This window comes from Flavobacterium frigidum (assembly GCF_048286735.1).
Lineage (GTDB): Bacteria > Bacteroidota > Bacteroidia > Flavobacteriales > Flavobacteriaceae > Flavobacterium.
Window position 1 is genome coordinate 1 of record NZ_JBLVPU010000025.1, and the last position, 48,654, is coordinate 48,654.

A 48,654-nucleotide genomic window follows, 5' to 3' on the forward strand; every position below is an offset into this window, starting at 1 on the left:
TTGGCTTCTTAAAATAGCCAAAAGTTATCTCCGATTTTAACCAAGATAATAGAATATAAAACTAAAAACCTATCTTAAATCGTTGAGATTTCTGTCTGAAAAATGGGTACAGCATACAAGGAACTTTGATCAAGAAACTATTTATTATTTTTAACGCTGTAATTAATAGGTTATATGTAGTTGTTTGATGATTTTATAATAACTGAACCAAAATAAACTGGAATGAATGAAAAAAGTACTTTAAAAGAGCTTGCTGAATTATTTTTAAAACTAGGAATAATAGGTTTTGGTGGTCCTGCTGTACATATTGCGATGATGCAGAACGAAGTTGTTGTTAGGAAAAAATGGATGAGCGAACAGCATTTTTTAGATTTAGTGGGTGCTACTAATTTAATTCCGGGACCAAATAGTACTGAAATGGCGATTCATATTGGTCAGGAAAGAGCAGGATGGAAAGGATTAATTGTGGCTGGCATGTGTTTTATTTTGCCTGCGGTTTTAATAACTGGATGTTTTGCTTGGTTGTACAAAGAATACGGGCAACTTCCAGAAATTAAACCTCTTTTGTATGGCATTCAGCCCGCAATTATTGCTATAATAATCATGGCCATTTTACCGCTAGCTACGAAGTCCCTAAAAACAGTTGAATTAAAAATATTGGGATTGATCGCATTAATTTTGGCACTTTTAAATTTCAATCAAATTTATATTTTATTTGGTGCAGGTATTTTTGCTGTACTAACTGCAACTATTAGAAAAAATAATGTCTATAGTCTCACTTTTTTACCATTATTGTTATTTCAATTTTCTAAAACAACGGTTGCCACGGTTACCAATTTGAATTTGTTTTTGGTGTTTTTGAAGATTGGCGCCATACTATACGGAAGTGGTTATGTATTATTTGCATTCTTAGATGCAGAACTTGTTGCGAAAGGCTTATTATCTAGAGCTACTTTAATAGATGCGATTGCGGTAGGGCAGTTTACGCCAGGACCTGTTTTTTCATCGGTCACTTTTATTGGTTATCAATTAAACGGCGTTTTGGGAGCAATTGTGTCAACAATTGGAATATTTTTGCCTTCATTTTTATTTGTTGCCTTATTAAATCCGTTGGTAAAAAAAATGAGGAATTCAGTTCCGTTTTCTACATTTCTAGATGCAGTAAATGTAGCTTCGGTAGCGTTAATTATTGCGATCTGTTTTCAGATGAGTTACGCTGTAATAGCAGATTGGCGAACCATTTTAATTGCTATGATCAGTTTTACGGTGGCTTTTAATTATAAAAAAATAAACAGTGCTATTCTAGTATTGGGTGGTTCATTAATGGGCTATTTGTTAACTTTTATTGGATAGTAAATTAAGGCAATTTGGTACGTTTCTATTTTTGAAATGGAATTTACTTATATTTGTTGACCTTAAAAAAATAACGTATTGTGAGTCAAATTAATAAGCTTAAAATATTTAATGATCCAATTTACGGGTTTATTACCATTCCTAATGCATTAATCTACGATTTAATTCAGCATCCGTACTTTCAACGTTTGCGCAGAATTTCTCAAATGGGGTTGTCCTATTTAGTGTATCCAGGTGCCAATCATACTCGTTTTCATCACGCTTTAGGGTGCATGCATTTGATGCAAAAAGCAGTTGACGTATTGCGTTTTAAAGGAGTTTTATTGTCTATAGAAGAAGAAAACGCTTTATATATTGCTATTTTATTGCATGATATCGGGCATGGACCTTTTTCACATGCCATGGAAAAAAGCATTGTTGAAGATGTGCATCATGAAGAAATTTCATTGTTGTTTATGAACCAATTGAATGTTGAATTTGACGGAAAGTTAAGTTTAGCGATTCAGGTTTTTAAAGGAGAATACAACAGAAAATTCATGTTGCAGTTGATTTCAAGTCAATTGGATATGGATAGAATGGATTATTTGAAGCGGGATAGTTTTTACTCTGGTGTGGCTGAAGGTAATGTCAACTCGGAGCGACTGATTCAAATGATGAATGTGGTTGATGACTATCTGGTCATTGAAGAAAAAGGAATTTACTCCGTAGAAAAATTCTTAATGTCTCGACGCTTGATGTATTGGCAAGCCTATTTACACAAAACGAGTTTAGTGGCAGAGTTAATTTTGATGAAAATCCTAAAACGCGCCAAAGAATTAACATTAAAAGGAGTTCCACTTCCTTGCAGTGAACCTTTATTGTTTTTCTTGCAAAACAAAGTTACCATCGATACTTTTGATGCTGAAACTCTAGATTTATTTGCTCAATTAGATGATTTTGATATCATTGGAGCATTAAAATCATGGCAAAAACAGGATGATTTTATTTTGTCATCATTAAGTAAAATGATTGTCAATCGCGATTTATTAAAAATAAAGCTTACCAGTGAAAAAGTAGCAATAGAGGAATTACAGCCCTTGAAAGAGCGTTTCGCATTAGAAAATAATATTTCCTTACTAGAAACGAATTATTTTATATTTAAAGGAAAAATAAAAAATCAAGCCTACAGCAAAGAGGCGGAACCCATACGGATTTTGAAAAAAGACTGCACGATAGAAGATGTAATAGAATCCTCTGATCAGCTGAATTTAAAATCATTATCCAAATTGGTGACCAAGTATTACATCTGTTTCCCAAAACAACTGTTATAAAAACACCATTTAAAATCTATTTTTTATATTTTTGTCACAATGAAATTTACAGCAGAACAAATAGCAGGGATTTTAGAAGGTGAAGTTATTGGGAATCCCATGGCAGAAGTTTTTAGATTGTCAAAAATTGAAGAAGGTACAGATGGCTCACTTACTTTTTTATCAAACCCTAAATACTTAAATTATATTTATTCAACAAAAGCTTCGGTAACCATTGTAAATGAGACTTTTGAACCTGAATTGCCTTTGACGACTACTTTGATAAAAGTGCAAGATGCTTATACGGCATTTTCTAAATTATTGGAGTTTTACAATCAAGTAAAATTAAATAAAAGCGGAATAGAGCAACCTTCTTTTCTTTCGAAAAGTGCAAAATATGGAGATAATTTATACCTTGGGAGTTTTAGCTATGTAGGTAATAACGTTATCTTGGGTGACAATGTAAAAATATACCCTAATTGTTTTATTGGAGATAATGTAGTCATTGGCGAAAATGCATTGTTGTTTGCTGGAGCAAAAATTTACTCAGAGACTATAATAGGTAACAATTGCACGATTCATTCTGGGGCTATTATCGGTTCAGATGGCTTTGGTTTTGCACCAAATCCTGATGGAACGTACACTAAAATACCACAAATAGGAAATGTAATAATTGAAGATAATGTAGATATCGGTTCTTGTACGACAATTGATAGAGCAACAATGGGTTCTACAATTATCAGAAAAGGAGTAAAGCTCGACAACCAAATCCAGATTGCTCATAATGTCGAAATTGGAGAAAACACAGTTATTGCAGCTCAAACTGGAGTTGCAGGTTCAACAAAAATCGGTAAAAACGGCTTAATTGGTGGGCAAGTTGGAATTTCTGGACATTTAACCATCGGGAATAATGTTCGAATTCAGGCACAATCTGGTGTGGGACGAAATATAAAAGATAATGAAATAGTGCAGGGGAGCCCTACATTTGGATACAATGATTTTAGCAAATCATACGTTCATTTTAAGAATTTGCCTAAAATTGTTGCAGAAATAGAAGAATTAAAAAAACAAATATTAAACCAAAAAAATGGAAACAATGGTTAAACAAAAGACCATCAAAACAGAAATTTCGCTTACTGGGGTCGGATTGCATACAGGAAAAGAAGTAAAAATGACTTTTAAACCTGCTCCAGTAAATAATGGTTTTACTTTTGTTCGAGTTGATCTTGAAGGACAACCTATTATTGAAGCAGATGCTAATTATGTGGTTAATACGCAAAGAGGGACCAATCTAGAAAAACTAGGAGTGAAAATTCAAACTCCAGAACATGTTTTGGCAGCACTTATTGGTTGTGATTTAGATAATGTAATCATAGAATTGAATGCTTCTGAACTTCCTATTATGGATGGTTCATCCAAATATTTTGTTGAAGCTCTTGAAAAAGCTGAAATCGAAGAGCAAAATGCCAAAAGAAATATTTACGTGGTGAAAGAAGTTATTTCATTCACAGATGAAGCTTCAGGAAGTGAGATCTTAGTCATGCCAAACGATCATTATTCAGTAACTGCAATGGTAGATTTTGGTACTAAAATACTAGGTACGCAAAATGCAACGATGAAAAGTATTTCTGATTTTAAAACCGAAATATCAGAGTCTAGAACCTTTAGTTTTTTACATGAATTAGAATCATTATTAGAAAATGGTTTGATAAAAGGTGGTGATTTAAACAATGCTATAGTCTATGTAGACAAAGAGATTTCTGCTGCTACAATGGAGAGTTTAAAAGTAGCTTTTGGAAAAGATGAAATTACTGTAAAACCAAACGGTATTTTAGACAACCTTACGTTGCATTACCCAAACGAAGCTGCAAGACATAAATTATTAGACGTAGTAGGTGATTTAGCTTTAATTGGAACAAGAATTCAAGGAAAAGTAATTGCTAATAAACCAGGACATTTTGTAAATACACAGTTTGCAAAAAAAATGGCTAAAATCATCAAAATAGAACAACGAAACTATGTTCCTGTTTATGATTTGCATTTAGAGCCGTTGATGGATATTCATAAAATCATGGCTGTTCTTCCGCACAGACCTCCGTTTTTATTGATTGACAGAATCATCGAAATGTCAGAAAGTCATGTCGTTGGAATGAAAAATGTTACCATGAATGAGAATTTCTTTGTCGGACATTTTCCTGAAGCTCCAGTAATGCCAGGGGTCTTAATTGTAGAAGCAATGGCACAAACAGGTGGAATTCTTGTATTAAGTACAGTTCCAGATCCAGAAAATTATTTAACTTATTTTATGAAAATAGATAATGTTAAGTTCAAACATAAAGTTTTACCAGGAGATACTTTAATATTTAAGTGTGATTTAATTACACCAATAAGACGAGGAATTTGTCACATGCAAGCCAATGCTTACGCCAATGGAAAACTAGTTGCTGAGGCAGAATTAATGGCACAAATTGCAAAAAAACAATAATTTTTTTGTTGATTTGATTAATCGTTTATTCGGTTAATCGATGATACAGTTAAACGATTAAATAAATTATATGAATCAACCACTAGCCTATGTGCATCCAGGCGCCAAAATTGCTAAAAATGTTGTCATTGAGCCTTTTACAACTATTCATAACAATGTTATCATTGGTGATGGAACTTGGATTGGTTCAAATGTAACCATAATGGAAGGCGCAAGAATAGGAAAAAATTGTAATATATTCCCTGGTGCAGTTATTTCAGCCGTTCCTCAGGATTTAAAATTTGGTGGAGAAGATTCTTTAGCAATAATTGGTGACAATTGTACAATACGTGAGTGCGTGACCATCAATAGGGGAACAATTGCCTCTGGCCAAACAACTTTGGGTAAAAATTGCTTGGTAATGGCAACCGCACATATTGCTCACGATTGCCACATTGGTGATAATGCAATAATTGTGAATGGAGTAGCGCTCGCAGGACATGTTACTGTGGGTAAATATGCAGTTATTGGGGGTTTAGCAGCCATTCATCAATTTATTCATATTGGCGATCACGCGATGATTTCTGGTGGATCTTTGGTACGAAAAGATGTTCCGCCATTTACAAAAGCAGCAAAAGAACCATTGTCCTATGTTGGAATAAATTCTGTTGGTTTAAGAAGACGCGGTTTCACAACTGAAAAAATTAGAGAGATTCAGGATATCTATAGAATATTATATCAAAAAAATTACAATACCACTCAAGCTTTAGGAATCATCGAAGCTGAAATGGAAGCGACACCCGAAAGAGATGAAATCATCGATTTTATTAGAAATTCATCGCGTGGAGTGATGAAAGGATATTCTGGGAACTATTAATCCCCACCCCAGCCCTCCCCGAAGGGAGTGTAAACGTGACTATATTGTAAAAAAATATAATGTAGTATAAAATGTTAAATATAATAATAATAAAAATAAATAAATAACTAATTTCCAGTCTTAGCTCACTCCCCTTCAGGGAGGACCGGAGTGGAGAAAATAAACAAACATCATAATGGCATCTACATCAGATATTAAAAACGGATTGTGTATTAAATACAACAACGATATTTACAAAATCATTGAATTTCTTCACGTTAAACCAGGGAAAGGTCCTGCTTTTGTTAGAACAAAACTTAGAAGTTTGACTAACGGAAAAGTATTGGACAACACTTTTTCTGCAGGGCATAAAATCGAAGAAGTTAGAGTAGAAAATCATAAATTTCAGTTTTTATATCCAGAAGGGAATGAGTTTCATTTTATGAATACCGAGACTTTCGAACAAATAACTTTGAACAAAAACATCTTGGATTCACCAGATTTATTGAAAGAAGGAGAAAATGTAATGGTCAGTATCAATACAGAGACTGATTTACCGCTTTCTGTAGATATGCCAGCATCTGTTATTCTTGAAGTGACTTATGCAGAGCCTGGTGTCAAAGGGAATACAGCTACAAATGCAACTAAATCGGCAACTGTTGAAACTGGAGCAACTGTAAATGTGCCTTTGTTTATTAACGAAGGTGATAAAATTAAAATTGATACTGCATCAGGTTCCTACATGGAGCGTGTTAAGGAGTAAATTATTTGATAAATAGAAAATGTGTTAATTTAAATCATTATCACATTTTTTATTTTATACATTTCTTATTTTTCTAGTTATATTTATGAAATTCCCAAAAGCGTATACTTTAAAACAAATTGCTACTATTATCAACTGTGAATATGTTGGTGATACTGATTTTCCTATTACGGGAATGAATGAGATTCATGTCGTAGAAACTGGAGATATTGTTTTTGTTGATCATCCCAAGTATTATGACAAAGCATTAAACTCAGCGGCAACTATTGTTTTAATCAACAAAAATGTAGCTTGTCCCGAAGGGAAAGCATTGTTGATTTCTGAAGATCCTTTTAGAGATTTTAATAAATTGACAAATTATTTCAAGCCATTTCAATTCTCGAATGTTTCAATAGCTACTTCAGCTTCAATAGGCGAAGGAACTGTAATACAGCCAAATACATTTATTGGAAATCATGTGATGATTGGTAAAAATTGTTTGATTCATTCCAATGTTTCCATTTATGATCATACCATTATTGGTGATAATGTGATCATTCATGCTGGAACAATTTTAGGTGCTGATGCCTTTTATTACAAAAAACGCGCTGAAGGATATGACCAATTACTTTCTGGTGGAAGAGTTGTTATAAAAGATAATGTGGGAATAGGAGCCCTTTGTACAATTGACAAAGGTGTAACCGGTGATACAACGATTGGTGAGGGTACCAAAATTGATAATCAAGTACATGTAGGTCACGATACAGTTATTGGAAAAAAATGTTTGATAGCTTCACAAACAGGAATCGCAGGTTGTGTCATTATTGAAGACGAAGTAACCATTTGGGGACAAGTAGGAACCACAAGTGGGATAAAGATAGGAGCAAAGGCAGTTATTCTTGGTCAAACGGGAGTTACAAAATCAGTAGAGGGTGGAAAGTCTTATTTTGGAACTCCAATTGAAGAATCGAGAGAAAAACTGAAACAACTAGCTAATATTAAGAAAATACCAGAAATTTTAAACAAATTAAAGTAATATGTCTGCTAAAGAAATCGTTCAGAAATTTTACAAATCAGATGCTCTAATTGATAGTGAAATCATTAAGGATTTTTTGCATCCTGAAGTAGTCGTGGACTGGAATAGTAGTAAAGGATTGATTCAATTGAATTATGATTCTTTATTAAATCTTTCCAATGATTTAAGCAAAGCGTACGTGCGTTCCAAAGTTAGAATAAGTCATATTGTTAGTGAAAATGATCGTATTTCGGTACGATATTCTCATTTTGTAAAAACGATTGAGAATCCGCGAGAAGAAATGTTATTGGCTCACTTTATGGTGATTTGGGAAATAAAAGACAACAAACTATTTCGAGGGTATCAAATGAGTCAATTATCCTAATTTAGTATTAAAAAACTGAATACTGAATACGGATTACTGATTACTATTTTATACTTTTGCAAAACAATTTTAAAAACTACCTAAAAAATATATCATGAGTGTTTTAGTTAATAAAGATTCCAAAATAATTGTTCAAGGTTTTACAGGAAGCGAAGGAACTTTCCATGCTTCTCAAATGATTGAGTACGGAACTAACGTTGTTGGTGGTGTAACTCCAGGAAAAGGGGGGACTACTCACTTAGATAGACCCGTTTTTAATACTGTAAAAGATGCTGTAGAACAAGCAGGAGCTGATACAACTATCATTTTTGTTCCACCTGCTTTTGCTGCGGATGCCATTATGGAAGCTGCAGATGCTGGAATTAAAGTAATTATTGCAATTACTGAAGGAATTCCTGTTGCTGACATGATAAAAGCAAATAGTTATGTTAAAGAAAGAAATGCACGTTTAATAGGTCCAAACTGTCCGGGAATCATTACTCCAGGTGAAGCGAAAGTTGGTATCATGCCAGGTTTTGTTTTCAAAAAAGGAACTGTAGGGATTGTTTCTAAATCAGGAACATTAACGTACGAAGCAGCTGACCAAGTGGTGAAACAAGGATTAGGAATCACTACAGCAATTGGAATTGGTGGAGACCCAATTATTGGAACAACAACAAAAGAGGCTGTTGAATTGTTGATGAATGATCCAGAAACGGAATGTATTGTAATGATAGGTGAAATAGGCGGACAATTAGAAGCTGATGCTGCTCATTGGATTAAAGCGGATGGAAACCGTAAGCCAGTTGTAGGTTTCATCGCCGGAGTTACTGCTCCTCCAGGGCGTACCATGGGGCATGCAGGTGCAATCGTTGGTGGATCTGACGACACAGCCGAAGCTAAAAAAGAAATCATGAGAGCTTGTGGGATTCACGTAGTGGATTCTCCAGCTGAAATTGGTAAAAAAGTAAAAGAAGTTTTAGGATAATCTAAGCTTTTTCTAAATAGTATTAAAGCCTCACAATTTGTGAGGCTTTTTTATGATAAATAGAATTAAAAAAAATACCTTTGCACTTTATTAAATACAGCTGTTTTTTTAGTTGTGATCCTAATAAAACAAATACAAACGAATGGTTTCTAATGAACCTCACGATTTTGTGGGGTATTTTTTTGTGGCAGCCAATTCAAATAAAAATAAAATAATATGTACAAAGAGTTAAAAAAATTCAAAGTTACCAATCAGTTTTCATTTACTGCAGAAGATAGTTTATCAGAAGTTTGCAACGCATCAGAAGGTTCTGGAGTATTTTTAGTGTATTCAGTAGGTGATGAAAAAGAGCTAATTATGGTTGGTTCTACTGGAACTGTTCAAAATAATGGAACTTTGAAAATTAAAAATGGTGGACTGAGGGATAAAATCGTAGAAGGACACCAATTTGCGAAAACGGGAAGAAAATATTCTTGGCCAGCACAAATGAAAATAGAGGATATTAGTACCCTTGAAGTAGTTTGGTATGAGACATTCAATGATAAAACTAAAGTAATCCCAACATTTGCAGAAGGACAAGTTTTACAAAACTTCCTTGATGAAAATGGAAGATTACCAAGGTGGAATGTAGCTTTCTAAGTAGTTAGTTACTGTTTTTCAATATTTTATATATTAACGCTATCAGTTTTGGTAGCGTTTTTTTTTAGTTATTCTTATTTTTAATATATTTATTTGATTTATTCGTAAATAATTAATTACTTTTGCACCCGTTATCACGAATCCTTCAATTGGATAGCAACCTGCAACAACAAGCAAGGTGCTAAAACGATAAGCCATATCTTTTGGAAAAAATGTTGTTTACATTACCATCTACAGGTTTGTTTTTCGTCATAACACTTAATTTAAAATTATTTTTATGACAAAATTTACTAAAGAATCTGGGAATCCTTTTGCATTGATTCCGCTATTTGTTTTTATTTTTACGTTTTTAGGAGCTGGAATCATTTTGAATGATTTTTATGCTTTTCCTTCGCCCGTAGCAGTTCTAATTGGAATAATAGCTGCATTTTTATTGTATAAATCATCTACAAACGAGAAAATTGATACTCTAATTGCTGGTTGTGGTGATAGTAAAATCATAACTATGTGTTTGATTTATTTATTAGTTGGTTCGTTTGCAGTGGTAAGCAAAGCAATGGGCGGTGTTGATGCGGTAGTGAACCTTGGCATCAATACAATCGATGTTGCTTACTTTCCGTTGGGGATTTTCTTGATCGCTTCCTTTTTATCTACTGCTACGGGAACATCAGTTGGAGCCATTGTTGCTATTGGACCTATCGCAGTTTCGCTTGCAGATAAAAGCGGAGCCTCTTTGCCCTTAATTTCAGGAGCTTTATTAGGCGGGTCTATGCTAGGGGATAATTTATCGATGATTTCAGATACGACGATTGCAGCCACACAATCGCTGGGATGTGATTTGAAAGATAAATTTAAGATCAATTTGTTTATTGCTTTTCCAGCGGCACTATTAACTATTTTAGTATTTTTCTATTTAGGATTAAATTCTGATATTGTTGCTGTAGCTATTGCAAGAACTGATTTTTCATGGATTGCAATTGTGCCCTATATTGTTGTAATCGTTCTAGCGGTGGTGGGTATCAACGTTTTTTATACTTTAATTATAGGAACACTTTTAGCAGGGATAATTGGTTATCTGGGCGGTTTATTTACTATAATGGAATTTACTCAAAAGTGTTATGAGGGATTTACAAGCATGACTGATATTTTTTTACTTTCTATGCTTACAGGTGGTTTAGCCGCATTAGTAGAAAAGGCGGGAGGAATCACGTATTTACTGGTACAAATTAAAAAATTAATCAAAAGTAAAAAATCAGCTCAACTAGGAATTGGTACCTTAGTGGGTTTTGCTAATTTAGCTATTGCTAATAATACGGTTTCTATTGTAATCACAGGACCAATTGCCAAAGAAATTAATGATGAATATGACCTTAACCCAAGAAAAACAGCCACAATTTTAGATATTTTTTCTTGCGTTATACAAGGCGTTCTACCTTATGGAGCGCAAGTATTACTGATATTAAGTTACGCTAATGGTAAATTGAATTTCTTTGACTTGATTGGTAATGCTTGGTATCATTTGTTTTTGTTTGTTTTTACCCTGATTGCCATTTACAGTTCGTTTTGGGATAAGCTAGTAGGGCGTTATTTTCATGTATAAAGTTATTTTATGACGCTTAATGAAAGTGAAATTTTTTTTAAAAAAGGAAATAGTATATATTTGGCAAGTCGCTTATAGCCCTGATAGCAATGAAAATCCTTTTCTATTTTTTCTTTAAAAATAGAAAAGATTGTAATGGATAGCAGGAATAGCTTCAAATAAAAAATAAACTAATTTTTGAATATGAAATTACTAGAAGGAAAGGTTGCCATTATTACTGGTGCAAGTCGTGGAATAGGAAAAGGAATTGCAGAAGTTTTTGCTCAACATGGTGCAAATGTTGCTTTTACATACAGTTCATCAGTAGAATCTGCGGAAGCTTTAGAAAAAGAATTGAATGCTTTAGGTATTAAAGCTAAAGGATATCAATCTAATGCTGCTGATTTTAATGAAGCACAAACTTTTGTAGATGCCGTTTTAGCTGAATTTGGAACTGTTGATATACTTATCAATAACGCCGGAATTACTAAAGATAACTTGTTGATGCGCATGTCTGAAGAAGATTTTGACAACGTCATGGATGTAAATCTAAAGTCGGTTTTTAATATGACTAAAGCCATTCAGCGTACGTTTTTAAAGCAACGTTCGGGTTCTATCATCAATATGAGTTCTGTTGTAGGAGTAAAAGGAAATGCTGGACAAACGAATTATGCTGCTTCAAAAGCGGGCGTTATTGGTTTTTCTAAATCTGTAGCTTTAGAATTAGGATCTCGTAATATTCGTTGTAATGTAATTGCGCCAGGATTTATAGAAACGGAAATGACAGCAAAATTAAACGAAGATGTGGTAAAAGGATGGAGAGAGGGAATTCCATTAAAACGTGGTGGAACCACTGAAGATGTGGCTAATGCTTGTTTGTTTTTTGCATCGGATATGAGTGCGTATGTAACCGGACAAGTGATGAATGTGTGTGGTGGAATGCTTACTTAAAATAATTATAAATTATAAATGATGAATTTTAAATGATGAATAATTTAAAATTTATAATTCATCATTTAAAATAAAATAAGAATGACAACAAACACTTTACTATTATTATTTATTTCTGTATTAATAGCAGGCGGTTTGTCGTATTTTCAATACATTTACAAGGCCAAAAACAAATCGAAAGTCGGTTGGTTTTTGGCTTTTTTACGTTTTTTATCCATTTTTGGCATTTTATTGTTGTTAATAAATCCAATACTGACCAAAAACACACTAGAAACTGTAAAAACACCTTTGCCTATAATTGTAGACAATTCAAGTTCTATTGCGTTTCTCAAAGCCAATGAAAATGTACTGGAATTACATAAAAAAATAAAATCAAATTCAGATTTACAAGATAAATTTGACGTGCAAACGTATCAATTCTCTGATGATTTTGAACCCGCAGAAAAATTTAATTTTAAAGGAACTCAAACTAATATAGATGTTGTTGCCAAAAATTTAAAAAGTATCTATAAGAACACAAACTATCCAACAGTTTTAATTTCAGATGGGAATCAAACTTCGGGAAATGATTATGTATACAGTTTTGATGCAATAAATAAAGTATATCCTGTAATTGTAGGCGATACAACAACTTTTTTTGATTTAAAAATAAATCAGCTGAACGTAAACAAATACGCTTTTTACAAGAATAAATTTCCGGTAGAAGCCTTTTTACACTATTCGGGAACTAAAAACACAACGGCTGATTTTATAATATCTCAGGGGAATTCGGTTTTAAGTAAACAATCAATTACCTTTTCACCATCAAAAAAAACGGCAACTGTACAGGTAGTTTTACCGGCTGATAAAATAGGAGTACAGGTTTTTAAAGCTACTATTTCATCCAAGGTAAAAGAAAAAAACACCTATAACAATACCAAAAATTTCGCTGTTGAAGTACTAGACCAAAAGACAAATATTGCTATTATATCTACTATAAATCATCCTGATTTAGGAGCACTAAAAAGAGCTATTGAATCTAATGTACAGCGTAAAGTAACTATTTTTAAACCAAATGAAATCAAATCATTACAAGATTATAATGTTTTAATTTTATACCAGCCAACAACTGAATTTAAAACTATTTTTGATACCAATAAAAGTGCTGGAATTAATACATTTATTATTACTGGAAACAATACTGATTTTAATTTTTTGAACCAACAGCAAAATGATTTAAGCTTTAAAATGAGTGGCCAAAAAGAAGATTATTTGTCTGTATTTAATGGACAGTTTAATTTGTTTGCAATTGATAATATTGGGTTTGAAAATTTACCCCCTTTACAAAATGCTTTTGGAACGATTACAACAAAAGGTTCTGTTTCAATGTTGCTTTCGTCTAAAATTAGAAATATCGATACGAATACGCCATTATTGGCTTTTGCAGAAAATCAAGCCAAGCGAAATGCGTATCTTTTAGGAGAAAACAGTTGGAAATGGAGATTGCAAACTCACATAAATAATCAATCTTTTGAAAAATATGATGCTTTCATAGATAAGATTATTCAGTTTCTAGCTTCGAATACTACTAAAAAATCGCTAGTGGTAGAACACGAAAGCTTTTACAATTCAGGGGAAGCTATTGAAATTACAGCGCAATATTTTAATAAAAATTATGAGTTTGATGAAAAGGCCCGTTTGACTATTGCTGTAACCAATACTAAAACCAAGCAAACCAAAAATTACGATTTATTAAAAGGAAATAATGCTTATAAAGTTAATCTAGAAGGACTTAAAGCAGGTTCCTATGCGTTTACAGTAAAAGAATTAAATTCGAAAACTACTTATTCCAGTAGTTTTGAAATCCTAGCTTTTGATATCGAAAAGCAATTCGTTAATCCAGATGTAGAGAAATTGACTCAATTAGCTGCGCAAACACAAGGAAAAATTTATTTTCCAAATCAGGTTGATGCGCTAATAAAATCACTTTTAGAAAATGAGGATTACAAAGCTATTCAGAAGAATGTAATAACTAAAACGCCTTTGATTGATTGGATTTGGTTATTGATTCTAATTTTGATCGTTCTGGCAACCGAATGGTTTGTTCGAAAATACAACGGTTTACTTTAATAAAATACAAAATGGACTTTAGACTAAAAGTATTTTATACCGTTGCCAATCGATTGAGCTTTACAAAGGCGTCTAACGAATTATTTATAACGCAGCCCGCAGTTTCAAGGCACATTCAGGAATTAGAAGAATACTATAAAATCAAGTTGTTTAATAGAAACGGTTCTAAAATTACATTGACACTTGCTGGTGACGTATTGTTGAAACACACCAAAAATATTTTTGAAGTCTATCGTGACATCGATTTTGATATGAATACCTTAATCAGTCAACGTTCTGGTTTGTTGCGAGTAGGTGCTAGTACGACAATATCTCAGTATATAATTCCGCCACTTTTAGCCCGTTTTCATCAAAAACTGCAAGACATAAAAGTGAGTTTACTAAATGGAAATACGGAACAAATTGAAAACGCTTTAGTACAGCAAGAAATTGAAATAGGAATTGTCGAAGGACAATCTAAAAATATATCTATTAAATATACCGAATTTTTAAAAGACGAATTAGTTTTAGTATGTAAGAGTTCCAACCCTTTAGTAAATCTAAACGAGATTACCCAAGAAGCGCTTAAAAAGATGCGTTTTTTAATGCGAGAACAAGGCTCTGGAACACTTGAAGTTATTGAATTTGCATTAAAACCATTTAATATTAAAGTATCTGAACTACAGATTGAAATGCAATTAGGCAGCACCGAAAGTATAAAATCCTATTTAATGAACTCTGATTGTGTGGCTTTTATATCGATTCATGCCATACAAAAAGAACTTCAAAACAATGAATTGGCAATATTAGATATTACAGATTTGACAATCGAACGTTTTTTCTATATCATAACTTTGCAAGGAAAAAGAGATTCATTGTCAGATTTGTTTATCCAAAACATTTCTAATTATTATAACTTAAAGTTATAACGGATTATAATTTACGATTGGCTTAAATAGATTTATCTGATGAACTTTGTTCGGTACTAATTCAACAACGTTACATTGGAAAAGCATCAAAAAGCAATTCAAGAAGAATCTTTTATTTTTTTTAGAGTAAACACCAAATTACAGCAATTCATTTTTGGTGTTTTGCTTTTTTTATGTGCATCCTCTTTTGTGACTCCACCCATTGCTTTAGTTTTAGGTTTGCTTGTTGCTAATCTTTTTGGGCATCCTTATATGCATCTCAATCATAAGGCAACGAATGTTTTATTGCAAATATCAGTTGTTGGATTGGGTTTTGGAATGAATGTAAATAGTGCTTTAGCTGCTGGAAAGGATGGTTTTTTATTTACAATTGTTTCTATTTTGAGTACTTTAATTTTAGGAACTTTTATTGGCAAATGGTTGAACATTGAAAAGAAAACTTCTCACTTGATTTCTTGTGGAACTGCCATTTGTGGGGGAAGTGCAATCGCAGCTATTGCTCCGGTAATCAAATCGAATGAAAAACAAACCTCTGTAGCTTTAGGAGTTATATTTATTCTGAATTCGGTAGCGCTGTTTTTATTTCCGGCAGTGGGTAATTATTTGGATTTATCTCAAAGAGAGTTCGGACTATGGTGTGCCATTGCTATTCATGACACGAGTTCTGTGGTTGGAGCAGCGAGTAAATTTGGCACCGAAGCCCTGCAAATAGCAACAACCGTAAAATTAGCCCGTGCCTTATGGATTATTCCTATAGCATTGATTACGGCATTTATTTTTAAGAATAAATCTGGGAAGCTAAAAATTCCATACTTTATTGGATGGTTTATTTTGGCGATGATTGCCAATACTTATTGGCCAGAAATGGAGATTTTAGGCCCACATTTGGTTTCGGCTTCTAAGATAGGTTTAACAATAACTTTGTTTCTGATCGGTGCTGGACTAAATAGAAATGTCTTGAAATCAGTAGGATTTAAAACGCTTGCACAGGGTGTTTTGCTTTGGACATTCATTGCAATTGCAACTTTGATTTCGATTATTTATTTAAAATAGTCTTTTTGACGAAAGGTTTTTCGTTTGATCACATAAAATTGCACTCGGATATAATCATACAAAAGGGCAAACAACAAAAAGGTTGCAGCTACAAAAAGTGTTTTCATTTTTAGTACATTAAAAAGAAAACCACCCGAAATACAACCAATAAAAAAGAAAATAATAATCGATAATCGGAGGTAAATACTGGTTTTTAGTTTTTTGTTTTCTTCGGGTTTTTTATAAAAGAACAATTGCGACAGTTCTATTCCTAAATCAGTAAAAAGCCCTGTTAAATGGGTTGTACGGACGGTAGATTGAGAAATTTTTGTTACCAAAGAGTTTTGTATTCCCATAGCAAAAAGCATCGCAAAAGCAATCCATTTCCCCTCTGAACTAGACAATGATGATTGTACTCCGAAAATCCCAACCCCAATTAAAACAATCATTTCTAGTGCAATAGGAATCACATGAGATAAATTAGGATGTTTTCTCGAAATTAATTCTGCCAAAAAATTAGATGTAAAAGCACCAAACAAAAAGAAGACAGTGAATACAAAAAAGGGTATTGCGGCTGCATAATCTCGCTTCATGATTTCTTCGGCAAAATAGGCAAAATGTCCAGTAATATTTGTTGTTAATGTTTGTACCGATAAAACTCCCGTAACATTTACAATACCAGCAACAAAAGATAATAAAGTGGCTAAGCGAAGATTGTGAATAAAAGTTCTGTTTTTTCCTTGATGTCTAAACATATTTATAAGTTTTCATTTTTAATTAACAGAATCTTAAAGCTAAATTTTTCGTATCACGATTTAATGAAATATATTTGTGGCTCAAAAAAATAAATTTAATGAAAAATTTTAGAGTTAAGCCTACATTTATTGCATTATCTGCAATTTGCATTACCTTTTTTCTTGTTTCTTGGGGGATAATAGGACATGAACGTATCAACAGAGCAGCTGTTATGGCATTGCCAAAACCTTTGCAGACTTTTTTTTACAATCACATCGATTTCATCACGCAAGAATCTACCGTTCCTGATTTGAGAAGAAATGTAATCAATGATAAAGCGGAACCACCACGTCATTATTTTGACATGGAAAATTATGGTGCAGTAGAAACTTTTCCTAAAACAATGGAAGAAGCTAAAGCAAAATATGACGAAAAGTTTTTAACTAAAAATGGAATCTTGCCTTGGCACATTCAAGATTTGATGGCGAAATTAACTAAAGCTTTCAAAGACAAAAGAAAAAACGAAATACTATTTATTGCGGGTGATTTAGGTCATTATATTGCAGATGGTCACATGCCTTTGCATACTTCTGACAATCATGATGGTCAAAACACCAATCAAAAAGGAATTCACTCTTTGTGGGAAAGTCGTTTGCCAGAGTTGTTTGCAAAGGATTATAAATTCAACGTTCCACAAGGTGTTTATTTAGAAAATGTGGAGAAAGCTACTTGGGATTTAATTTTTGATACACACAGCTTAGTAGAGCCATTACTTGCAATTGATAAAAAATTAAGAACCGCTACACCTGAAAACAAAATATTTGTTACTGATGCCGCTGGTGAAATTGTGAAAAATAAATATGGAGGAACCCTTTATTCCGATGAATATGCTAAACAATTGCATGCAGATATGAACGGAATGGTTGAAAAGCAAATGCGAAAAGCCATAACTGTTACCGCAAGTTTTTGGTACACGGCTTGGGTAAATGCTGGTAAACCTGATTTGAGTGGTTTAGATACTCCTGAATTGACTAAAAGAAATAGCAAATTGCTAAAAAAAGACATGAAAACTTATTCTAAAGGAAATCTTTTTGGACTAACAAGCGATAAAGAATAAAGCTAAATTAAATAAAAAAGCGGGTGAGACTAATGTTTCACCCGCTTTTTTTATGCTAATTTATTTTTTGGTATTTTTTATTCTTAAGCATATCTGATGCCGATTGGTAGTAGGAAATTGTTTCTTTTACAAGATCAGGTCTCTCTTTTGTTAGTGGAAGTTGATCGTAATAAATTTGAAAAATTGGAGCTACTTTTTGATCTGTTTTTAAATGCAACTCAAATTGTTTAACCCTTTGTTTTGGTGAAATAATGGTTAAAACATTATCTTTTATTAATCCTAAATCTTGATACGTAGCAATCAAAGCTCTTGGTTTATAGTCTGCTTTTAGGACGTCTTGTCCATAAAATTTACTTTGGTAATCAAAATTGAGAAGACCAAATACCGTAGGCATAACATCAATTTGTGACATTAGGTTTGTGTATTGAGCGGGTGCAATAAAATCAGGACTGTAAATCATGGCTGGAATACGATATTTATCAACCGGTAATTCTGTTTTTCCTGCACTTGATGCGCAATGATCAGCTACAATTACAAAAACGGTGTTGCTAAACCATGGTTGTTTTTGTGCCATTGCAAAAAATTTACGCATTGCATAATCCGTATACTTCACTCCACCATCACGAGATTTAGCATCGCCAGGAATATCAATTTTACCATTCGGGTACGTAAAAGGTCTGTGATTACTTACTGTCATGATGTGATTGAAAAACGGTTGACCTATTTTTGCTTCCTGATTCATTATTTTAATAGCCTTGTGATACATATCCTCGTCACAAACACCCCAAATGTTTGCAAATGTAATTTCATTAGGTTCAAATAATTTTTTATCAACAATATCATAGCCATTGCCTGTGAAAAAATCTTCCATATTGTCAAAAAAAGCATCGCCTCCGTACATGAATTTAACAGCATATCCCTTTCTCTTGAAAATGCTCGCTGTTGAAAATTTATTTTTATTGTCTTCGCGCTTTACAACACTTTCGCCTGCAGTAGGAGGAAAGCATAAGGTTACGGCTTCAAGGCCTCTTACGGTTCTATTTCCAGCCGCATAAAGATTGGTGAAAACCAAACTTTTTGTCGCCAAACTATCTAAAAAAGGAGTAATAGCATTTTGATTACCATACATTTTCATAAATTCAGCACTGTAACTTTCAATCGTGATTAAAACAACATTTTTATGTTGTTCAGCAGCTACATTTTGGATGTCTCGTAAAGAGCTATTGTCTGTAATATTGGGAATTTGTTGCTTTAACTGAGAAAATGCTACTTGGGTTGGTATCGTTTTGTAAAACTTGAAGTAGTCCAATTCGCTGTGCACGAAAGCAAAATAGAATTTATAAATGCCGTTGGCTTGTAACTCATTCGCAAATACATTTCGCGAGTTTTCTTTCGTTGATAAATAAGGCAAAGCAAGCAATGCAAAACCAAAAAGTAAAAGATAGATTCCTGATATTTTAATTTTTTGTATATAAGAAGGAATGTTTTCAATATAGTTTTTTGATTTTTGGACAATGAAATACGTAATGAATCCCGCTAATGCAAACAAAGCCGAAAACAATGGAATTACGGGATAGGATTCCATTATGTTTCCTATTACCTCATTAGTATAAATTAAATAATTGACTGCAATAAAATTGTAACGTACACCAAATTCATTCCAGAAGAAGTATTCACTGATTCCATTTTGCAAAATAAGTAAAACATATAAAAGTATAACAAAAGAAAACAACCAAAACCGAATAGCATTTCGGTATTTTGGTAGAAAAAGTAAAAGGCCAAAAAGGATTGTTTTAATAGAAAGAAAACCAATTGCAATTTTTGGTAACGCGCTACCATATTCGTTCAAAATAGTATTGCCAAAAGCTACGTAACAAAGAAGTACCACAAAGAGCACTAGAATTACGTATCCATATGGGGAATAGTATTTAGCATTTGATATAAATAGAAGGTAAAGCCATAAAAATAAACTCAAGAGCACAAAAATTAAAACATCCGAAAGGAATCCAAAAATGAATATTGAAAAAGTCTCGAAAGCAGTAAAGGAGGTTTGCGTAATGGGATGAAAAAATAAAATGAACCGAACAATAAAACTAATACTGACAAATAACAATAGTAAATAATTGAAAGGCGCCGTTATCTTAAAAAACTTCATATTTTATTTTTTATCGTAAAAGTAACTTTTATTAATGTAGTATTATTTTAAGATTTGCTTAATGTTAGTAATAAGATTAATATTAACTTAAGAATGGCTGTTGGACAAACTAGTAACCAGTAAAATAAATAATTTTACAAAGAATTTAAAGTCGAGATAAACAGAAAAATACAGCTTGCTATTATTCCTTTTTATCAAAGGACGGAGGTATTTTTTTAAGTTATTTCACTTAAGACGGTTCACGATCTGCGGTTTTTGCTAGAATTGATTCATAGAAACTGTTTGATATGCTTCCTGCTGACATTGCAAAGGTTGCATTTAAATGCATTGAGTAATAAAGCTTAATTTTACAAAAAAAGAAACATGCACTTATTAATTGTAGAGGATGAGGCTGGGATTATTCAGTTTTTGAAACAAGGCTTAGAAGAAGAAGGCTACACCGTGAGCAGCGCTGCTGATGGGAGTCTTGCATTTGAGAAAATCCAAAAGGAAAACTTTGACCTTGTTTTATTAGATTGGATGTTGCCCAAAATGACAGGTTTGGAACTTTGTAAAGCCATCCGATTAAAAAACAATACTACCCCAATTATTTTTTTGACTGCTAGAGATACGGTTCAAGAAACAATTGAAGGATTGAAAGCAGGAGCCAACGATTATATCAAAAAACCTTTTAGTTTTGATGAATTATTAGAACGTATTAAAGTTCACTTTAGGAATCAAGGTGAAGCTACAAACCTTACGCTGGGGAGTGTTACAATTGATATTGCAAAACATCGCGTCTTGGTGAATGAAACTGAAGTAGCTTTTACACAACGAGAATTTGAGCTTTTGACCTACTTAATTAAAAATAAAGGTAAAGTTTGTACCAGAACACAAATTATTGAAGATGTTTGGGACATTCATTTTGAGTACGACACAGGCGTGATTGATGTTTTTATGAATGCTATTCGTAAAAAACTGAATTTAAAAATAGATCAAGACAATATAAAAACCGTGCGAGGAGTAGGGTATATAGCTAATGATTAAATAAAAATGCACCAACTTTCATTTAAAAATAGAATTGCTCTCAATTATATTGTCACCACAGCTTTATTGATTGTAGTAGTTTTTTGTATGATATATTCTATTGTGAAATTTAGTGTAAACACTCATGTCAATACGGATATCAAAAGCGAGGTAGACAAACATTTAACCGAAATTAAAATCGTTGACAATACATTTCATTTGATTCACAAAGAGGAATGGAAGGAACGCGAACACAACACACTTGATGTGAATCCCGTTTTTATTCAGTTTATTGATCAAGATGGAAAACTTATCGAAAAGTCACCAAATCTTAAAAATAAGACTTTATCTTTTGATCCTAAGCATGTTTCAAATGTACTTTATGACGATGTTCTAGCCAATAGTGCCATCAGGCAAATGCAGGTTCCCATTTACGATAAATCTAAGGTTATTGGTTATCTGATCGTTGCTATGTCACTTGAAGATGCTACGATGGTACTCGATAATATATCTGAAGTATTGATTATTAGCTATCCAATAATTTTAATTGTACTCTTTTTTCTAGCTCGTTTTATTGCAGGTCGTTTTATAAAGCCCATTTCTTCAATTATAAATACATCCAATGATATTACAAAAGACAACCTTACTTCGCGCATTGCACTACCTCTGCAGCAGGATGAATTGTACGTTTTGTCTCAAACAATAAATCATTTATTAGATCGTATTGAAACCACGGTGGAACGAGAAAAACAATTCACCTCTGATGCATCTCATGAACTCAGAACTCCCTTAACGGTGATTAAAGGTACGCTCGAAGTATTGATTAGAAAACCGAGAGAACACGCTGAATATAACGAGAAAATAATCTTTTGTGTCAACGAAGTAAACCGCTTGAATAGCTTAGTAGATCAATTGTTACTGTTAGCTCGTTTTGAAAATCAAAAACATACGATCAAAACAGAAAAAGTATATTTAAACGCCTTATTTTTAGATACTATATCTCGATTTTCAGCAATCATTCAAAGTAAGAAAATCAATATTAGTACCAATTTTTCGGCAGAACATTATATAGAAACAGATGGGTATTTGTTTTCGATTGTAATAAATAATTTAATATCAAACGCTTTAAAATATTCGCATGAAAACGGAAACTTGACTATCGTATTGAAAGAAATCGATTCAGTAATTGAATGCCATATTAGCGATACGGGCATCGGGATTGCAGCCGAAGATGTTGATAAAATCTTTAACCAATTTTACCGATCCCAATCGAATAGCCATCCCGAAATTAAAGGGACCGGATTAGGACTTTCTATTGTAAAAAGATTCTGTACTTTACTAAACATTGATATTGCTATTACCAGTCAAGAAAACAAAGGAACAACCATTATTTTAAGATTATTTAAAGCACACCTTAAGTAGTTCTTAAGGGAATACTTATCTTAAAACTTTACTTTTATTCCTTAATTAATTACATCTGCTTAATCCTGAAATTATGCATATACTATTTTACAAAAGCCACCTAGATTATTTAATTTTCTTTAAAAAAAGGAACCGAATGCGTCTAGGTTTAGGATAGTACATCATTTAAAATAAAATAAAAAAAGGACTTATATTTGTTTTGTGAATTTTATAAAAAACATAGTAACTTTAATTATTTGCCTACAACTAACGGTTCCTTTTGTTGTTGAGGATAGCTTACGATTTCCTATTTTGATTTCACATTTTATTCAGCACACTGATATTCAAAAAGATGTTACTTTCATCCATTTTTTAACAGATCATTATTTGGACAAACATCATGATGAGAAACACGACGACCATCAAGATTTACCTTTTCATAGTTATTCGGACTTTTCATTTGATCAAAATTTAGCGTTAAACATAGAAATAAAATTATTCAAATTTATTTCGAACTATTATTTTAAAGAACCACAAAAAATAGCTTTTTTACAAAATTATTTTTCTTCAAGAATTCTACTATGTATTTGGAAACCACCAAAACAGTGTTAATTATTTCAATGCTTTTTTTACAGTTCATCTTCGTACATACATTGATGAGTATTTGTATTACAGCATATTCTTAGAAAAATAATTAATATTTATAAATTATGCTGAATAAAATCATAGAATTCTCAATAAAAAATAAACTTATCGTTTGTCTTTTTATTATAGCCCTGATAGGATATGGGAGTTATCAATTTACCCAATTACCTATCGATGCGGTTCCTGACATTACGGATAATCAAGTTCAAATTATCACATCAGCACCCTCTTTAGGTGCCACTGATATTGAACGACTGATTACGTTTCCAATAGAACAAGCCAACAGTAATATTCCTGGACTGAAAGAAATCCGAAGTTTTTCTCGTTTTGGCTTATCAGTGGTAACGATTGTTTTTAATGATGCTACTGATGTCTATTGGGCAAGACAGCAAGTAACAGAAAGGCTGAGTGCTGTTAAAGACCAAATTCCCAGAGGTATTGGCGATCCATTTCTTGCACCAGTAACGACTGGACTTGGTGAGATTTACCAGTATGCTGTTCGAACCAAACCAGGTTACGAGAAAAAATACGATGTAACCGAATTGAGAACCATTCAGGATTGGATTGTTCGCCGTCAATTATTAAGCGTAGAAGGTGTTGCAGAGGTTAGCAGTTTCGGTGGGAAATTGAAACAATTTGAAATTGCCATTGACCCTAATAAATTGCAATCGTATAATATTTCAATTATGGATGTATTTTCTGCATTAGAAAAAAACAATCAAAATACGGGTGGTGCTTATATCGAAAAAGGTCCTAAAGTGTTATACATCCGAAGTGAAGGATTGATTAATTCTATCGAAAATATAAAAGACATTTCTATTAAGAACACCAGTAGCGGAGGTCCTTTATTTATTAGGGATGTAGCTGATGTTAGAATTGGGAATGCTATCCGTTACGGAGCAATGACTTTTAATAAAAAAGGAGTGCAATCTGGCGAAGTTTCGGGTGCTGTAGTGATGATGTTAAAGGGCGCGAACAGTAATGTGGTTATCAAAAAAATTAAAGAACGTATTGAGCAAATCCAGAAAACCTTACCTGAAGGTGTTGTTGTTGAACCCTTTTTAGACCGAACAAAAATGGTGAATAATTCTATTTCAACAGTAGAAAAAAACTTATTGGAAGGAGCGCTCATAGTACTTTTTGTATTAATCTTCTTTTTAGGAAACCTGAGAGCTGGATTAATCGTTGCCTCAGTTATTCCTTTAGCGATGCTAATAGCAGTCATATTGATGAATATGTTTGGTGTTAGTGGTAATTTAATGAGTTTAGGAGCTTTAGATTTTGGATTAATTGTAGATGGTGCCGTTATTATTGTAGAAGCCTGTTTGTTTAGTTTACACAGCAGGAAAACGTCTCAAATTACACAGCAAGAAATGGATAATACCGTATTAGAAACGTCAATAAAAATGCGTAATGTATCTGTTTTTGGAGAGTTGATTATCTTGATTGTATATATTCCAATTTTTACTTTGCGTGGTATTGAAGGAAAAATGTTTTTGCCAATGGCACAAACCATTGCATTTGCATTATTTGGTGCTTTTATATTGTCGCTGACTTATGTTCCCATGATGACTGCTTTATTTTTGAATAAAAACATAACGCATAAAAAAACTTTTTCAGATAGAATGATGGAGAAATTAGAAAATTTCTACCAACCTCTTTTAAATAAAGCATTGGGAATTCCACGAACAATTATTGCTGCAACTTTGGGATTATTTGTTTTAGCACTGATTACACTTTCGTTTATGGGCGGCGAATTTATGCCATCATTAGAAGAAGGCGATTTTGCTGTAGAAACAAGGGTTTTACCGGGAAGTAATTTGCAAACTTCTATGACAGCCATTTCCCAAGGGGCAAAAATACTACTAGAAAAATTTCCCGAAGTAGAGAAAATTGTAGGTAAAACAGGAAGCAGCGAAGTACCTACAGATCCAATGCCGATTGATGCCAGCGATATGATGATTATTTTAAAGGATAAAAGGGAATGGACATCTGCCAAAACTTTTGATGAATTATCAGAAAAAATGGCAAAAGAACTAGAAGCAGTTCCCGGTGTCTCCTATGGTTTTCAATATCCGGTACAAATGCGTTTTAATGAATTAATGACTGGCGCAAGACAAGATGTTGTGTGTAAAATATTTGGAGAAAACTTAGATACACTCGCTTTATATGCCAATAAATTAGGTAAAATTGTAAATACAGTCGAGGGTACATCTGACCTTTATATTGAAAGTGTTACTGGAATGCCTCAAGTAGTAATTGACTACAATCGAGCGGCTATTGCGCAATACGGATTGAATATTCAGGATATTAATCGAATAGTAAACACTGCATTTGCAGGACAAAGCACCGGTGTCGTATACGAAGGCGAAAAACGATTTGATTTAGTGGTTCGTTTAGTGGGCGAAAAACGTCAGGATTTGGCTGATGTTCAAAATTTATTAATTCCAACACCAAATGGTTTGCAAATTCCGCTATCCCAATTGGCAAAAGTTGAAATTACTGAAGGTCCGAATCAAATACAAAGAGAAGACGCCAAACGTAGAATTGTGGTTGGTTTTAATGTTCGTGGCAGAGATGTACAAAGTATTGTAAAAGAATTACAAGGAAAAGTAGAATCTAAGATTAAATTTCCTGCAGGTTACTACCCTACGTATGGCGGTGCTTTTGAAAACTTAAACGAAGCCAAAAACCGTTTGATGATTGCTGTTCCGGTTTCCTTATTATTAATATTTATTTTGCTCTATTTTGCATTCAATTCCGTAAAACAAGGTCTATTGATTTATTCTGCAATTCCACTTTCGGCAATTGGAGGTATTTTCTTTTTAGCGTTGCGTGGAATGCCTTTTAGCATCAGTGCAGGAGTTGGTTTTATAGCCTTATTTGGTGTAGCAGTTCTGAATGGTTTGGTATTGATTGCAGAATTTAATAGTATTCGCAAATCAGGCGAAACCGATTTAAAAGCGATTGTTTTACAAGGGACTAAAATTCGTTTACGCCCAGTTTTAATGACTGCATTTGTTGCCTCATTAGGTTTTTTACCCATGGCATTAAGTAACGGATCTGGAGCCGAAGTACAAAAACCATTGGCAACTGTTGTGATCGGAGGATTATTGGTGGCCACATTCTTAACTTTATTTGTTTTACCAATTTTATATATCATGTTTGAAAAAGGAATTCAATTAAAACCGAAAAAGATGAAATCAATTACAACAATACTTGTATTGGGACTGTTTTTTTCTTTTCAAAACGCAGATGCTCAGGAAAAAATTTCAATTGAGAAAGCCATTGAAACTGCTATTTCAAACAATATAAAAATTAAAAATGCAAAACTAAATTCTGAATATTTGCAACAGATGACTAAGACGGGCTACGATATTACCAATACAGGAATTATTGGCGAGTACGGTCAGTTTAACAGTAATCTAAATGATTTAAAAATTGGTGTTTCGCAAACAATTAAGTTTCCAACAGTTTACAAAAGGCAGAAACAACTGCTAATTGAAGAAGCAAAAATGGGCGAATGGAACGAAGCTTTACAGAAAAAAGAATTAAGCAGACAAGTAACTACGCTGTTTTATGAAATGATTTATCTCAAAGAAAAAGAAAAATTATTACAAAAAAGTGATATTATTTATGTTGAATTTTTAAGAAAATCAACTCTTAGATTTGATAAGGGAGAAAGCAATATATTAGAAAAAGCAACTGCCGAAAATCAATCAGGGCAAATAAAAATGCAACTTCTAGAATTACAAAGTGATTATAAAATGACAAAGTTGCAATTTAAATATATCCTTAATACAGATAAAGACTTTATCCCGGTTTCAGATACATTCAAAATGGATTTTGCTAAAAATTTTGATGAAAATGGTATAGACAATCAACCCAGTATAAAATTACTTGAGCAAGAAGCAAACAGTAACAAAGCGCAAATTTCACTTGAAAAATCAAAAAAATTACCCGAATTAATAGGTGGTGTTTACTGGCAGACATTCAAAACACAAACGTCTTTTCAAGACAGTTATAATGGCGTTTACGGACAATTAGGAGTGGCGCTACCGCTTTTCAATTCAAACATAAAAAACAAACAAAAAGCATTGGAAATCAACAGTCAAATTGCAGAAAATAATTTGATTAATGAAAAAATAAAGTTACAAAGTCAGTATAACGAATTCATTCAAAATGCAAAAAAACACGAAGAAACTATTGCTTATTTCGAAAGTAAGGCGTTAAAGAATGTAGATTTGGTAACTAAAGCCGCTAATGATAAATTCATCAATGGTGACATCAATTATTTAGAATGGGTAATGCTGATCAATCAAAATACAGAAATTCAAAGTAACTATATTGAAACAGTTAGAAAATTCAATGAAACAATTCTCAAATTAGAAAATTTAATATCAAAATAAATGAAAAATACAGTCATTACTTTAATAGGGTTGTTTTTTCTGTACTCGTGTGGTAATAAAAAAACAGAAAACGATCCCGAAGCTTCGGGAGAAGCTACTCCTGCTATTGAAAACACAACAACACTTACTGATGCACAAATAAAAAATGCTGGTATTGAAACAGGGAAAATCGAGCAAAAACAGATTTCATCACTATTAAAATTAAATGGAAAAATAGATGTTCCACCTCAAAATTTAGTGTCTATAAGTGTTCCAATGGGAGGATATTTAAAATACACTAAACTTTTAGAGGGAATGTATGTGACCAAAGGACAAGTTTTATGCGTTGTTGAAGACCAACAATACATTCAATTGCAGGAAGATTACCTTTTGGCAAAAGCAAAAATTGGGTATGCTAAATCTGAATTCGAAAGACAAAAAGAACTCAATAGGAGCAAGGCCAGCAGCGATAAAGTATATCAACTTGCACAATCAGAATACAATTCACTATCGGTAATGGTGCAATCTTATGGAGAGAAATTAAAATTCGCAGGGATAAATCCAAATAAAGTATCGACAAAAACCATTTCAAAAAGTATCAATGTGTATTCACCAATAAGCGGTTATGTGTCTAAAGTAAACGTAAATATTGGAAAATATGTAACTCCAAGTGATATCTTGTTTGAAATTGTAAATCCCTCCGATATTCATTTGGCACTAACCGTATTCGAAAAAGATATTAATAAAATGGTTATCGGTCTATCCGTAGTTGCTTACACGAACACTGATCCGGAGAAAAAACATTATGGCAAAATCATTCTTATCGGAAAAGATTTTTCAGAAAACAAAAGCACAGAAATGCATTGCCATTTTACTAAATACGATAAAACACTATTGCCTGGAATGTATATGAATGCCGAAATTGAATTAAACAGCCAGCAATCAAATGTGTTGCCTTCAGAAGCTATTGTAAATTATGAAAACAAGAATTATATCTTTATTGACAGGGGAAACAAGCTCTTTGAAATGAAAGAAGTTACAACCGGAACATCAGAAAATGGATATGTAGTAGTTGATTCGAATCAAGATTTAAATGACTTAAATATTGTTGTAAAAGGGTCTTATTCACTTTTGATGAAAATGAAAAATTTAGAGGAATAACTGTTAGATTTATAATCTAAACAGAATAGTTTTAAATGAAAATCTTTACATTAGTACAATGAATCATGCAAAAATAGTGATATGTAAAATTATTAATTTGAAAAAGTAAATAAGACAAAATGGACTTAAATAAACTTAAAGATCAGTTGCAAACAGAGGTTGATACCGCCTTTTTGTATGATAGCATTGCTGCCATTCAATCTGATGAAAATCTTTCGAGAGTATTACTAAGTTTGGGCGAAATCGAGAAGGGACATGCGAAACACATGTTAGATAAAGTTCATACAATCGAACCGCAGTTCAATATGCCTTTGGCCTCTAGTAGAGCAAAATTTCAATTGAAGTTGGGTAAAATTTTTGGATACAGTTCCATAATTAGTTCCTTATCTTCAATAGAAAAACAGTTTGCCGAAAACACGGTTCGAAACAAAATTAAAACGGGTGAAAAACCAACCGGTTTTGAACACAATCACCTAAATATTATTGAGGCTGTAAGTAATAATGCGGCTCTAAATGTTTCTGGAGGGTTGTTGTCTAAATTTGAAAGTAGGCATAAATCCGTAGGAGGTAATGCCTTGCGAGCGGCAGTTTTGGGTTCTAATGATGGATTGGTTTCTAATATGAGTTTGGTCATGGGAGTTGCAGGAGCAGCCGTTTCTAATGATACAATATTGTTGACCGGAATTGCAGGACTTCTGGCAGGTGCTATATCAATGGCATTAGGTGAATGGCTTTCGGTGCAAAGTTCTCGAGAATTAAACCAACGCCAAATTGATTTAGAAACAGAAGAATTGGAAGCTTCTCCCGAAGAAGAGAAAAAAGAATTGGTTTTATTGTATCAAGCCAAAGGAATGAACGCTTTTGAAGCACAAAAATTGGCAGATAAAGCTTTTGAAAATCCGCAAACTGCAATTGATGCCATCATCACAGAGGAATTAGGAATTGACAAAGAAGAATTAGGCGGATCAGCATGGGAAGCAGCAGCAGCATCGTTCGTACTTTTTGCTATCGGAGCGATTATTCCATTATATCCTTTTATGTTTTTAGATGGAAAAGATGCTGTTTTGTTAAGTGTCGGAAGCAGTGTTGTGGGACTTTTTGGGATAGGAGCCGCTATCACTTTACTAACAGGAAAAAGTATTTTATTTTCTGGATTTAGACAAGTCTCTTTTGGATTGGTCGCCGCCGCAATTACGTATGGAATTGGCTCTTGGATAGGCGTTTCTTTGGCAGGATAATATTTTTCGAATTTAAATCAATACTAAATAATAACTAAAACTTTAAAATAATGAATGACGCACACGTACACTTATTTGTAAACCATTTCCCTATTTGTGGAACAATCCTTGGACTCGGAATTTTAATCGCTAGCTTAGTTCTCAAGAACAAATCCGTACAAAATACAGCTTATGTATTATTTGTAATTTCAGCTATTTTTGGCTTTTTTAGTATGTTTACTGGCGAAGGAGCGGAGGAAATGGTGGAAGATTTCCCTGGAATAGGAAAAGCAATTATTCACGAACATGAGGAATTAGCAGAGAAATTAGCAATAGTATTGTATTTACTAGGCGCTATTTCTGTTTTAGGAATAATTCTAAATATAAAAAATCATGCCAAGGCAAAATTTATTTCTGTGGTAGCAATTATTATTGCAATTCCAGCAGTTTATGTGTCCATATTGGTAGGAACTTCCGGAGGAGAAATTCGCCATACAGAAATTAGAGAAAATTATTTAAAGACGACGGGCAGTGCAGAGGAAACATCTCCAAGAAATTCTGAAATTAAAAGTGAAAACAATTAAAATTCACAATTTTTAAGAAATAAGTTATATTTAGAATTGGATTATAAATAATTAATCCTTTATCTTTGCATCAAATTTAAAAAACATAAAATGTTTACAATACAATTACATCATCATCATTTTCATTATTGCTCTCAAGCGATGTGTTAATGGTATGTATGTAAATCATCATATTTAAAAACCCGTTTGAGTACATCAAACGGGTTTTTTATTACCTCAAATTGTACTCAAACATTATCATTCTAAAAAAAACAAAAAATGAGTACATTAAAAATTGCAATTCAAAAATCAGGTCGTTTAAACGAAGACAGCATTCAAATTCTAAAAGATGCTGGTATCTCAATTGATAACGGAATAGACCAATTAAAAGCCGAAGCATCTAACTTTCCACTTGAAGTTCTCTATTTAAGAAATTCAGATATTCCACAATATTTGATGGATGGCGTAGTAGATATTGCTATCGTTGGTGATAATTTATTGGTTGAAAAAGGCGGAAATATTGAGGTTATTCAAAAATTAGGTTTTTCAAAATGCAAAGTATCTGTTGCTGTACCTAAAGCATTTGAGTACAACTCTGTAAAGGATCTTGACGGAATGCGCATAGCTACATCCTATCCTAAAACGGTACTGGATTTCTTTAATTCAAAAGGCGTTACGGTTGACATTCACCAAATTTCAGGTTCGGTAGAAATTGCCCCAAACATCGGTCTTGCTGATGCTATTGTAGATATTGTATCTAGCGGAAGTACCTTGTTTAAAAATAATTTAAAAGAAGTGGAAGTTATTTTTAAAAGTGAAGCGGTTTTGGCTGTTTCGCCAAAAGTAAGTCCCGAATCTCAAAAAATTATAGACACGTTAAAATTCAGAATCGAGTCGGTTTTAAGAGCTAGAAAATCAAAATACATTTTGATGAACGTTCCTAATGATAAGATTGAAGCAGTTGGTAAAATTCTTCCAGTTTTACGCAGCTTAACCGTTTTACCATTGGCACAAGAAGGTTGGAGCAGTGTTCACTCTGTAATTGATAAAGATACCTTTTGGGATGTTATCGATCAGTTGAAAGAGGCTGGAGCCGAGGGGATTTTAGTATGCCCAATTGAGAAAATGGTGCTGTAAGAACTTAAAAGTATAACTTATTTTAGTAAAAAATTCATTGCGAACTTTGCGAAAACCTTTGTGAACTTTGCGGTTAAAAACAATACAATGAACAAAATATACAATCCAAAACCAGAAACGTGGTTCAGTATTTTAGAAAGACCTACCAAAACGGTAGATAATATTGAAGCTACTGTAAAAGAAATTTTCAAGGAAGTTCAAAAAAAAGGGGATGAGGCTGTCGCCAAATATACGTCTCTTTTTGATGGAGTTGCAGTTGACACAATCGAAGTTTCAAAAGAGGAGATTGATGCTGCTGTTGCAATTGTTTCAGATGATTTAAAAACAGCCATTGCATTAGCAAAAGAAAATATAACCAAATTTCACAAGGCTCAAAAAACAGAACGCGTTGCTGTCGAAACGATCGAAGGCGTAAATTGCTGGCAAGAAAAAAGACCGATTCAAAAAGTAGGTTTATATATTCCCGGAGGAACAGCGCCCTTGTTTTCAACGGTACTGATGCTTGCAGTTCCTGCTAAAATTGCAGGTTGTAAAGAGATTGTTTTATGCTCTCCACCAGATAAAAACGGAAACATAAATCCTGCCATCTTGTTTGCAGCAAATTTATGCGGAGTTACAAAGATCTTAAAGGTAGGAGGTATTCAGGCTATCGCAGGATTAACATTTGGTACAGAAACGATTCCCAAAGTATATAAAATATTTGGTCCAGGAAATCAATTTGTAACCGTTGCAAAACAGTTGGCTACACAATTTGGCGTGGCAATCGATATGCCAGCAGGCCCGTCAGAATTATTGATTGTGGCTGATGATACTGCGGTTCCCGCTTTCGTAGCATCCGATTTACTATCGCAAGCAGAACACGGAGCAGACAGTCAGGTTATTTTAGTTTCAACCTCTAAAAAACTGATTGACGCCGTTGAAGAGGAAATTCAACTTCAAATAGAGCAATTACCACGAAAAGAAATTGCCGAAAAAGCTATCGCCAACTCCAAATTAATTTTTGTCGAAAATGATACCATCGCTTTGGATTTAATAAACGAATACGGACCGGAACACTTTATTGTATGTACTGCCAACGATGATTTTTATATTGACGAAATAGAAAATGCAGGTTCTGTTTTTATAGGAAATTATACACCGGAGAGCGCAGGAGATTATGCTTCGGGTACCAATCATACCTTACCAACCAATGGTTATGCAAAAAACTATAGTGGTGTAAATCTAGATAGTTTTACAAAAGCAATGACGTTCCAAAAAATTTCTGAGAAAGGGATTCTAAATATTGGTAAAGCTATAGAAATTATGGCTGAAGCCGAAGGTTTACAAGCACACAAAAATGCAGTTACATTACGATTAAAAGCAATTGAAGATGGAAAATAGTTTTGATATAAATAATTTGATTCGGGATAATGTAAAAAACATGAAACCCTATTCTTCTGCTAGAGACGAATTTGAGGATTTTGACACAGCCGAAATGATATTTTTGGATGCCAATGAAAATCCGTTTGAAAATGGCGTAAATAGATATCCAGATCCACATCAAATAAATGTAAAAGCGGTTTTGGCAAAGCAAAAAGTTGTCAAATCAAATCAGATTTTATTAGGAAACGGAAGCGACGAAGTACTTGATTTACTTTTTAGAGCATTTTGTGAACCAAAAATAGATAATGTAATTACATTGCCACCAACGTACGGAATGTATGGTGTTTTAGCCAATTTGAACGCAGTCGAAAATCGAGAAGTACTTTTAACTGAAGATTTTCAACCGCAAATTGAAAAAATTATGGAGGCTGTTGACGCCAATACCAAAATGATTTTTTTATGTTCGCCAAATAATCCAACTGGAAATTCGTTTTCGGATGAGAGTGTAGCCTATCTTTTGCAAAACTTTAAAGGGTTGGTGGTTATTGATGAAGCTTATATTGATTTTTCTAAAAAGGACAGTTGGATTAGTGAATTAGATGAATATCCTAATTTGATCATTACCCAAACGCTTTCAAAAGCATATGGTTTAGCTGGAATCCGCTTGGGAGTTTGTTACGGTTCTGCAACAGTAATTTCGGTTTTGAATAAAATAAAACCACCATATAATGTAAACGAACTTACTCAAAAAAGAGCTTTAGAACGATTAGAAAATAAAGACAAAATAAATTATGAAATAGTATCAATAATAGAGCAAAGAGAAGAATTACTTAAAGTATTACTTGATATAAAATTTGTTCAAAAAACATATCCTACAGAAGCTAATTTTATCTTAGTAAAAGTGGATGATGCTAATAAAAGATACGCTGAATTAATTGCCAAAGGAATTGTAATTCGGAATAGAACTACACAAGCACTTTGCGAAAATACTTTGCGCTTTACAGTAGGAACAGAACAAGAAAATAAAAAATTAATTGAGGTATTAAAACAACTTTAAACCTTAAACTTTAAACCTTTTTTAATGAAAAAAATACTTTTTATAGACCGTGATGGAACGATGGTTTTGGAACCGCATGACTACCAATTGGATAGTTTTGAGAAATTAGAATTTTATCCAAATGCTTTTCAATATTTAGGTAAAATTGCAAAAGAATTGGATTTTGAATTGGTTATGGTAACCAATCAAGATGGTTTAGGAACGGCTTCGCATCCCGAAGAGAATTTTTGGCCCGTACATAACTTGGTGATCAAAGCTTTTGAAAATGAAGGCGTTGTTTTTAGTGAAGTTTTAATTGATAAAACGTTCCCACATGAAAATGCTCCTACGCGCAAGCCAGCAACAGGATTACTGACTAAATACATTGATAATCCAGCATACGATTTGCAAAATTCATTCGTAATTGGAGACCGCATTACAGATGTGGAATTAGCTAAAAACCTTGGTGCAAAAGGGATTTTTATCAATACCGACGAAGGCTTGGGAAGTGACGAAATAGCTTCAAAAAGAGAAGAATTAGACTCGGTTATTGCCTTACAAACTACAGATTGGAAAACGATCTACGAGTTTTTAAAATTAGAAGAACGTTCAGCAACCATTTCGAGAAAGACGAATGAAACTGATATTTACATCAATTTAAATCTTGACGGAACGGGTAAAAGTAAAATTGAAACCGGAATTGCGTTTTTTGATCACATGCTAGACCAAATTGCGCGTCACGGTCAAATGGACTTAGAAATTCTAGTAAAAGGAGATCTAGAAGTCGATGAGCACCACACCATTGAAGATACTGCTATTGCACTTGGAGAAGTTTTTGCAAAGGCATTGGGAAATAAATTGGGGATAGAACGATATGGTTTTTGTTTGCCAATGGACGATTGTTTGGCGCAAGTGGCTATTGATTTTGGTGGTAGAAATTGGCTGGTTTGGGAAACCGAATTCAAACGAGAAATGGTAGGTAAAATGCCAACCGAAATGTTCTTTCACTTTTTTAAATCGTTCTCAGATGGTGCCAAAGCCAATATCAACATTAAGGCTGAAGGTACCAATGAACATCACAAGATTGAAGCAATCTTTAAAGCTTTTGCAAAAGCGATAAAAGTAGCCGTGAAACGAGATACAGAGAAAATGATTTTACCAAGTACAAAAGGTATGCTTTAAAATTGTTTCAAGTTTAAAGTTTCAGGTTGACTCGAGCAACTTTAAACGTTAAACTTGAAACTTGAAACAAAAGTTAAATGAAAATAGTAATTATAAACTACGGAGCCGGAAATATTCAAAGCATTATGTTTGCCATAGAGCGTTTGGGTTTCACAGCAGTGCTTAGTAACGATTGGAAGGAAATCAAAGCAGCAGATAAAGTGATTTTTCCGGGCGTTGGTGAGGCAAGTTCTGCAATGAAAATGCTTATTGATAGTGGTCTTGATGTATTAATTCCTACTTTGAAACAACCTGTTTTAGGGATTTGTTTGGGTATGCAATTGATGTGCAACAAATCAGAAGAAGGAAATACTGCTGGTTTGGAAATTTTTGATGTAGATGTGGTCAAATTCACCTCAAAAGTAAAAGTGCCTCAAATGGGTTGGAATCAAATCTATAATTTGAAATCAGATCTGTTTAAAGGAATTTCTGAAAAGGAATACATGTATTTGGTACATAGTTTTTATGCGCCAAATTGCCCCGAAGCCATTGCTACCACAAATTATGAAGTAGAATATGCCTCAGCATTGAAGAAAAATAATTTTTACGGAACACAATTTCACCCTGAAAAAAGCGGTGATGTTGGCGAACAAATTTTAGGGAATTTCTTAAAATTATAAATTTCAATAGCAAAAAATAAATTTTAATATTAAAAAATCAGCGGAATGAGATTGCTTCGTTCCTCGCAATGACAAATTAAATGAGAATAATACCAGCAATAGACATCATCGACGGGAAATGTGTCCGTTTGTCCAAAGGAGATTACAATACTAAAATTATATACAATGAAAATCCACTGGAAGTGGCAAAATCATTCGAAGCGCACGGAATTGAATATTTACATTTGGTTGATCTGGATGGAGCAAAATCAAGCCAAATTGTGAATTATAAAATATTGGAACAAATTGCAACTCAAACAAGTTTAAAAATTGATTTTGGCGGCGGTTTAAAAGCTGATTCCGATTTAAAAATTGCGTTTGAAAGTGGTGCCAATCAAATCACTGGAGGAAGTATTGCGGTGAAAAATAGAGAATTATTCGGAAAATGGATTGCGGCGTATGGTGCGGATAAAATTATTTTGGGAGCAGATGCGAATAATGAAAAAGTAGCGGTTTCAGGCTGGTTAGAAGATTCGAATGAAGATTTGATTCCTTTTATTCAAGACTATCAAAACAAAGGAATTCAATATGTAATTTGTACCGATATTGCCAAAGACGGCATGCTTGAAGGACCATCGTTTGATTTGTACGCTAAAATTTTGGCAGAAGCCAAAGGAATAAAACTGATTGCTTCAGGAGGAATTTCTACTTTTGATGAATTACCAAGACTAGCAGAATTGGGTTGCGAAGGAACAATCATTGGCAAAGCCATTTACGAGGGTAGAATCTCATTGAAACAATTAGAACAATACATTTTAAACAAATAGATTATTTCGCAAAGAAGCACAAAGAAGACGCAAAGAATCACCAAGATTTTTGTGTGTATCTGCGAAACCTTTGCGAGTCTCTGTGTAACAATTATAAAAAATGTTAACAAAAAGAATAATACCTTGCCTCGACATAAAAAACGGAAGAACCGTAAAAGGTGTCAATTTTGTAGATTTACGTGATGCAGGCGATCCGGTTGAATTGGCGAAAATATATTCGGATGAAGGAGCTGATGAACTGGTTTTTCTAGACATTTCGGCAACCGAAGAACGCAGGAAAACCTTAATTGATTTGGTTCGAAAAGTAGCTGCAACTATAAATATTCCATTTACAGTTGGTGGCGGAATTTCCTCTGTTAAGGATGTTGATGTTTTATTGCAAAATGGTGCCGACAAAGTATCCATCAATTCATCGGCTGTAAAAAATCCGCAGTTGATTAATGATTTGGCACAAAAATTTGGAAGCCAATGTGTTGTAGTAGCTATCGATGCTAAACAAATTGACGGTCAATGGATTGTACATTTAGTAGGTGGAAAAGTACCTACCGAACTGAATTTATTTGATTGGGCAAAAGAAGTCGAGCAACGTGGCGCAGGTGAAATATTATTCACCTCGATGGATAATGACGGAACTAAAAATGGTTTTGCGAATGAGGCTTTGGCTAGACTTTCGGAACTGGTTAATATTCCAATTATTGCATCAGGAGGTGCAGGAAACATTCAGCATTTTGTAGATTCATTTATTGATGGAAAAGCCGATGCAGCCTTAGCAGCTAGTGTATTTCATTTTAAAGAAATTGAAATCAAAACATTAAAAGAAGCTCTTAAAAATAACAATATTGAAGTTAGGATATAGAAACATATACTAGAATAAAGAGAAAAGAAAATCGGATTAGATAATCTTTCAATCTTTAATCTTTAAATCTTTAAATTAAAAATATGAACATAGATTTCTCAAAAAATACAGACGGCTTAATTCCAGCCATTATTCAAGATAGCGACACGAAAGCCGTTTTGATGTTGGGGTACATGAACGAAGAAGCATATCTTAAAACTATTGACACACAAAAAGTAACTTTTTTTAGCCGTTCTAAGCAAAGACTTTGGACAAAAGGGGAGGAGAGTGGTCACTTTTTAAACTTGGTTGATATAAAAAATGACTGCGATGGTGACACTTTATTGATACAAGCAAAGCCAGTTGGCCCGACATGTCATACGGGTGCAGATACTTGCTGGCAAACAGAGAATAAAGATGATTATGGGTTTATCTCTCACTTAGAGCAAACTATCGAAACCCGAAGAGAAAAAGCGGATTCTGAAAAGAGTTATGTTGCTTCTTTATTTCAATTAGGAATTAATAAAATAGCCCAAAAAGTAGGTGAAGAAGCAATAGAAGTTGTTATCGAAGCCAAAGATGATAATGATGATTTGTTCTTAAGTGAAAGTGCTGATTTATTGTTTCACTATTTAATCTTATTACAAGCCAAAGGATTCAAAATAAATGATGTAGTGGATGTATTGAAAAGTCGCCAGAAATAAAAAAAGTTTTGTGTTTTGGGTCTCAGCAAAAAACTGAAATTTTAAACGATAAAACAATTTATGAAACACTTAAGCCCAAGAGCAAAATAAATTGCTATTGGGCTTTTTTTAGTACTAATAAATAAAAAAAGTACATAGTTTTGGTTAAAATTATCAAATCCATGAAATGAAGATTACGTATCATAGGTTACAAACCATAAGACCAATATGCGAATTAGAAGAGATTTATAAAAAAACAATAATTTTCAACACATGAAAAAGTATCTAAAACCATTATTAATTGCATTTTTAATCTCTAATGGAATTCAAGCGCAAGGACTTCTAAACAAGTCTGAAAGTAATTTTACGCGTCAAGATTCTTTGAGAGGGAGTATTACAAAAGAAAGAGTTTGGTGGGATGTAAAAAGGTATCATCTGGACATAAAAGTAAATCCTGTAGACAGCACAATAACAGGCTCTAACACTATTCAATATAAAGTAGTACAACCATATAATGTAATGCAAATTGACTTGCAAAACCCGATGTCAATTACCAAGGTTACGCAAGATGGTGTGACTTTAAAATACAAAAGAGAAGGCAATGTATTTTTTATAACACTACTTTCAAAACAAGATGTAGGCGCCATAAAAGATATTAAAATTTTTTATAATGGAAAACCTAAAGTAGCTGTAAATCCGCCATGGGATGGAGGGATAACGTGGAAAAAAGACGCAAACGGAAAACTTTTTATTGCTTCTTCCTGTCAAGGTTTGGGAGCAAGTGTATGGTGGCCCAATAAGGATCACATGTATGACGAAGTTGAAAACATGAAAATAAGTGTGAATATTCCAGGTGATTTAACCAATGTATCTAACGGTCGCTTACAAAGTGTAAAAACCTTGAAAGACGGCACTAAAACCTATAATTGGTATGTATCTAATCCCATCAATAATTATGGAGTAAACATCAACATCGGTGATTATCTCTCGTTTTCGGAAAAATACAAAGGCGAAAAAGGCACTTTGAATTGTACGTATTATGTTCTCAGAGACAATTTGGCGAAAGCCAAAAAACATTTTCAAGATGTACCAAGGATGTTGAAAGCTTTTGAACATTGGTTTGGACCGTATCCATTCTATGAGGACAGTTACAAACTAGTGGAAGCACCTTATTTAGGAATGGAACATCAAAGTAGTGTTACGTACGGAAATAAATTTCAAAATGGGTATTTGGGACGTGATTTAAGCGGAACTGGCTGGGGATTGAAATTTGATTTCATTATTATACACGAGTCTGGTCACGAGTGGTTTGCTAATAATATCACCTATAAAGATATTGCTGATATGTGGATTCACGAAAGTTTTACGAACTATTCTGAGAGTCTCTTTTTAGAATATTACTACGGAAAGGAAGCTGGATATACTTATGTTAGAGGTCTTAGAAATATAATTGATAATGACAAACCTATCATTGGTAAATACGATGTAAACAATGAAGGTTCAGGAGATATGTACCCTAAAGGTGCAAACATGTTGCACACCATACGTCAATTAGTGAATAACGATGAAAAATGGAGGGGAATATTGAGAGGTTTGAACAGTACTTTTTATCACCAAACGGTAACGACCAAGCAAATAGAGGATTATTTAAGTAAGCAATCAGGAATTGATTTGTCAATGGTTTTTAATCAGTATTTGAGAGATACCAGAATACCAACACTAGAATATTATTTGGATGGTAATACTTTAAAATACCGTTGGACAAATAGTGTTGCTGGTTTTAATATGCCAGTTAAAGTGACTATAAATGGCAAAGAAGAATTGCTACAACCAGAAACAGCGTGGAAAACTATACCACTAACTAATGATAATTTAAAACTTGTAGTAGATCCTAACTTTTATGTAGATAGTTTCAAAGTAACTGAATAATTTAAAAATACAGCACAAAAAAAGGGATGCAACAAGTATCCCTTTTTTTATGGTTGTACTATTAGTTTGGTTTTTCAAACAATTGCACCTGACTTTTAAAACGCTCGATCAACATGCTCATCATTCGTTTGTTTAAATTAGAAGCATTTTTTATATATTCTAAATACTCATCGATGGTGAATAATGCGAGTACCATTCCCTTAAAAGCACTTCTAAATTTGCTGTCCTTTTGAATAGCATGTTCTATAAAAGCTAATTTTTTTTCGATCGTAAAGTTGTAAAAATCGACCTTGCTTTTTGTGATGTAATGGCTGAATACAGCAAGAAATAAATCATTTTGTAATTTCAAAATAGGCCTTAAAACCTCATTTTGAAACGATTCTTCACTAGAAGATTGCTGGGTTACGGATCCAATTGCTTGTCCTCGAAAATCTTTTAAAAACGTATCGCGTGTGTTCATTATTTTTCTTTAAAAATAAGAAAAAAACAAATCAAAACTTAAGATTCAGTCTCTTTTGATTGAAAAAATTTGCTGTTTTGTAACCTTCAACAATTTACCGTTACATTGCGTTTTAATTTGCTTTATCTAGAGAAAATCACACATTGCAACACAATAGCTCGAATAAAACTTGTAAATAAATTGCAATCTAAAACAACACATTTTATTGTTCTAAGTCGGTATCCATAGCCAATTCAAAAATCTCTAAATCAAAATAGCGAACCGAAGCAATAATATGATCGAAAATATCAGACATAATGTACTCATAATTTTCAAATCGTTTGTCATGTGAAAATGCATATACTTCCAGAGGAACGCCGTGAGCCGTAGATTGCAACTGGCGACAAAGCATAAGCATGTCTTTGTTTAACTCGGGATAATGAAATAAATATTCGGTGATGTATTTTCTAAACAAGCCTAGATTTGTCAAATTTCGACCATTAATAGCGATAGATTTGTCAATTTTATGAGTAGTATTGTATGCGTCTATTTCTAATTTTCGTGAATCAATATAATCCGAAATCAAGTGAATGTTTTTCAAATCTTTCAGTTCATTTTCTTCTAAAAATCGAATGCTACTGGTTTTAATCAAAATATGTCTTTTGATGCGTCGCCCATCAGAATTCAGCATTCCACGCCAGTTTTGGAACGAATCAGAACTCAAACTATACGTAGGAATCGTAGTGGTGGTATTGTCAAAATTACGAACTTTTACAGTAGCTAAGTTGATTTCGATAACGTCTCCATCGGCACCAAATTTATCCATCGTAATCCAATCCCCAATGCGAACCATGTCATTTATAGATACCTGTACGCTCGATACAAATCCCAAAATGGTATCTCTAAAAATCAAGATAATAACTGCCGAAACTGCTCCCAGAATCGTCAAAAGTTCTTTTTGATTGATATCAAACAACTTCGAAATAATTACTGTGATCCCAACGGCCCAAAGCACAATCATGATAACCTGAATAAAACTGTCTATGGGTTTATCGCTGTAGCGAGGTTTTAGTTTTAAATAATCACGCAATGCATTAAAAATGGTACGAATAATCCATAAAACCAATAGCACAATATAAATACCAACAAGTTTCCCAAAAACACCCTCCCAATATTCAAATCGATCTAAAATTATAGGAACTGCTTTGTAAATAAATAGCAACGGAATAAGGTAAGCGATATACTTTGCCGTTTTATTGGAAACCAACAAATCATCAAACTTAGTTTTTGTTTTTTGTGCCACCACAGCCAGAATGGTAACCAATATAAAACGAAAAATAATATAGATAACATAAGCCAACGCATACAAAATGAGGCTATTGATCAGTAAACTAAGATAGGAGGCACTGCTACTTCCTAATCCCCATTTTCTAAATATGGGATATAAAAAAGTAAATATTGTTTCGATGTAGTTATACATTTTGCAAATATTTTTTATCTACATAAAAAGTGCCAAAAGGAGGAATAGACGCGATACATATTATAAAATACTTTTTAAGATCCCACTTTTCACTAAATTTTAAAACGGTTGCCAAAACAATGTAAGCCGTAAACAAAACGCCATGAGCCATTCCTATTTGTTTTACATAAATGGGGTCGTTAAAAAAATATTTCATTGGCATTGCAAAGAAAAATAATAATAAGGCAGATATTCCTTCTACGAGCGCCGTAACTTTAAAAATCTTAAGCATTTTCTGTTTTTTTGTGATTATTTACAAAATTAAGTATTATCATTGATTTTCGGTGCATGGATTCCTAAAGTAAATTACTTTTGTATTCTTAAACTTTGATAATGAGCAAACGCGATTTAAAAAAATATGTATCGGAATTAAACAAAGAACAACTCGAAGCACAAATCATCGAATTGTATGAGAAATTCAGTCCCGTTAAAGTCTATTATGATTTTGTTTTTAATCCAAAGGAAGAATCCCTTTTAAAGGAATGCAAACTCAAAATCTCTCATGAATATTTCCCATTCAAGAAAACGGGAAGGCGAAGCCGACCCAAAATGAGGCGTTCAGTGGCTCAAAAATACATCAAACATTTTATCAGTTTGGGAGTAGATCCTTTTGTCATTGCTGATGTAATGCTCTATAATGTAGAGATCGCTCAAACCTTTGCTTCTGAGAATACCATCAAAAACGATTTGTTTTTCAAGAGTATGTTCAATTCTTTTGAACAAGCGGTTATTTTTTTAATTGCTAACGGAATTTTATCCGAATTTAAACCCCGATTAAAAGCCATTCACGAAGAAACACTAGTTCAAAAATGGTACAATGAACCGGAGTTCAATGCCGTTTTAGAACGTCTCGAGTATTAAAAACTGTTATAATTCAATTTTATTTAATCCATGTCCTTTTTTTTTACTTAAAAGTGCCCGTTAAACTGTTTTTTAGGCGTATTTTTGCAAAAATCCAATAATAAGCAATGTCCCATAACACGTTAGAAATAGAAATCGAAGACAAAAAAGAACTTTATGCGTACCAAAAAGGCGATATCGATGCCATCTTTGAACGCATAGACAATGCACCTCCACAACACCATTTGTTATACCAATTGCCTACTGGAGGCGGAAAAACAGTAGTGTTTTCTGAGATCGTTCGTCGGTATTTATCCCAACATGACAAAAAAGTAGTCGTTTTAACACACCGAATTGAGTTGTGCAAGCAAACTTCAAAAATGTTGAAGGGTTTTGATGTAAAAAACAAAATCATTAACAGTAAAGTAAAAGAACTTCCAGACCAAAACGATTATTCTTGTTTTGTTGCCATGGTAGAAACCTTGAAAAACCGAATCAACGATGAAAAACTACATTTAGACAATGTAGGTTTAGTAATCATCGATGAGGCACATTACAACTCTTTTAGAAAATTATTAAGCTCTTTCAAGAATGCCTTTATATTAGGAGTTACCGCAACGCCTTTGAGTTCAAATATCAAACTACCGATGCACGAAAGCTATGATGAATTAATCGTAGGAGACACCATCAGTTCTTTGATCGACAACGGATTTTTGGCGAAAGCCGTTACCTATAGCTATGATGTAGGTTTGACATCCTTAAAAGTAGGAATCAATGGGGATTACACCGTAAAATCGTCTGATGATTTGTATACCAATATGGCCATGCAGGAAAAATTATTGCATGCCTACACAGAAAAATCATTAGGCAAGAAAACCTTAATTTTCAATAATGGAATCAACACTTCTTTATATGTGTATGAAACGTTTAGAGAAGCCGGTTATGCCATTCGTCATTTAGACAACACCAGTAATAACGAGGAACGAAAAGATATTTTACACTGGTTCAAGCACACGCCAGATGCAATTTTAACATCAGTAGGAATTTTAACCACTGGTTTTGATGAGCCTACTGTAGAAACCATCATATTAAATAGAGCCACAAAATCATTAACATTGTATTACCAAATGATTGGTCGTGGTTCCAGAAAATTACCCAATAAAGATACATTTAGCGTTATCGATTTGGGGAACAATGCAGCCCGATTTGGTCTGTGGAGCGAACCCGTAAACTGGCAGCACATTTTTAAATCTCCAGAGTTTTACTTAGAGAATTTAAGGGATGATACAGAGATAGAATTGTATTTTAAATACAGTATGCCTCCAGAACTACGTGCAAAATTCAGCAAAACCGAAGTCGTAACTTTTGATGTCGATGAAGAACACAAGCTCATCATCAAACAAAATTTACGCTCCAAGGAAGTGTTAGATCGATCGCTGGAACAACACGCTGCCATGTGCGTAGACAATTCAGATACGTTGCAGGAAGCCAAAGCCTTAGGAAAATTACTTGATGATGACATCGATTGTCGCATCAAGCGCTATTCTAAATGTTTAAGCCAATGCAGTAAAAATTACCGCGAGTGGCTTGTTGACGATTACAAATTGAAACTGGTATTGTTAACCGGGAAAAAATACCGCGAAAAAATCATGAATGAGCCCGATGAAGATTAATTTTTTCTTCTGGAGCTTATCCCGCTATTCGTTGCAATCTTTGCAGTCCTGAAAAAAATCAGGACTACAAAGGATTTTCACTGCTATCGGGGCTATAAAATCCCGTTACAACACCTATATCCTTTAAAATATAAAATCCAAAAAAATGCAAAACCAATTCTCTGATTTAGGAATTTCAGCTCCACTTGTACAAGCGCTTACCGAAATGAAAATTGTGATCCCAACAGAGATTCAGCAAAAAACCATTCCGCTATTGTTGGCCATCACTACAGATTTAGTGGGATTAGCCAAAACCGGAACTGGAAAAACAGCCGCTTTTGGATTGCCTATTTTGCAATTAATAGACACGAATGCTACTGCTATTCAAGCCGTTATTTTGGTTCCTACACGAGAACTAGGGCATCAAATTTTTAGAAATTTAGAGCAATTTGCTACATACATTCCAAATATTTCTATCGCAGCAACCTGCGGCGGAATCCCAATTAAACCACAAATCGAAAGACTTGCATTGCCTACGCACATCGTTGTAGCAACACCAGGACGTTTAATTGATTTGATTCAGCGCAAAGCCATCAACTTAAAAGAAACTAAATTCCTCGTGCTCGATGAAGCCGATGAAATGGTTACCATTCTAAAAGAAAGTTTAGATGAAATCATTGCCGAATTGCCCAAAGAGCACAAGACAATGCTGTTCTCTGCAACCATGCCGGGAACGATAAAACAATTGGTTCAAAATTACTTGCATAAAAATGCAGTAGAAGTGCGTGCCAACATGGAAACAGTAGGAAATCAAGGCATCGATCACGAATATATTGTGGTAGATCCCATAGAAAAACTAGATGTTTTGATGCATTTTTTGAATTCTAAGGAAGGCGAACGCGGTATTATTTTTTGTAAAACCAAAGCAGCAGTAAATAAACTAGCCAAAAACTTAGCGATTAATCGCTTTTCATCGGGTGCATTGCATGGAAGTTTATCGCAAGGAATTCGTGACCGTATCATGGAGCAATTCAGAGAAGGTCACATCAATATTTTGGTAGCAACTGATCTAGCTGCAAGAGGAATTGACGTTAAGGAAATTTCATATGTAGTCAATTACCATTTACCAGATGTATATGAAGCGTATGTACACCGCAGCGGAAGAACCGCAAGGGCAGGAGCAAAGGGACTTTCATTAACGGTTTTACAGCCGGAAGAAGTAGCTGAAATTGCCGACTTCGAAAAAGAATTAGGAATACAATTTACCCAATTCAACAAACCTACGGTTGCTAGCATCGAAGAAAACAACACGTTGTTATGGGCCAAACAAATATTCAAAACCAAACCCAACCACGAAGTAAATCCAGACTTAAAAAATAAAATAAAAACAGTTTTCCATCACTTGACTAAAGACGAATTGATCGAAAAACTAATAGCTAATTATGTACTTCAAAACAAAAACGAAGCTACAGAAAAACCAGTAAAAAGACAAAAAATGAAATAGTACTATTCTATTTTATAATGTAAAAACCATTGCAAGACTTGATAAAGTAAGGCAATGGTTTTTTTTGTTTCATATAATAGCTTGAATTCATGACTTATGGTAAACAAAACAGTTCTTGTTTTAGGAATAATTTCAATAAGTACAGTAGTGTTTAACATCGATACCATAAGTACGAAAAGTACGCAACAAATTAAAAGTCCGTTTTATGATTTATAAAATAAATATACTACATTTGAAAATAAATAAAACTGACTCTTGTCAGACAAAGCCACCCAATATTGGGGTGATAGGTCTGATTTTGTCAGACGTATATACAAGTTAGCGGTAATGCACGGTTCGAACGGGAGAATTCGATAACTTAATACATCTAAATTTAAATAACAGATAAAATTAATGAATAAAGGAATTGTTGCAGGGATTGCCGTTATTGGGATTTTTATACTTTTTTTTGGCGGTATTTTTTTATATTTTATTAATATCGATTTTATTGGACATAAAGACCCAAAAACCGTTAAAGAAAATGTAGAGGCTATGGAAAAAACTTTATTGACAGCAAGATATTTTAGCGCAACAGAATTGTGTGAAATTACCCTCTCGGATAGCACTAATATTCGAATAAATGTTGGAACAAATAAAGGTTATTCTATTATTTTTAGAAAATATTATATTTCTGGAGACACTATTATAGTTAAAGTTGCTAATGAAAATAAGTATGAAAACCAAGAATTAGAAAAGTATATTAATTCTAAAAAAATGCTGGTAAAAAATGATGTGATTTTGTTCCAAACGGATGCTAAAAAACAATTTATCACTACTAAAGCAATGAAAATTGAATTAAATAATTTAGACTTTAAAAATTAAAAAAATAACTAAAGGACAATTATACTGATAAGTAAGCACTACCGCTAACAGCCACTACAACGGATTTGGGCATTGGGCTTAATGGAAAAATGGTTTTGTATTTGGGATGATTTGGCAAATCCGAAAAGAGGGCTTAATTTAGTCCCAAACCCACTGTAGTGCCAGAACGTTAGCAGTTATTTTCGAGGAATAAAAAACTAAAGAAAAATATCAATGGAATTTAAAATAGTCGAAACTTATAGAAATCATAATTTTAAAGACTTTTTAAAACAATCAATGGCAAATGTATTTCTTTTTCTAATTGCAATAATTGTTATCCCAATCGCACTAATTGGAAGCTTATTTAAGAAAAAAAGCAAACAACCAAATAATGAGAATATTTTGGAAGAAAATGAATGGTTTGACTTTATGAAATCTGAAAAATTAATATTTTACAGACAATCAATAAATGATGAAGATTTACCTGATGATATAGATTTGCCAAAAGAAAGTTATGATATCTATGCTTTTAAAATTAGAACTGAACCCGAAATAAAAGAATTTAATAATGTAGTTTTTGACTTTAAAGAATTAGAAACTGAAAAAGGTTTTTATTTAATTTCTATAAACAGAATTGGAGAAGGAATGTCTTTATGGAATATTGACAAGAAAAGTAATGAAATTAAAATAGTTACGAAATTAAAATCTCTTTGGTGGGATTTTTCGTTTAATGAGAATAAAATCATTCTGAAAGGAACCGAAGAAAAGAAAGATTTTATAATAGAAATTGACGAAATATAAAAAAACAACTGCTAACACACGCTACAAGCAATTTGGGGATTAGGCTTAATTTAAATATGGTTTTGTATTTGGAAGATTAGGCAAATCCGAAAACAGGGCTTAATTTAGTCCCAAACTGCGTGTAGCGCGGGGACGTTACTGGCTAGTTATGCGGAAATTACGCAGGTAATTTCGATTTGGAAATAAAGTTTGTAACTCGCAGAAACTTAAATGTAGAAGCGTGAAAATTGGAACTTTCCATCAGAAACTTAAAAAGTTGTAATCTGAAAAACTAAAGCGTGAAAATGGAAACTTGCCAACAAAAATTGAGAATTGGAATCTGAAAAGCAGAAGCGGGAAGTCGAAACTTACCAGCAGAAACGTAAAAAGTTTTGCGCAGAAATTAAAAAAGTAAATAATTGAAAATAAAACGTTGAAAAATTACGAGCCAAAAACAGAAATGTAAAAGTTGGATACTGCCAACTGAAGCGTGAAAATTTACGGTTTAAATTGTAATTTCGACAAAATAACCAGCCAGTAACACACGCTACAAGCAATTTGGGGATTTGGCTTAATTTAAATATGGTTTTGTATTTGGATGATTTGGCAAATCCGAAGAATGGGCTTAATTTAGTCCCAAACTGCTTGTAGCGCGGGGACGTCAAACTGTCTAATAACCTCCTTTTCCCCTGTTAGATAATTTGTACAAAAAACCGTTCAAATAATTTGCATAACTCGTTGGTTTTATGTATATTTAAGAATGAAATTCATCAAC

General features: G+C 33.3%; 42 protein-coding genes and 1 riboswitch. Of the genes, 37 read left to right on the forward strand and 5 right to left on the reverse strand.

The window, feature by feature from the left end; translation table 11 throughout:
* The first annotated feature begins 222 nt into the window (after nucleotides 1–222).
* The 15 genes from chrA (at nucleotide 223) to ACNQGO_RS13460 (ending at nucleotide 16,310) form a co-directional block, all read left to right on the forward strand.
* On the forward strand, nucleotides 223–1,353 hold the full coding sequence (gene chrA / locus ACNQGO_RS13390) for a chromate efflux transporter (protein ID WP_417985570.1): 1,131 nt from the start codon (nucleotides 223–225) through the stop codon (nucleotides 1,351–1,353).
* An 80-nt stretch (nucleotides 1,354–1,433) separates the two neighbouring features.
* Complete coding sequence (locus ACNQGO_RS13395; protein ID WP_417985571.1) at nucleotides 1,434–2,663, forward strand: HD domain-containing protein; 1,230 nt, start codon at nucleotides 1,434–1,436, stop codon at nucleotides 2,661–2,663.
* A gap of 39 nt (nucleotides 2,664–2,702) precedes the next feature.
* Complete coding sequence (gene lpxD / locus ACNQGO_RS13400; protein WP_417985572.1) at nucleotides 2,703–3,746, forward strand: UDP-3-O-(3-hydroxymyristoyl)glucosamine N-acyltransferase; 1,044 nt, start codon at nucleotides 2,703–2,705, stop codon at nucleotides 3,744–3,746.
* Nucleotides 3,739–5,127, forward strand: a complete 1,389-nt coding sequence (locus ACNQGO_RS13405; protein ID WP_417985600.1) for a bifunctional UDP-3-O-[3-hydroxymyristoyl] N-acetylglucosamine deacetylase/3-hydroxyacyl-ACP dehydratase — start codon at nucleotides 3,739–3,741, stop codon at nucleotides 5,125–5,127. The genes lpxD and ACNQGO_RS13405 overlap by 8 nt, the downstream gene beginning before the upstream one ends.
* A gap of 70 nt (nucleotides 5,128–5,197) precedes the next feature.
* Nucleotides 5,198–5,983, forward strand: a complete 786-nt coding sequence (gene lpxA / locus ACNQGO_RS13410) for an acyl-ACP--UDP-N-acetylglucosamine O-acyltransferase (protein WP_309759912.1) — start codon at nucleotides 5,198–5,200, stop codon at nucleotides 5,981–5,983.
* Between the two features lie 175 nt (nucleotides 5,984–6,158).
* On the forward strand, nucleotides 6,159–6,725 hold the full coding sequence (efp, locus tag ACNQGO_RS13415; RefSeq protein ID WP_417985573.1) for an elongation factor P: 567 nt from the start codon (nucleotides 6,159–6,161) through the stop codon (nucleotides 6,723–6,725).
* Nucleotides 6,726–6,810: 85 nt separating this feature from the next.
* Nucleotides 6,811–7,740, forward strand: a complete 930-nt coding sequence (locus ACNQGO_RS13420; protein ID WP_417985574.1) for a UDP-3-O-(3-hydroxymyristoyl)glucosamine N-acyltransferase — start codon at nucleotides 6,811–6,813, stop codon at nucleotides 7,738–7,740.
* 1 nt (nucleotide 7,741) lies between these two features.
* Nucleotides 7,742–8,104, forward strand: a complete 363-nt coding sequence (locus ACNQGO_RS13425; protein WP_417985575.1) for a nuclear transport factor 2 family protein — start codon at nucleotides 7,742–7,744, stop codon at nucleotides 8,102–8,104.
* 94 nt (nucleotides 8,105–8,198) lie between these two features.
* Nucleotides 8,199–9,071 carry a succinate--CoA ligase subunit alpha gene (sucD, locus tag ACNQGO_RS13430; protein WP_309759920.1) on the forward strand — a complete coding sequence of 291 codons (873 nt, stop codon included), beginning with the start codon at nucleotides 8,199–8,201 and terminating at the stop codon, nucleotides 9,069–9,071.
* A gap of 216 nt (nucleotides 9,072–9,287) precedes the next feature.
* Nucleotides 9,288–9,710, forward strand: a complete 423-nt coding sequence (locus tag ACNQGO_RS13435; RefSeq protein ID WP_417985576.1) for a hypothetical protein — start codon at nucleotides 9,288–9,290, stop codon at nucleotides 9,708–9,710.
* A 126-nt stretch (nucleotides 9,711–9,836) separates the two neighbouring features.
* A riboswitch (SAM-I-IV-variant riboswitch) is annotated at nucleotides 9,837–9,933 on the forward strand.
* A gap of 54 nt (nucleotides 9,934–9,987) precedes the next feature.
* Complete coding sequence (locus tag ACNQGO_RS13440) at nucleotides 9,988–11,310, forward strand: Na+/H+ antiporter NhaC family protein (RefSeq protein ID WP_417985577.1); 1,323 nt, start codon at nucleotides 9,988–9,990, stop codon at nucleotides 11,308–11,310.
* A gap of 183 nt (nucleotides 11,311–11,493) precedes the next feature.
* The gene (gene fabG / locus ACNQGO_RS13445) at nucleotides 11,494–12,240 is read left to right on the forward strand and encodes a 3-oxoacyl-[acyl-carrier-protein] reductase (RefSeq protein WP_417943861.1); all 747 of its coding nucleotides are present in this window, start codon (nucleotides 11,494–11,496) and stop codon (nucleotides 12,238–12,240) included.
* A gap of 81 nt (nucleotides 12,241–12,321) precedes the next feature.
* The gene (locus tag ACNQGO_RS13450; protein ID WP_417985578.1) at nucleotides 12,322–14,349 is read left to right on the forward strand and encodes a hypothetical protein; all 2,028 of its coding nucleotides are present in this window, start codon (nucleotides 12,322–12,324) and stop codon (nucleotides 14,347–14,349) included.
* 11 nt (nucleotides 14,350–14,360) lie between these two features.
* Nucleotides 14,361–15,257, forward strand: coding sequence for a LysR substrate-binding domain-containing protein (locus ACNQGO_RS13455; RefSeq protein ID WP_417985579.1), 897 nt, complete (start codon nucleotides 14,361–14,363; stop codon nucleotides 15,255–15,257).
* Between the two features lie 114 nt (nucleotides 15,258–15,371).
* Entirely contained in the window at nucleotides 15,372–16,310 is a 939-nt protein-coding gene (locus tag ACNQGO_RS13460; RefSeq protein WP_417969730.1) for a YeiH family protein, read from the forward strand.
* Here ACNQGO_RS13460 and ACNQGO_RS13465 read toward each other — a convergent pair.
* Entirely contained in the window at nucleotides 16,298–17,044 is a 747-nt protein-coding gene (locus ACNQGO_RS13465) for a YoaK family protein (protein WP_417969669.1), read from the reverse strand. The genes ACNQGO_RS13460 and ACNQGO_RS13465 overlap by 13 nt on opposite strands.
* 98 nt (nucleotides 17,045–17,142) lie before the next feature.
* Between ACNQGO_RS13465 and ACNQGO_RS13470 the strand changes: the two genes are divergently transcribed.
* Entirely contained in the window at nucleotides 17,143–18,141 is a 999-nt protein-coding gene (locus tag ACNQGO_RS13470; protein ID WP_417969671.1) for a zinc dependent phospholipase C family protein, read from the forward strand.
* A gap of 55 nt (nucleotides 18,142–18,196) precedes the next feature.
* Here ACNQGO_RS13470 and ACNQGO_RS13475 read toward each other — a convergent pair whose 3' ends face one another.
* The gene (locus tag ACNQGO_RS13475) at nucleotides 18,197–20,296 is read right to left on the reverse strand and encodes an LTA synthase family protein (protein ID WP_417969673.1); all 2,100 of its coding nucleotides are present in this window, start codon (nucleotides 20,294–20,296) and stop codon (nucleotides 18,197–18,199) included.
* Nucleotides 20,297–20,659: 363 nt separating this feature from the next.
* Here ACNQGO_RS13475 and ACNQGO_RS13480 point away from each other — a divergent pair, with 363 nt between their 5' ends.
* The 16 genes from ACNQGO_RS13480 to ACNQGO_RS13555 all read left to right on the forward strand — a co-directional run bounded on the left by ACNQGO_RS13480 (nucleotide 20,660) and on the right by ACNQGO_RS13555 (nucleotide 40,305).
* Nucleotides 20,660–21,322 (forward strand): response regulator transcription factor, encoded by a 663-nt coding sequence (locus tag ACNQGO_RS13480; protein WP_417969675.1) that lies wholly within the window; start codon nucleotides 20,660–20,662, stop codon nucleotides 21,320–21,322.
* Between the two features lie 6 nt (nucleotides 21,323–21,328).
* Nucleotides 21,329–22,723: a sensor histidine kinase gene (locus ACNQGO_RS13485; protein ID WP_417977823.1), complete on the forward strand. Its 1,395-nt coding sequence runs from the start codon at nucleotides 21,329–21,331 to the stop codon at nucleotides 22,721–22,723.
* Between the two features lie 201 nt (nucleotides 22,724–22,924).
* Nucleotides 22,925–23,314, forward strand: coding sequence for a hypothetical protein (locus ACNQGO_RS13490; RefSeq protein ID WP_417985580.1), 390 nt, complete (start codon nucleotides 22,925–22,927; stop codon nucleotides 23,312–23,314).
* 98 nt (nucleotides 23,315–23,412) lie between these two features.
* Complete coding sequence (locus ACNQGO_RS13495; protein WP_417985581.1) at nucleotides 23,413–27,756, forward strand: CusA/CzcA family heavy metal efflux RND transporter; 4,344 nt, start codon at nucleotides 23,413–23,415, stop codon at nucleotides 27,754–27,756.
* A complete protein-coding gene (locus ACNQGO_RS13500) occupies nucleotides 27,757–28,896 on the forward strand; it encodes an efflux RND transporter periplasmic adaptor subunit (protein ID WP_417985582.1) in 1,140 nt (379 codons plus the stop codon).
* Between the two features lie 119 nt (nucleotides 28,897–29,015).
* The gene (locus tag ACNQGO_RS13505) at nucleotides 29,016–30,134 is read left to right on the forward strand and encodes a VIT1/CCC1 transporter family protein (protein WP_417985583.1); all 1,119 of its coding nucleotides are present in this window, start codon (nucleotides 29,016–29,018) and stop codon (nucleotides 30,132–30,134) included.
* Between the two features lie 50 nt (nucleotides 30,135–30,184).
* Nucleotides 30,185–30,697: a hypothetical protein gene (locus tag ACNQGO_RS13510; RefSeq protein ID WP_417985584.1), complete on the forward strand. Its 513-nt coding sequence runs from the start codon at nucleotides 30,185–30,187 to the stop codon at nucleotides 30,695–30,697.
* A gap of 258 nt (nucleotides 30,698–30,955) precedes the next feature.
* Nucleotides 30,956–31,813: an ATP phosphoribosyltransferase gene (hisG, locus tag ACNQGO_RS13515; RefSeq protein ID WP_417969690.1), complete on the forward strand. Its 858-nt coding sequence runs from the start codon at nucleotides 30,956–30,958 to the stop codon at nucleotides 31,811–31,813.
* 87 nt (nucleotides 31,814–31,900) lie between these two features.
* The gene (gene hisD / locus ACNQGO_RS13520; RefSeq protein ID WP_417985585.1) at nucleotides 31,901–33,193 is read left to right on the forward strand and encodes a histidinol dehydrogenase; all 1,293 of its coding nucleotides are present in this window, start codon (nucleotides 31,901–31,903) and stop codon (nucleotides 33,191–33,193) included.
* Nucleotides 33,183–34,232 carry a histidinol-phosphate transaminase gene (gene hisC / locus ACNQGO_RS13525; protein ID WP_417985586.1) on the forward strand — a complete coding sequence of 350 codons (1,050 nt, stop codon included), beginning with the start codon at nucleotides 33,183–33,185 and terminating at the stop codon, nucleotides 34,230–34,232. Before hisD ends, hisC begins: the two co-directional genes overlap by 11 nt.
* Nucleotides 34,233–34,256: 24 nt before the next feature.
* Complete coding sequence (gene hisB, locus ACNQGO_RS13530) at nucleotides 34,257–35,393, forward strand: bifunctional histidinol-phosphatase/imidazoleglycerol-phosphate dehydratase HisB (RefSeq protein WP_417985587.1); 1,137 nt, start codon at nucleotides 34,257–34,259, stop codon at nucleotides 35,391–35,393.
* A gap of 77 nt (nucleotides 35,394–35,470) precedes the next feature.
* Entirely contained in the window at nucleotides 35,471–36,052 is a 582-nt protein-coding gene (hisH, locus tag ACNQGO_RS13535; RefSeq protein WP_417947960.1) for an imidazole glycerol phosphate synthase subunit HisH, read from the forward strand.
* A gap of 80 nt (nucleotides 36,053–36,132) precedes the next feature.
* The gene (gene hisA, locus ACNQGO_RS13540; RefSeq protein WP_417985588.1) at nucleotides 36,133–36,858 is read left to right on the forward strand and encodes a 1-(5-phosphoribosyl)-5-[(5-phosphoribosylamino)methylideneamino]imidazole-4-carboxamide isomerase; all 726 of its coding nucleotides are present in this window, start codon (nucleotides 36,133–36,135) and stop codon (nucleotides 36,856–36,858) included.
* A 100-nt stretch (nucleotides 36,859–36,958) separates the two neighbouring features.
* Nucleotides 36,959–37,714 carry an imidazole glycerol phosphate synthase subunit HisF gene (hisF, locus tag ACNQGO_RS13545; protein WP_417985589.1) on the forward strand — a complete coding sequence of 252 codons (756 nt, stop codon included), beginning with the start codon at nucleotides 36,959–36,961 and terminating at the stop codon, nucleotides 37,712–37,714.
* 83 nt (nucleotides 37,715–37,797) lie between these two features.
* Nucleotides 37,798–38,397 (forward strand): bifunctional phosphoribosyl-AMP cyclohydrolase/phosphoribosyl-ATP diphosphatase HisIE, encoded by a 600-nt coding sequence (gene hisIE / locus ACNQGO_RS13550; RefSeq protein WP_417985590.1) that lies wholly within the window; start codon nucleotides 37,798–37,800, stop codon nucleotides 38,395–38,397.
* Between the two features lie 252 nt (nucleotides 38,398–38,649).
* Nucleotides 38,650–40,305, forward strand: a complete 1,656-nt coding sequence (locus ACNQGO_RS13555) for a M1 family metallopeptidase (protein ID WP_417985591.1) — start codon at nucleotides 38,650–38,652, stop codon at nucleotides 40,303–40,305.
* Between the two features lie 61 nt (nucleotides 40,306–40,366).
* On the opposite strand, the gene ACNQGO_RS13560 is transcribed toward ACNQGO_RS13555, so the two are convergent.
* From ACNQGO_RS13560 to ACNQGO_RS13570, 3 genes are all read right to left on the reverse strand, one after another.
* Nucleotides 40,367–40,765, reverse strand: coding sequence for a glyoxalase (locus ACNQGO_RS13560; protein WP_417985592.1), 399 nt, complete (start codon nucleotides 40,763–40,765; stop codon nucleotides 40,367–40,369).
* 202 nt (nucleotides 40,766–40,967) lie between these two features.
* The gene (locus tag ACNQGO_RS13565) at nucleotides 40,968–42,224 is read right to left on the reverse strand and encodes a mechanosensitive ion channel family protein (RefSeq protein ID WP_417985593.1); all 1,257 of its coding nucleotides are present in this window, start codon (nucleotides 42,222–42,224) and stop codon (nucleotides 40,968–40,970) included.
* Nucleotides 42,217–42,495, reverse strand: a complete 279-nt coding sequence (locus ACNQGO_RS13570) for a DUF3817 domain-containing protein (RefSeq protein ID WP_417985594.1) — start codon at nucleotides 42,493–42,495, stop codon at nucleotides 42,217–42,219. Before ACNQGO_RS13570 ends, ACNQGO_RS13565 begins: the two co-directional genes overlap by 8 nt.
* Nucleotides 42,496–42,596: 101 nt before the next feature.
* Between ACNQGO_RS13570 and ACNQGO_RS13575 the strand changes: the two genes are divergently transcribed.
* From ACNQGO_RS13575 to ACNQGO_RS13595, 5 genes are all read left to right on the forward strand, one after another.
* Nucleotides 42,597–43,124 (forward strand): DUF6155 family protein, encoded by a 528-nt coding sequence (locus tag ACNQGO_RS13575; RefSeq protein WP_417985595.1) that lies wholly within the window; start codon nucleotides 42,597–42,599, stop codon nucleotides 43,122–43,124.
* A 107-nt stretch (nucleotides 43,125–43,231) separates the two neighbouring features.
* On the forward strand, nucleotides 43,232–44,776 hold the full coding sequence (locus tag ACNQGO_RS13580; RefSeq protein WP_417985596.1) for a DEAD/DEAH box helicase: 1,545 nt from the start codon (nucleotides 43,232–43,234) through the stop codon (nucleotides 44,774–44,776).
* A 145-nt stretch (nucleotides 44,777–44,921) separates the two neighbouring features.
* Nucleotides 44,922–46,259 carry a DEAD/DEAH box helicase gene (locus ACNQGO_RS13585; RefSeq protein ID WP_417985597.1) on the forward strand — a complete coding sequence of 446 codons (1,338 nt, stop codon included), beginning with the start codon at nucleotides 44,922–44,924 and terminating at the stop codon, nucleotides 46,257–46,259.
* Nucleotides 46,260–46,652: 393 nt separating this feature from the next.
* Nucleotides 46,653–47,120, forward strand: a complete 468-nt coding sequence (locus tag ACNQGO_RS13590) for a hypothetical protein (protein ID WP_417985598.1) — start codon at nucleotides 46,653–46,655, stop codon at nucleotides 47,118–47,120.
* 213 nt (nucleotides 47,121–47,333) lie between these two features.
* On the forward strand, nucleotides 47,334–47,900 hold the full coding sequence (locus ACNQGO_RS13595; protein WP_417985599.1) for a hypothetical protein: 567 nt from the start codon (nucleotides 47,334–47,336) through the stop codon (nucleotides 47,898–47,900).
* The last annotated feature ends 754 nt before the right edge of the window (nucleotides 47,901–48,654 follow it).

Excerpts from the sequence above, each read along its gene's own strand:
- ACNQGO_RS13570 (WP_417985594.1), bottom strand. The coding sequence starts at position 42,495 with ATGCTTAAGATTTTTAAAGTTACGGCGCTCGTAGAAGGAATATCTGCC.
- ACNQGO_RS13555 (WP_417985591.1), top strand. The coding sequence starts at position 38,650 with ATGAAAAAGTATCTAAAACCATTATTAATTGCATTTTTAATCTCTAAT.
- hisH (WP_417947960.1), top strand. The coding sequence starts at position 35,471 with ATGAAAATAGTAATTATAAACTACGGAGCCGGAAATATTCAAAGCATT.
- ACNQGO_RS13440 (WP_417985577.1), top strand. The coding sequence starts at position 9,988 with ATGACAAAATTTACTAAAGAATCTGGGAATCCTTTTGCATTGATTCCG.
- ACNQGO_RS13465 (WP_417969669.1), bottom strand. The coding sequence starts at position 17,044 with ATGTTTAGACATCAAGGAAAAAACAGAACTTTTATTCACAATCTTCGC.
- ACNQGO_RS13455 (WP_417985579.1), top strand. The coding sequence starts at position 14,361 with ATGGACTTTAGACTAAAAGTATTTTATACCGTTGCCAATCGATTGAGC.
- hisG (WP_417969690.1), top strand. The coding sequence starts at position 30,956 with ATGAGTACATTAAAAATTGCAATTCAAAAATCAGGTCGTTTAAACGAA.
- ACNQGO_RS13420 (WP_417985574.1), top strand. The coding sequence starts at position 6,811 with ATGAAATTCCCAAAAGCGTATACTTTAAAACAAATTGCTACTATTATC.
- efp (WP_417985573.1), top strand. The coding sequence starts at position 6,159 with ATGGCATCTACATCAGATATTAAAAACGGATTGTGTATTAAATACAAC.
- ACNQGO_RS13425 (WP_417985575.1), top strand. The coding sequence starts at position 7,742 with ATGTCTGCTAAAGAAATCGTTCAGAAATTTTACAAATCAGATGCTCTA.
- ACNQGO_RS13405 (WP_417985600.1), top strand. The coding sequence starts at position 3,739 with ATGGTTAAACAAAAGACCATCAAAACAGAAATTTCGCTTACTGGGGTC.
- hisB (WP_417985587.1), top strand. The coding sequence starts at position 34,257 with ATGAAAAAAATACTTTTTATAGACCGTGATGGAACGATGGTTTTGGAA.
- ACNQGO_RS13495 (WP_417985581.1), top strand. The coding sequence starts at position 23,413 with ATGCTGAATAAAATCATAGAATTCTCAATAAAAAATAAACTTATCGTT.
- ACNQGO_RS13450 (WP_417985578.1), top strand. The coding sequence starts at position 12,322 with ATGACAACAAACACTTTACTATTATTATTTATTTCTGTATTAATAGCA.
- fabG (WP_417943861.1), top strand. The coding sequence starts at position 11,494 with ATGAAATTACTAGAAGGAAAGGTTGCCATTATTACTGGTGCAAGTCGT.
- ACNQGO_RS13560 (WP_417985592.1), bottom strand. The coding sequence starts at position 40,765 with ATGAACACACGCGATACGTTTTTAAAAGATTTTCGAGGACAAGCAATT.
- lpxA (WP_309759912.1), top strand. The coding sequence starts at position 5,198 with ATGAATCAACCACTAGCCTATGTGCATCCAGGCGCCAAAATTGCTAAA.
- hisF (WP_417985589.1), top strand. The coding sequence starts at position 36,959 with ATGTTAACAAAAAGAATAATACCTTGCCTCGACATAAAAAACGGAAGA.
- ACNQGO_RS13585 (WP_417985597.1), top strand. The coding sequence starts at position 44,922 with ATGCAAAACCAATTCTCTGATTTAGGAATTTCAGCTCCACTTGTACAA.
- ACNQGO_RS13470 (WP_417969671.1), top strand. The coding sequence starts at position 17,143 with ATGAAAAATTTTAGAGTTAAGCCTACATTTATTGCATTATCTGCAATT.
- ACNQGO_RS13435 (WP_417985576.1), top strand. The coding sequence starts at position 9,288 with ATGTACAAAGAGTTAAAAAAATTCAAAGTTACCAATCAGTTTTCATTT.
- hisA (WP_417985588.1), top strand. The coding sequence starts at position 36,133 with ATGAGAATAATACCAGCAATAGACATCATCGACGGGAAATGTGTCCGT.
- ACNQGO_RS13575 (WP_417985595.1), top strand. The coding sequence starts at position 42,597 with ATGAGCAAACGCGATTTAAAAAAATATGTATCGGAATTAAACAAAGAA.
- chrA (WP_417985570.1), top strand. The coding sequence starts at position 223 with ATGAATGAAAAAAGTACTTTAAAAGAGCTTGCTGAATTATTTTTAAAA.
- ACNQGO_RS13480 (WP_417969675.1), top strand. The coding sequence starts at position 20,660 with ATGCACTTATTAATTGTAGAGGATGAGGCTGGGATTATTCAGTTTTTG.
- hisC (WP_417985586.1), top strand. The coding sequence starts at position 33,183 with ATGGAAAATAGTTTTGATATAAATAATTTGATTCGGGATAATGTAAAA.
- sucD (WP_309759920.1), top strand. The coding sequence starts at position 8,199 with ATGAGTGTTTTAGTTAATAAAGATTCCAAAATAATTGTTCAAGGTTTT.
- ACNQGO_RS13565 (WP_417985593.1), bottom strand. The coding sequence starts at position 42,224 with ATGTATAACTACATCGAAACAATATTTACTTTTTTATATCCCATATTT.
- ACNQGO_RS13505 (WP_417985583.1), top strand. The coding sequence starts at position 29,016 with ATGGACTTAAATAAACTTAAAGATCAGTTGCAAACAGAGGTTGATACC.
- ACNQGO_RS13475 (WP_417969673.1), bottom strand. The coding sequence starts at position 20,296 with ATGAAGTTTTTTAAGATAACGGCGCCTTTCAATTATTTACTATTGTTA.
- hisD (WP_417985585.1), top strand. The coding sequence starts at position 31,901 with ATGAACAAAATATACAATCCAAAACCAGAAACGTGGTTCAGTATTTTA.
- ACNQGO_RS13485 (WP_417977823.1), top strand. The coding sequence starts at position 21,329 with ATGCACCAACTTTCATTTAAAAATAGAATTGCTCTCAATTATATTGTC.
- hisIE (WP_417985590.1), top strand. The coding sequence starts at position 37,798 with ATGAACATAGATTTCTCAAAAAATACAGACGGCTTAATTCCAGCCATT.
- ACNQGO_RS13580 (WP_417985596.1), top strand. The coding sequence starts at position 43,232 with ATGTCCCATAACACGTTAGAAATAGAAATCGAAGACAAAAAAGAACTT.
- ACNQGO_RS13590 (WP_417985598.1), top strand. The coding sequence starts at position 46,653 with ATGAATAAAGGAATTGTTGCAGGGATTGCCGTTATTGGGATTTTTATA.
- lpxD (WP_417985572.1), top strand. The coding sequence starts at position 2,703 with ATGAAATTTACAGCAGAACAAATAGCAGGGATTTTAGAAGGTGAAGTT.
- ACNQGO_RS13510 (WP_417985584.1), top strand. The coding sequence starts at position 30,185 with ATGAATGACGCACACGTACACTTATTTGTAAACCATTTCCCTATTTGT.
- ACNQGO_RS13500 (WP_417985582.1), top strand. The coding sequence starts at position 27,757 with ATGAAAAATACAGTCATTACTTTAATAGGGTTGTTTTTTCTGTACTCG.
- ACNQGO_RS13595 (WP_417985599.1), top strand. The coding sequence starts at position 47,334 with ATGGAATTTAAAATAGTCGAAACTTATAGAAATCATAATTTTAAAGAC.